This window comes from Dyadobacter sp. HNCC25DJ185 (assembly GCF_056895195.1).
Genome location: NZ_JBXHAR010000009.1, coordinates 230,686 through 288,356, shown reverse-complemented (window position 1 = coordinate 288,356; position 57,671 = coordinate 230,686). Strand labels below are relative to the sequence as shown.

The 57,671-nt window shown below is 44.9% G+C and carries 52 protein-coding genes and 1 riboswitch (2 of these 53 only partly in view); of the genes, 21 read left to right on the top strand and 31 right to left on the bottom strand.

Annotation, left to right across the window (positions count from 1 at the left end; all coding sequences use genetic code 11):
• A protein-coding gene (gene aroC / locus AC1XUF_RS25190) for a chorismate synthase (protein ID WP_483344623.1) crosses the window boundary here: on the top strand, window positions 1-83 show its final stretch. Its footprint begins 997 nt before the window's first position; 83 of the gene's 1,080 nt are visible here — the last part of the coding sequence; its start codon lies off the left edge, out of view; the stop codon is at window positions 81-83.
• 375 nt (window positions 84-458) lie between these two features.
• Here the strand turns inward: aroC and AC1XUF_RS25185 are convergent, their stop codons facing one another.
• Together AC1XUF_RS25185 and AC1XUF_RS25180 are read right to left on the bottom strand one after the other, a co-directional pair.
• Complete coding sequence (locus tag AC1XUF_RS25185; protein WP_483344622.1) at window positions 459-1,802, bottom strand: Gfo/Idh/MocA family protein; 1,344 nt, start codon at window positions 1,800-1,802, stop codon at window positions 459-461.
• A 29-nt stretch (window positions 1,803-1,831) separates the two neighbouring features.
• The gene (locus tag AC1XUF_RS25180) at window positions 1,832-2,698 is read right to left on the bottom strand and encodes a formylglycine-generating enzyme family protein (protein ID WP_483344621.1); all 867 of its coding nucleotides are present in this window, start codon (window positions 2,696-2,698) and stop codon (window positions 1,832-1,834) included.
• Between the two features lie 259 nt (window positions 2,699-2,957).
• On the opposite strand from AC1XUF_RS25180, the gene AC1XUF_RS25175 reads away from it, so the two are divergent.
• Window positions 2,958-4,850 (top strand): ABC-F family ATP-binding cassette domain-containing protein, encoded by a 1,893-nt coding sequence (locus tag AC1XUF_RS25175; protein ID WP_483344620.1) that lies wholly within the window; start codon window positions 2,958-2,960, stop codon window positions 4,848-4,850.
• A gap of 42 nt (window positions 4,851-4,892) precedes the next feature.
• Window positions 4,893-5,522, top strand: coding sequence for a DedA family protein (locus tag AC1XUF_RS25170; RefSeq protein WP_483344619.1), 630 nt, complete (start codon window positions 4,893-4,895; stop codon window positions 5,520-5,522).
• Here the strand turns inward: AC1XUF_RS25170 and AC1XUF_RS25165 are convergent.
• Window positions 5,519-5,728 (bottom strand): helix-turn-helix transcriptional regulator, encoded by a 210-nt coding sequence (locus tag AC1XUF_RS25165; RefSeq protein WP_483344618.1) that lies wholly within the window; start codon window positions 5,726-5,728, stop codon window positions 5,519-5,521. The genes AC1XUF_RS25170 and AC1XUF_RS25165 overlap by 4 nt on opposite strands.
• Window positions 5,729-5,883: 155 nt before the next feature.
• On the bottom strand, window positions 5,884-6,405 hold the full coding sequence (locus AC1XUF_RS25160) for a gamma carbonic anhydrase family protein (RefSeq protein WP_483344617.1): 522 nt from the start codon (window positions 6,403-6,405) through the stop codon (window positions 5,884-5,886).
• A gap of 137 nt (window positions 6,406-6,542) precedes the next feature.
• Here AC1XUF_RS25160 and AC1XUF_RS25155 point away from each other — a divergent pair, with 137 nt between their 5' ends.
• On the top strand, window positions 6,543-7,103 hold the full coding sequence (locus AC1XUF_RS25155; protein WP_483344616.1) for a YqgE/AlgH family protein: 561 nt from the start codon (window positions 6,543-6,545) through the stop codon (window positions 7,101-7,103).
• A gap of 5 nt (window positions 7,104-7,108) precedes the next feature.
• On the opposite strand, the gene AC1XUF_RS25150 is transcribed toward AC1XUF_RS25155, so the two are convergent.
• Window positions 7,109-7,330: a hypothetical protein gene (locus AC1XUF_RS25150; RefSeq protein WP_483344615.1), complete on the bottom strand. Its 222-nt coding sequence runs from the start codon at window positions 7,328-7,330 to the stop codon at window positions 7,109-7,111.
• Window positions 7,331-7,499: 169 nt separating this feature from the next.
• Between AC1XUF_RS25150 and AC1XUF_RS25145 the strand changes: the two genes are divergently transcribed.
• From AC1XUF_RS25145 to gcvP, 3 genes are all read left to right on the top strand, one after another.
• The gene (locus AC1XUF_RS25145) at window positions 7,500-8,756 is read left to right on the top strand and encodes a metallophosphoesterase (protein ID WP_483344614.1); all 1,257 of its coding nucleotides are present in this window, start codon (window positions 7,500-7,502) and stop codon (window positions 8,754-8,756) included.
• Window positions 8,757-8,855: 99 nt separating this feature from the next.
• Window positions 8,856-9,059 (top strand): hypothetical protein, encoded by a 204-nt coding sequence (locus AC1XUF_RS25140; RefSeq protein ID WP_483344613.1) that lies wholly within the window; start codon window positions 8,856-8,858, stop codon window positions 9,057-9,059.
• Window positions 9,060-9,189: 130 nt separating this feature from the next.
• Window positions 9,190-12,084 carry an aminomethyl-transferring glycine dehydrogenase gene (gene gcvP / locus AC1XUF_RS25135; protein ID WP_483344612.1) on the top strand — a complete coding sequence of 965 codons (2,895 nt, stop codon included), beginning with the start codon at window positions 9,190-9,192 and terminating at the stop codon, window positions 12,082-12,084.
• A 71-nt stretch (window positions 12,085-12,155) separates the two neighbouring features.
• Here the strand turns inward: gcvP and AC1XUF_RS25130 are convergent, their stop codons facing one another.
• The 16 genes from AC1XUF_RS25130 to AC1XUF_RS25055 form a co-directional block, all read right to left on the bottom strand.
• Window positions 12,156-12,674, bottom strand: a complete 519-nt coding sequence (locus AC1XUF_RS25130) for an NADH-quinone oxidoreductase subunit J family protein (protein ID WP_483344611.1) — start codon at window positions 12,672-12,674, stop codon at window positions 12,156-12,158.
• 35 nt (window positions 12,675-12,709) lie between these two features.
• Entirely contained in the window at window positions 12,710-13,303 is a 594-nt protein-coding gene (locus AC1XUF_RS25125) for a NuoI/complex I 23 kDa subunit family protein (protein WP_483344610.1), read from the bottom strand.
• A gap of 15 nt (window positions 13,304-13,318) precedes the next feature.
• Window positions 13,319-14,398 (bottom strand): NADH-quinone oxidoreductase subunit NuoH, encoded by a 1,080-nt coding sequence (nuoH, locus tag AC1XUF_RS25120; protein ID WP_483344609.1) that lies wholly within the window; start codon window positions 14,396-14,398, stop codon window positions 13,319-13,321.
• A 40-nt stretch (window positions 14,399-14,438) separates the two neighbouring features.
• Entirely contained in the window at window positions 14,439-15,554 is a 1,116-nt protein-coding gene (locus AC1XUF_RS25115) for an NADH-quinone oxidoreductase subunit G (RefSeq protein WP_483344608.1), read from the bottom strand.
• A gap of 28 nt (window positions 15,555-15,582) precedes the next feature.
• A complete protein-coding gene (gene nuoF / locus AC1XUF_RS25110) occupies window positions 15,583-16,923 on the bottom strand; it encodes an NADH-quinone oxidoreductase subunit NuoF (protein WP_483344607.1) in 1,341 nt (446 codons plus the stop codon).
• Between the two features lie 13 nt (window positions 16,924-16,936).
• Window positions 16,937-17,314 carry a hypothetical protein gene (locus AC1XUF_RS25105; RefSeq protein ID WP_483344606.1) on the bottom strand — a complete coding sequence of 126 codons (378 nt, stop codon included), beginning with the start codon at window positions 17,312-17,314 and terminating at the stop codon, window positions 16,937-16,939.
• Between the two features lie 23 nt (window positions 17,315-17,337).
• Complete coding sequence (locus AC1XUF_RS25100) at window positions 17,338-17,835, bottom strand: NADH-quinone oxidoreductase subunit NuoE family protein (RefSeq protein WP_483344605.1); 498 nt, start codon at window positions 17,833-17,835, stop codon at window positions 17,338-17,340.
• 26 nt (window positions 17,836-17,861) lie between these two features.
• Window positions 17,862-19,088: an NADH dehydrogenase (quinone) subunit D gene (gene nuoD / locus AC1XUF_RS25095; protein WP_483344604.1), complete on the bottom strand. Its 1,227-nt coding sequence runs from the start codon at window positions 19,086-19,088 to the stop codon at window positions 17,862-17,864.
• Between the two features lie 17 nt (window positions 19,089-19,105).
• Window positions 19,106-19,606 carry an NADH-quinone oxidoreductase subunit C gene (locus AC1XUF_RS25090; protein ID WP_483344603.1) on the bottom strand — a complete coding sequence of 167 codons (501 nt, stop codon included), beginning with the start codon at window positions 19,604-19,606 and terminating at the stop codon, window positions 19,106-19,108.
• Window positions 19,607-19,612: 6 nt separating this feature from the next.
• Entirely contained in the window at window positions 19,613-20,155 is a 543-nt protein-coding gene (locus AC1XUF_RS25085; RefSeq protein ID WP_056279561.1) for an NADH-quinone oxidoreductase subunit B, read from the bottom strand.
• Between the two features lie 27 nt (window positions 20,156-20,182).
• On the bottom strand, window positions 20,183-20,557 hold the full coding sequence (locus AC1XUF_RS25080) for an NADH-quinone oxidoreductase subunit A (protein ID WP_138365584.1): 375 nt from the start codon (window positions 20,555-20,557) through the stop codon (window positions 20,183-20,185).
• A gap of 197 nt (window positions 20,558-20,754) precedes the next feature.
• Window positions 20,755-22,797, bottom strand: a complete 2,043-nt coding sequence (locus AC1XUF_RS25075) for a T9SS type A sorting domain-containing protein (protein ID WP_483344602.1) — start codon at window positions 22,795-22,797, stop codon at window positions 20,755-20,757.
• A 280-nt stretch (window positions 22,798-23,077) separates the two neighbouring features.
• Window positions 23,078-26,248, bottom strand: a complete 3,171-nt coding sequence (locus AC1XUF_RS25070) for a T9SS type A sorting domain-containing protein (protein WP_483344601.1) — start codon at window positions 26,246-26,248, stop codon at window positions 23,078-23,080.
• A gap of 94 nt (window positions 26,249-26,342) precedes the next feature.
• Window positions 26,343-27,350, bottom strand: coding sequence for a GTPase ObgE (obgE, locus tag AC1XUF_RS25065; protein WP_483344600.1), 1,008 nt, complete (start codon window positions 27,348-27,350; stop codon window positions 26,343-26,345).
• A gap of 26 nt (window positions 27,351-27,376) precedes the next feature.
• Window positions 27,377-27,958: an adenylate kinase gene (locus AC1XUF_RS25060; protein WP_483344599.1), complete on the bottom strand. Its 582-nt coding sequence runs from the start codon at window positions 27,956-27,958 to the stop codon at window positions 27,377-27,379.
• A 153-nt stretch (window positions 27,959-28,111) separates the two neighbouring features.
• A complete protein-coding gene (locus tag AC1XUF_RS25055) occupies window positions 28,112-28,915 on the bottom strand; it encodes a T9SS type A sorting domain-containing protein (protein WP_483344598.1) in 804 nt (267 codons plus the stop codon).
• Between the two features lie 171 nt (window positions 28,916-29,086).
• Between AC1XUF_RS25055 and AC1XUF_RS25050 the strand changes: the two genes are divergently transcribed.
• From AC1XUF_RS25050 to AC1XUF_RS25030, 5 genes are all read left to right on the top strand, one after another.
• Complete coding sequence (locus tag AC1XUF_RS25050; RefSeq protein WP_483344597.1) at window positions 29,087-30,910, top strand: sensor histidine kinase; 1,824 nt, start codon at window positions 29,087-29,089, stop codon at window positions 30,908-30,910.
• A gap of 77 nt (window positions 30,911-30,987) precedes the next feature.
• Window positions 30,988-33,627, top strand: a complete 2,640-nt coding sequence (locus AC1XUF_RS25045; protein WP_483344596.1) for a valine--tRNA ligase — start codon at window positions 30,988-30,990, stop codon at window positions 33,625-33,627.
• Between the two features lie 248 nt (window positions 33,628-33,875).
• Window positions 33,876-34,871, top strand: a complete 996-nt coding sequence (fbp, locus tag AC1XUF_RS25040; protein WP_483344595.1) for a class 1 fructose-bisphosphatase — start codon at window positions 33,876-33,878, stop codon at window positions 34,869-34,871.
• Between the two features lie 37 nt (window positions 34,872-34,908).
• Window positions 34,909-36,246: a DEAD/DEAH box helicase gene (locus tag AC1XUF_RS25035; protein ID WP_483344594.1), complete on the top strand. Its 1,338-nt coding sequence runs from the start codon at window positions 34,909-34,911 to the stop codon at window positions 36,244-36,246.
• 71 nt (window positions 36,247-36,317) lie between these two features.
• Window positions 36,318-37,058: a tetratricopeptide repeat protein gene (locus AC1XUF_RS25030; protein ID WP_483344593.1), complete on the top strand. Its 741-nt coding sequence runs from the start codon at window positions 36,318-36,320 to the stop codon at window positions 37,056-37,058.
• A 57-nt stretch (window positions 37,059-37,115) separates the two neighbouring features.
• Here the strand turns inward: AC1XUF_RS25030 and AC1XUF_RS25025 are convergent, their stop codons facing one another.
• Both AC1XUF_RS25025 and AC1XUF_RS25020 read right to left on the bottom strand, forming a co-directional pair.
• Window positions 37,116-38,195: a YncE family protein gene (locus AC1XUF_RS25025; protein WP_483344592.1), complete on the bottom strand. Its 1,080-nt coding sequence runs from the start codon at window positions 38,193-38,195 to the stop codon at window positions 37,116-37,118.
• A 56-nt stretch (window positions 38,196-38,251) separates the two neighbouring features.
• On the bottom strand, window positions 38,252-40,192 hold the full coding sequence (locus AC1XUF_RS25020; protein ID WP_483344591.1) for a TonB-dependent receptor plug domain-containing protein: 1,941 nt from the start codon (window positions 40,190-40,192) through the stop codon (window positions 38,252-38,254).
• A 68-nt stretch (window positions 40,193-40,260) separates the two neighbouring features.
• Window positions 40,261-40,461, bottom strand: a riboswitch (cobalamin riboswitch).
• A gap of 60 nt (window positions 40,462-40,521) precedes the next feature.
• Between AC1XUF_RS25020 and AC1XUF_RS25015 the strand changes: the two genes are divergently transcribed.
• On the top strand, window positions 40,522-41,439 hold the full coding sequence (locus AC1XUF_RS25015) for a DMT family transporter (protein ID WP_483344590.1): 918 nt from the start codon (window positions 40,522-40,524) through the stop codon (window positions 41,437-41,439).
• 61 nt (window positions 41,440-41,500) lie between these two features.
• Window positions 41,501-42,064 carry a thioredoxin family protein gene (locus AC1XUF_RS25010; protein ID WP_483344589.1) on the top strand — a complete coding sequence of 188 codons (564 nt, stop codon included), beginning with the start codon at window positions 41,501-41,503 and terminating at the stop codon, window positions 42,062-42,064.
• 3 nt (window positions 42,065-42,067) lie between these two features.
• Here the strand turns inward: AC1XUF_RS25010 and prfA are convergent, their stop codons facing one another.
• Window positions 42,068-43,141: a peptide chain release factor 1 gene (gene prfA / locus AC1XUF_RS25005; protein WP_483344588.1), complete on the bottom strand. Its 1,074-nt coding sequence runs from the start codon at window positions 43,139-43,141 to the stop codon at window positions 42,068-42,070.
• Window positions 43,142-43,278: 137 nt separating this feature from the next.
• Between prfA and AC1XUF_RS25000 the strand changes: the two genes are divergently transcribed.
• Both AC1XUF_RS25000 and AC1XUF_RS24995 read left to right on the top strand, forming a co-directional pair.
• Window positions 43,279-43,860, top strand: coding sequence for a hypothetical protein (locus AC1XUF_RS25000; RefSeq protein WP_483344587.1), 582 nt, complete (start codon window positions 43,279-43,281; stop codon window positions 43,858-43,860).
• A gap of 90 nt (window positions 43,861-43,950) precedes the next feature.
• Entirely contained in the window at window positions 43,951-44,559 is a 609-nt protein-coding gene (locus tag AC1XUF_RS24995) for a hypothetical protein (protein ID WP_483344586.1), read from the top strand.
• On the opposite strand, the gene AC1XUF_RS24990 is transcribed toward AC1XUF_RS24995, so the two are convergent.
• The gene (locus AC1XUF_RS24990; RefSeq protein WP_483344675.1) at window positions 44,554-46,074 is read right to left on the bottom strand and encodes a GH3 family acyl-acid amido synthetase; all 1,521 of its coding nucleotides are present in this window, start codon (window positions 46,072-46,074) and stop codon (window positions 44,554-44,556) included. The genes AC1XUF_RS24995 and AC1XUF_RS24990 overlap by 6 nt on opposite strands.
• Window positions 46,075-46,179: 105 nt before the next feature.
• Between AC1XUF_RS24990 and AC1XUF_RS24985 the strand changes: the two genes are divergently transcribed.
• Window positions 46,180-47,082: an SAM hydrolase/SAM-dependent halogenase family protein gene (locus tag AC1XUF_RS24985; protein WP_483344585.1), complete on the top strand. Its 903-nt coding sequence runs from the start codon at window positions 46,180-46,182 to the stop codon at window positions 47,080-47,082.
• A gap of 12 nt (window positions 47,083-47,094) precedes the next feature.
• On the opposite strand, the gene AC1XUF_RS24980 is transcribed toward AC1XUF_RS24985, so the two are convergent.
• Entirely contained in the window at window positions 47,095-47,970 is an 876-nt protein-coding gene (locus AC1XUF_RS24980; protein ID WP_483344584.1) for an aldo/keto reductase, read from the bottom strand.
• Window positions 47,971-48,002: 32 nt separating this feature from the next.
• The gene (locus tag AC1XUF_RS24975) at window positions 48,003-48,359 is read right to left on the bottom strand and encodes a DNA gyrase inhibitor YacG (RefSeq protein WP_483344583.1); all 357 of its coding nucleotides are present in this window, start codon (window positions 48,357-48,359) and stop codon (window positions 48,003-48,005) included.
• A 446-nt stretch (window positions 48,360-48,805) separates the two neighbouring features.
• Between AC1XUF_RS24975 and AC1XUF_RS24970 the strand changes: the two genes are divergently transcribed.
• Window positions 48,806-49,150 carry a single-stranded DNA-binding protein gene (locus tag AC1XUF_RS24970; protein WP_483344582.1) on the top strand — a complete coding sequence of 115 codons (345 nt, stop codon included), beginning with the start codon at window positions 48,806-48,808 and terminating at the stop codon, window positions 49,148-49,150.
• A gap of 106 nt (window positions 49,151-49,256) precedes the next feature.
• On the opposite strand, the gene AC1XUF_RS24965 is transcribed toward AC1XUF_RS24970, so the two are convergent.
• Window positions 49,257-50,735, bottom strand: coding sequence for a xylulokinase (locus tag AC1XUF_RS24965; protein ID WP_483344581.1), 1,479 nt, complete (start codon window positions 50,733-50,735; stop codon window positions 49,257-49,259).
• Between the two features lie 319 nt (window positions 50,736-51,054).
• On the opposite strand from AC1XUF_RS24965, the gene AC1XUF_RS24960 reads away from it, so the two are divergent.
• The 3 genes from AC1XUF_RS24960 to AC1XUF_RS24950 all read left to right on the top strand — a co-directional run bounded on the left by AC1XUF_RS24960 (window position 51,055) and on the right by AC1XUF_RS24950 (window position 54,062).
• Window positions 51,055-52,518: a M20/M25/M40 family metallo-hydrolase gene (locus AC1XUF_RS24960; RefSeq protein ID WP_483344580.1), complete on the top strand. Its 1,464-nt coding sequence runs from the start codon at window positions 51,055-51,057 to the stop codon at window positions 52,516-52,518.
• A gap of 32 nt (window positions 52,519-52,550) precedes the next feature.
• Window positions 52,551-53,360 carry a 4-(cytidine 5'-diphospho)-2-C-methyl-D-erythritol kinase gene (gene ispE, locus AC1XUF_RS24955; RefSeq protein WP_483344579.1) on the top strand — a complete coding sequence of 270 codons (810 nt, stop codon included), beginning with the start codon at window positions 52,551-52,553 and terminating at the stop codon, window positions 53,358-53,360.
• Window positions 53,361-53,450: 90 nt separating this feature from the next.
• Window positions 53,451-54,062, top strand: a complete 612-nt coding sequence (locus AC1XUF_RS24950; RefSeq protein WP_483344578.1) for a cytochrome c oxidase subunit 3 — start codon at window positions 53,451-53,453, stop codon at window positions 54,060-54,062.
• On the opposite strand, the gene AC1XUF_RS24945 is transcribed toward AC1XUF_RS24950, so the two are convergent.
• From AC1XUF_RS24945 to AC1XUF_RS24935, 3 genes are all read right to left on the bottom strand, one after another.
• On the bottom strand, window positions 54,037-55,278 hold the full coding sequence (locus AC1XUF_RS24945) for a TCR/Tet family MFS transporter (RefSeq protein WP_483344577.1): 1,242 nt from the start codon (window positions 55,276-55,278) through the stop codon (window positions 54,037-54,039). The two genes, AC1XUF_RS24950 and AC1XUF_RS24945, sit on opposite strands and share 26 nt — an antisense overlap.
• Before the next feature lie 422 nt (window positions 55,279-55,700).
• Window positions 55,701-57,281 (bottom strand): OmpA family protein, encoded by a 1,581-nt coding sequence (locus tag AC1XUF_RS24940; protein WP_483344576.1) that lies wholly within the window; start codon window positions 57,279-57,281, stop codon window positions 55,701-55,703.
• 16 nt (window positions 57,282-57,297) lie between these two features.
• On the bottom strand, window positions 57,298-57,671 hold the 3' portion of the coding sequence (locus AC1XUF_RS24935) for an LOG family protein (protein ID WP_483344575.1). Its footprint extends 223 nt past the window's final position; 374 of the gene's 597 nt are visible here — the last part of the coding sequence; the start codon falls outside the window, past its right edge — the gene reads right to left on this strand; the stop codon is at window positions 57,298-57,300.

The window sequence follows — 57,671 nt, the reverse complement described above, 5'->3', positions numbered from 1 at the left end:
CGCGGGCAGTGCCCATTGTGGAAGCGATGACGGCAATTGTTCTTGCTGATTTTTATCTTAGGAACAAATCCAGCAGGGCCTGACAAATCAATTAACTTAAAACTTCTGTTTTCTTCTTCTTTGATTCAGACTTAGGACTAGCCATATCGTTCCGATGAATTCGATAGCAAGTCCACTCAGTATAATCGGATTGCTTGCCTGCGTTTCTGTAAAATTTAGAAAGGATCCAATAGCCAGCAAAAGCATGCCGGCAGATAAAATCAGTACCGCGTTTCGAAGGCTAGGTTTCACTGACTACTCTTTTGTTCCAAAATTAATCTCGCAGCTATACTATTCTCAATGAATGTAGCAATTCCTTATTGAAAAGCTATTGCATTCATAAACATGTTTCGGCAAGTTTTTCTTAACAAAAAAAATGGCTCGTTAGAGCCATTTTTTTTGTTAAGAAAAATCACCGACTATATAACCTGGGTTTTACCAGGAATAGCAACTGGATATAACCCATCTGGGCCGGGGAGAATCTTTGGAGAAGCATCCCATGCAAGCTTGTCCGGGAACAAATTAATGTCAGAATTCAGCGCTTCGTCCCATTTGATCAGTTTTCCAGAATACGTTGCCATACGGCCCATAATTGATGTCATTGTACTTTTGGCACCGTTTTCTGCATCAGCAAATTTATATTCGCCTTTGGCGATGGCAGCGAACAATTCATCATGCTCAACCTGATATGGGTTTTTATCTCCCTTATCGTCGTGCTGATAGATAACGCCTCCTTTGTAGTCTTTCAAAATAGTTTTCTTTCCGTCAAAGCTGTCGATACGACCTTTGGTGCCGACAAAGGCCTCGTCAACACGATTCCATGTACCTTCAAACTGGCGGCATTGGCTGGAAATGACCGTACCGTCGGCGTAAACCAAGTCAAGTGTATGGTGGTCAAAAATTTCACCATAAGCTTTTCCGGTACGTACCTGGCGGCCGCCAGTCCCCTGGATTGTTACAGGGTAACCCTTTTTCACCCAGTTTGCCACGTCGATATTGTGAACGTGCTGCTCAGAAATATGATCACCGCAAAGCCAGTTGAAATAGTACCAGTTTCTCATTTGGTATTCCATTTCAGTTTGGCTAGGCTGACGCTCCTTCATCCATGGGCTGCTGCCAACCCAATAAACCTGTCCGCCAACGATATCACCTAATGCCCCGTCGTGTATACGTTTGATAGCTTCACGATAATTAGCCTGATAATGACGCTGCAAGCCGACAACGACATTCAACTTCTTTTTCTTTGCTTCCTCAGCAATTTCCAAAACCTTACGGATTCCCGGAGCATCAGTTGCAACGGGTTTTTCCATAAAAATATGTTTGTTGTTTTTTACAGCCTCTTCAAAATGATAAGGACGGAAGCCAGGAGGCGTTGCCAGGATCACCACATCCACATCTTTAAGCGCGATCGCCTTTTTGAAGGCATCAAATCCAATGAATTTGCGATCTTCCGGAACGTCTACTTTGGTTTTGGTATCAACCACTGCACCAGATGCATCCTTGTATTTCTTTGTGGTAAGGTTTTTATAAGATTCTTCGAGACGGTCTTTAAACGCATCGGCCATCGCAACGATCTGTACATTCTGTGATGTACTCAGAGCTTGCGCAGCCGCCCCGGTGCCCCTGCCTCCGCAACCGATCAACGCAACTTTTATTGTTTCGTTTACAGAACTGTTAAAACCATATCCGCTCAACGGATTCAGCATAGCGCCTCCGGCGATCAGACCAGATGCTTTAAGAAAATTGCGTCTATTTTGTTCCATTATCCTTTTAATTAAGAGTTTATTTATGATCAGTAATCTTCAATCAATTTTGGGCTGTAATAGGCTTTGATTTCTTCTGCCGACGGTGTTTTTAACGGCCGTACAACACGAAATCCTACAAATGAAGCGCTGGTCATCCACCATTCACTTTTTGGCAATTGTGGGTCGAGAACCTTCCATTCAGGCTTAGAGGCGGTACGGGCTGCACTGCGCAGATCAACCGGCTCGTCGTCCCAGGATCCGCCTCTGACAGCTGTTGGGTAGAGCTCAGTTACCGGAGCATAAGCTTCTCCGGCTGGTTTTTTAGCATAGTAGTCCGGGATGTATTGGTCCAGCGTCCACTCCATGACATTGCCATGCATATCGTACAAACCCCAGGCATTGGGTTTCTTCTGACCTATTTTCTTATAAGCAGCGTCGCTGTTTTTACGATACCAAGCGTATTCGTCGATTTTCGATTCATCATTGCCAAATGAGTAAGCGGTTTTAGAACCTGCGCGACAAGCGTACTCCCATTCGGCTTCGGTTGGCAAACGATAAAAGATGCCTGTTTTTTCGTATAACCATTTACAAAAATGGATGGCAGCATATTGTGTCATGTTGATCGCGGGATAACCTGATCGACCCATTCCAAAAGACATATCGACATATGGAGGGCTAGGGCGAGTACTTGCATCCGTTTTTTGAACGCTTTTATCCGGGTCTGGATGTCTGGCGGCCATTTCCTTTTCCATATTTTTGAAAGCATATAAATCGTAAATATCCCAGATCACTTCATATTTTCCCATCCAGAAAGGTTCGATTTTGACTTTATGCTGTGGGCCTTCGTCTGCTTTGCGACCTTTTTCATTGGCAGGACTGCCCATGGTGAATTCGCCGCCTGGAATAGCAACCATGTCATAGACTTGAGGGCTGCCCCCAATTTTTTGAGTATAGTTTTTGAAATTGCTGTCTTGTGCTAGGGAATTGAAACAAAGAAAAACGGTTGAGATAAGGAAAAGAAATTTCTTAGACATGATAATAAAACGTGTTCAATGGAACCATCTAACTGAATATAAGCGGCAATATTAGCCTATTTACCCTACTAAAACGAATTTTTTCTGTGTTGTTTGATATCTATCCTAACTTTGCAGACATTGAATTTTACTTTTAATTATGAATTATCTTTCAGCAGAAAATATAGCCAAGTCATTTGGCGACCAGTGGCTTTTTAAAAATATCAATTTTGGAATCAGCCGGGGGGATAAGGTGGCTCTAATTGGGACAAATGGAACCGGTAAAACTACTTTTCTGAATATACTGACAGGTAAAATTCCGCCAGACGAAGGAGATGTAAGCATCAGGAAGGACATTCGTGTCGGGTACCTGGATCAAAGTCCTTCATTTGACGAAAGCTTACCCGTTCTTGAGGTGATTTTTTCTTCCAATAACCCGGTTGCTCAAGTAGTTAAAAGGTATGAGCACGCCATTGAAACCGACAATCACGATGAATTGGCTGAGGTGATGGAGGATATGGACAAGTACAATGCATGGGATTTCGAATACAGGACCAAAGAGATTCTGGGCAGGCTTGGCATTCATCATACAGACGCACTTTTCGGAACTTTGTCGGGAGGGCAGCGCAAGCGCGTTGCAATGGCCAAGGTACTTCTGGAAGATCCGGATTTGCTCATACTCGATGAACCAACCAACCATTTGGATCTCGCCACCGTTGAATGGCTTGAAAATTACCTGAACACCTCCAATACCACACTTTTGGTTGTAACGCATGACAGGTACTTCCTGGATACCGTTTGCAATCAGATGCTAGAGCTCGCTTTTGGTTCGGCTTACAGCTACAAGGGGAATTACTCTTATTTTCTGGAGAAAAAGGCAGAACGTGAGGAAATCGAGGCTGCGGGAATTGACAAGGCGCGTAACCTGATGCGAAAGGAACTGGATTGGATCCGGAGGCAGCCAAAGGCACGCGGCACAAAAGCCAAGTACCGGATAGACGCTTTCGAAGAATTGAAGGAGAAAGCAAGCCAGAAGAAAGTCGATACCCAAATGGAATTGAATGTGAGGACTTCACGGCTCGGCAGCAAAATCATCGAGCTGAACCACGTGAGCAAGGGATTTGACAATCGTCAATTGATCAAGGATTTTGAATATACATTCAGAAAAGGTGACCGCATTGGGATTGTCGGACAGAATGGTATGGGTAAGTCGACCTTGCTCAACATGATTACCGGCGAATTGCCTCCTGATAAGGGCGAGATTGTGAAGGGGGAAACGGTGCAGTTTGGGTACTACAAACAGTCGGATCTGGTATTTAATGAAAATCAGCGTGTTATCGACATTGTGAAGGATGTGGCTGAGGTCGTTCAGCTTGGTACGGGCGAGACAGTTACGGTCGGTCATTTATTACAGGCATTTCTGTTTTCTCCTTCCAAACAATACGATTTTATTTCCAAGCTGAGCGGGGGAGAAAAGCGCAGGTTACAGTTATTGCTGATACTGATTAAGCAACCTAACTTTTTGATCCTCGATGAGCCGACCAATGACCTGGATATCGCCAGCTTGAACGTACTTGAAGAGTTTTTACTGAATTTCCCGGGTTGTCTTGTGATTGTTTCCCACGACAGGTATTTTTTAGATAGACTTGTACAGCACATATTTGTCTTTGAAGGTGAAGGAAAGATCAGCGATTTTCCAGGAAACTATACTGAATTGCGTGATTATCAGGATGAACAAGAGGCTGAAAAAAAGAGCTTGTCGCAGGCGGCGGGCAACAAGGCTCCTGTTGCTGAACCGATTGCCCAAGTAAAAGAGGATGTAGCGGTTCCAACTCAACTCAAAAGAAAGCTTAGCTATAAAGAGCAGAAAGAAATGGAGCAGTTGGAAAAGGACATTGCGGAAATGGAAAAGAAAAAGGTACTGCTGGTGGAGAATTTAAATAAGGGAGGATCTCATGACGACCTGGCAAAATGGTCAAAACAAATCGAAGAAATAACCGAAAGCCAGGCAGGCAAAGAAATGCGATGGCTTGAACTATCGGAAAATGCATAATTTTGGGGACGACTTGTCGGGCCAGCCCCTGAAACAATGCCTATGAATTCAATTGCAGAGTTTTTTCAGTACATCCTGAACTCCGAGGAAATCATTCGAACCGGAGGGTTGCTGGTGATCACGTTCATCGTGTTTGCAGAAAACGGCTTGTTTTTTGCATTTTTTCTTCCCGGCGACTATCTGGTTTTTTTGGCAGGTGTCTTTTGCGGGACGGGCATGCTCGATGTCCCAATTGCAATCCTTTTATTATGCATGTTCACGGCCGCCGTACTGGGCTCGCTGCTTGGTTATATATTTGGCAGATACTTCGGTGGGATTTTCGAAAACAGGCCAGATTCGTTTTTCTTTAAGAAAAAACACATTGAAACTACCCGTAAATATTTTGAAAGATACGGAAGCAGAACATTGATCATCAGCCGGTTTCTGCCGGTAGTTCGTACATTCGCCCCGATTCTGGCCGGGCTTGTCAGAATGGCGTTTCCTTCCTTTTTGATTAATAATGTGCTCGGCGGGGCAATCTGGATCGGTGCATTGACCGGCGGCGGCTATTTGTTCGGCGAGCGCTTCCCGTGGATCGTAGACTATGTGCAGTACATTATCCTGTTTTTCCTGGCGATCACAACATTCACGGTTGTAAAAGGGTATTTGAATGCGCGCAAGGAAATGAGCTAGCGGATTTCCCCGATGCATTTTACAGCCCAAAAAGCGCGATAACAACCTGCGCATGTTTTTTTAAGGACGGTAGACAGCTTGTAAACCAGGTCAATGTCCATCCTCCTTTTATTATTTTCAATGCTGTTGATGGTAGAGGTGGATAATTGAAGTGCGTTCGCCAGAGTTTCCTGCGTTGTCAGATATAGTAATACCGGAAAGATCATTTTAAACCCTCGCCGGTATTTTGTTTAGACGATTACTTCTTTATCTATTACTGCTTTGTACTTTGCTATGAAGAAAGATTTTAGTCATGAAGATGTAATTTGCTTTTTCCAATTCTAATAGAATGGCATAGGGCGTAAAAAGTATGCTTACAATTTTAATCACCTTCCTCCCTAAACCACCCCGAATAAATAATATAATTATTAGCGGTTCTGTCAATTGCCGCGTGTAATTCTGTTGAAACATCTTTAAGATATCTTGCCGGATTGCCTGCGTATATGGTTCCCGGCGGAATTTTTGTCCCCTGGGTAACGATTGCACCTGCCGCTACAATCGCACCCTCGCCCACAATAGCACCATCCATCACTATTGCACCCATACCGATGAGTACGTGGTCCCCAATCGTGCAGCCGTGAACAATTGCATTATGTGCTATAGAAACATAGTTTCCCACGAAAGTGGCAAACCGTTGGTAGGTACAATGGATCACAGCTCCATCCTGCACATTTGAATGGTGGCCGATCCTGATGCTGTTCACATCACCGCGGATCACTGCATTGAACCAAACCGTACAGTATTCGCCCATTGCCACATCCCCCACGATCGTCGCATTCTCCGCGAACCAGCATGTTTCATCAAAAAGCGGGTGGTGTCCCCGGACCGATTTTATAAGCGCCATAATTTTATTAACCGATAGTTACTTGAATAAAATGTCTCACTGGAAAAATACTTAAAAGCTGTAATGCTTTTGCTAAGGCCAGTTTAATTGTTAACAAAAAATAAATATATTGGATGAATTATTTTAACTGCAGGGTTATGTCTTCAGCCGCGAATGTTTCAAAAGGAAGCCTGTTAATCGCCAAACCATTTCTGGGCGATCCCAACTTTGAGAGGGGCGTGATCCTGATGTGTGAGCACAATGACCAGGGAAGCTTTGGCTTTGTCCTTAACCAGACAACTGAGTTATTTCTGGGAGATGTACTGGAAGAGACAATCTACCAGGATATCACGCTGCATTTGGGCGGGCCGGTCGAAAAGAATACACTTCATTTCATTCACCGCAGACCAGATCTGGTGTCGGGAGGCGCGGAGATTATGAAAAATGTCTTTTGGGGCGGGGACTTTTCCAGTGTGAAGACACTATTGAATCTGAACACTTTAAAGCAAGAGGACGTCCGGTTCTTTATTGGCTATTCCGGCTGGAGTGGTGGTCAGCTGGAAGACGAGCTTAGCCAGGATTCGTGGATTGTATCCACTACCACTTCCGATTTCCTGTTTTCGACGCCGCCCGGCAACTTTTGGCGGGAAATCCTGCGCAACATGGGTGGAGAATACCGATCTATCGCGCATTATCCGATCGATCCCCGGTTAAATTAGCAGCCCTAATTGGGCTGGTCCAACCCATGAACCGACTCGTAATCGGATTTGATCCGGGCTACTTCCGTAGTCAGGAATTTTTGAAGCTCTTCATTGAAAATCTTCTTATTTTCTTCGGAAAGTGTGGCATAAAGATCTTTCAGTTCCTGATTAATCTGTGCCCTTTCTGCATCAGAGCCTGCGTTCATGGAACGGATATGGAATCTCTTGAAATCAAAGTGCGGCATAAGCAGAATTTATTTGGCTTCAAAAATACTAAAAACCGTTTAACCGAGGAAATAGGCCATTGGCCTGAGTGATTTTGTTCGCGGTGTATAAATCCGTTAATCTCTGACGAAGTCCGAACGAGAAAATTGATGGTTGTGTTTATTGGCAATACCCCAATGCTTGTCTAAAATGAATAGAACCTTCTTTTTTTTAGTATTAACCTTTGTTCTCGTTGCAATAGATTGGTATGTATGGCAGGGCCTGCGTATTGCAATACGTAATGTAAGCCCGCTCGCACAGCGGTGGATCGGCGGGGCCTACTGGGGATTCACAGTCCTGACGCTTTTGTCCTATCTCGCAATGCAGTTGCTCCCTCCCGATTATTTCAAAAGCACGACCAGGACATTTTTCATTGCCTTTATTGCGATTCCCTATTTGTCAAAGGTTTTAGCAGTCTTTATTTTACTGATTGATGATATCCGCCGCTTCTTCCAATGGATCTTGAGTTTTTTTATCCCGTCAGAGGCAGTGATTTCTCCGGAAACTGGTGAACATACGGTTCCAAGGTCTCAGTTTTTGGCAACGGCTGCAGTAGCTGCGGGAGCAGGCCTGATGGGGACATTTGCATATGGAATTATTTCAGGGGCACACGATTACCGTATACGCAGGGTCAAAGTACCCCTTAAAAACCTCCCTAAGGCCTTCCACGGCTTGAAAATCGCACAATTGTCGGACATCCACTCAGGTAGTTTTTTCAATAAAACGGCAGTGAAAGGCGGGGTGGAAATGCTCATGAGAGAGCAACCGGATATTGCCTTCTTTACAGGCGACCTGGTCAATGACAGGGCAATTGAAGTAAAGGATTACATTCATATTTTTGAAAAAGTCAAAGCGCCACTGGGTGTGCATTCGATCTTGGGAAACCACGATTACGGGGATTATTTTCAATGGCCGGACGTAGACACTAAAACCAGGAACCTAGCCGATCTCAAGAAAGCCCATGAACTGCTTGGCTGGAATCTGATGTTGGACGAAAACCGGCCAATCACGGTGGACGGAGAGTCCATCGGGCTGATTGGCATTCAGAATTGGGGGGCTGGAAACTTTGCCAAGTATGGAAATCTTGAAAAGGCGAACCGTAATACGGACGACTATCCAGTGAAAATTTTATTGTCGCATGACCCAAGTCACTGGGAGGCTCAGGTTTTGCCGAAGTATCAAGACATTGATCTCGCTTTGGCCGGCCATACACATGGTATGCAGTTTGGGGTGGAAATCGGTAAATTAAAATGGAGCCCGGTGCAGTACAGGTACAAGCAATGGGCGGGCCTGTATCAAGAAAATGACCAGTTTTTGTATGTAAACCGCGGCTTCGGCTATTTGGGATACCCGGGTAGAGTTGGAATTTTACCAGAAATCACCATTCTGGAATTGGTAAAAGCCTGAAATATGACAAAATTGGTTTGTCGAAGAAAAAAGTATACGGGATCATAATGCGGATGCGTTGAATAGCTATCCTGGTGTGGACTGAAAATGTTGACGACTATGAAAAAACTGGCTCCCTGGCTTCTGCTTCTTACCCTAATATGCGGGCTTTCTGGCATTGAAACTGCAAATGCAAAGCCGGTATCCGCGAAAATGGAATTAATGGGTAAAAAGAAGAAATACAAAGGATATAAAAAACCAAAGTCAAAGAAAATCCTAGGTATTTTCAAGCGTAAAACAGATTGCGGTTGCCCAAACCACTAGGAACAATCTGACGTATTTTTTTGTACATATTCAAGAGTAGGCGATACGGTCATTTCTTAAAGATCTGATTGGTTTTGCTTACTTTTGTATTTTAAAACAATTAATTAAAGGCATTATCTGCCAACGTTGAATGAAAGTTAATCTTCGAAACCAGGATAGATTTGAAAGCCGCCACCACGGTAAAGATGCACAGGAATTGCAGGAAATGCTGTCAACGATCGGTGCAGCATCGCTCGATGAGCTAATAGACCAGACGCTGCCTTCGGCGATCCGCTTGCCAAAGCCTCTTAATTTGCCTCCGCCAAAGTCAGAGCAGGAATTTTTGCAGGGAATAAAGAAAGTTGCGTCAAAAAATGCAGTACTGAAATCATACATCGGTACTGGATATTATGATACCATTACGCCAAATGTAATTCTCAGGAATATCCTTGAAAATCCGGCATGGTATACTGCTTATACTCCTTATCAGGCCGAGATTGCGCAGGGAAGGCTGGAAATGCTGCTTAATTTTCAGACGGTGGTGACCGACCTTACCGGAATGGAGATCGCCAATGCATCGCTGCTGGACGAAGCAACCGCGGCGGCGGAAGCCATGACTATGCTGCATAGCCTGCGGCCGGTTTCCAAAAAGAAAGCAAATACCTTTTTCGTTTCCGAGCTCTGCCATCCGCAAACAATCGACTTAATCCATACGCGCGCTAAGCCTGTGGGAATCGAAGTAATTGTGGGAAACCATGCCACTTTTGATCTTACTAACGAGAGTCTTTACGGTGCATTGGTACAATACCCTGCAACCAATGGGGAAGTAATTGATTACACCAATTTTATTGCTGCCGCCCACGATTTGCATATTACCGTGGCAGTTGCCGCCGACCTGCTGGCTTTAACATTGTTGAAATCTCCCGGTGAAATGGGAGCTGATGTAGTAGTGGGATCTTCGCAACGTTTCGGCGTACCAATGGGTTATGGCGGACCGCATGCGGCTTATTTTGCTACAAAAGAAGCATTTAAGCGCAGCCTTCCGGGACGTATCATTGGTGTTTCGGTTGATGGGGAGGGTAACCGGGCGTTAAGGATGGCTTTGCAAACCCGCGAGCAGCATATCCGTCGGGAAAAAGCAACTTCTAATATATGTACTGCTCAGGTATTATTGGCTGTTATTGCCGGTGCTTATTCGGTTTACCATGGTCCCGAGGGGATCAAGACCATCGCTTCGCGTGTGCATGGACTGACTTGCCTGTTTGTGGATACAATCAGAAAATTCCACTACGATGTGATCACAGAGAATTTTTTCGACACTGTTACTATTCAGACTCCCCTTGTAAGAAAACTCAGGGAACAGGCATTGAAATGGGGGATTAATCTTAAATATAATAAGGAAGAAAGCATCACAGTATCTTTCGATGAAGCCAAGACGTTTGATGACGTAATTGCGCTGTTGAATGTGTTTGCTGAGGTATCGGGCTTTCAGGGAGAAATGGTTATTGACGAGGAGTTCGAGTTTGCTTTTCCTGACAATCTTGAAAGAAAGACGGGATACCTGACGCATCCAGTCTTCAACACGCACCATACCGAGCATGAGATGTTGCGTTACCTGAAATCTTTGGAGAACAAAGATCTTTCGTTGGTGCATTCGATGATTTCATTGGGAAGCTGTACAATGAAGCTGAATGCTACTGCCGAAATGATCCCCTTAACGTGGCCTGAATTTGGAGGTATCCATCCATTTGCACCTACCAACCAGGTAGGGGGATACGCACAACTGGTTGGGGAGCTGAATACCTGGCTTTGCGAGATTACAGGTTTTGCTGCCATGTCTTTTCAGCCCAATTCGGGCGCACAGGGCGAATATGCCGGTTTGATGGCAATTCGAGCTTATCATGAAAGTCGTGGAGACCGTCACCGTAATGTTGTGCTTATTCCATCATCTGCTCACGGGACGAATCCGGCTTCTGCTGTAATGGCGGGAATGAAAGTGGTAGTCACCAGATGTGATGAAAGAGGAAATATCGATGTGGAAGACCTCAAAGAAAAAGCGGAACAATACAGTAATGATCTCTCTTGTTTGATGGTTACTTATCCCTCTACGCACGGTGTTTACGAGGAAAGCATTATTGAGATTTGTGAATTGATCCATTCGCATGGCGGCCAGGTTTATATGGATGGGGCCAATATGAACGCACAGGTTGGACTTACTAGTCCGGCTACAATCGGTGCGGATGTTTGCCATTTGAACCTGCATAAGACTTTTTGCATACCTCATGGCGGCGGCGGTCCGGGCGTTGGGCCAATCGGCGTTGCGGAGCATTTAATGCCGTTCCTTCCAGGACACGTGAATTTCAGTACTCAACCGGAGCATTTACCGTCGGGTGAAGCAGGAGCCGTTTCAGCGGCGCCTTATGGCAGTGCAAGCATCCTGACCATTTCCTATGCATACATTGCGATGATGGGAGGAGAGGGGCTCACCAATGCTACAAAATATGCAATACTAAATGCTAATTATATCAAGGAACGTTTGAGCGGACATTATGATGTACTTTATACAGGTACAAATGGACGTTGTGCGCACGAAATGATCCTGGACTGCAGGTCTTTCAAATCAATTGGCGTTGAGGCGGAAGATCTGGCCAAACGTTTGATGGATTATGGTTTCCATGCTCCGACGCTTTCATTTCCTGTTGCAGGCACGCTGATGATCGAGCCTACTGAATCGGAATCCAAAGCAGAGCTGGACAGGTTCTGTGACGCTATGATTTCAATCCGCAATGAGATCAAGGAAATAGAGCTGGGAATTTCGGACAAAACGGATAACGTGTTAAAAAACGCACCTCACACGTCACGTGTATTGTTAAATAGTGATTGGAACAGATCTTACAGTCGTGAAAAAGCAGCGTTTCCGCTTCCTTATCTCCGTTTCAACAAATTCTGGCCGAGTGTCAGCCGTGTAGACAGTGCTTATGGAGACCGTAATTTGATTTGCTCCTGCATCCCGGTGGACGCCTATACAGAAGTTGAAAGCGAATAAGATTGCCAGTGATCTTTAAATAAAAAATGAGGAGTCTGAAAGGCTCCTCATTTTTTCGCATATAAAGTAAATTAAAAATGCCTTTCTCCAATTTCTCTTTTTCCCAGCATGACCGCTCCCACCATAGCCACTAACAGGAGGATCGAAACTAGCTCAAAAGGCAATAAATAATCCCTAAAAAGCAAATGACCCAGGCTTTCTATCATACCAACCTGAGAATCAAAAGTTTCGGGATTGTACGATGGAATGACGCTTTTACGGTACGCGCCAAATAGTATAACAAAAACAGTACCTCCCACAATGGTAGCCGCAATTTTAGTAAGATTTGTTTTTGACTCTTCATGGTCTTGCTTCATATTCAAAAACATGATCACGAATAGAAATAGCACCATGATGGCGCCGGCGTAAACGATGATATTCACAGCTGCCAGAAATTGGGCATTCAATAGAATATAATGTCCGGACAAAGTAAAAAACGTCAGGATAAGATAAAGAACGCTATGGATTGGGTTACGCGAGACAACAACCATTACTGCACTGAGAACAGTAAGGAAGGAAAGGAAATAAAAAAATGATACAGCTGAATTCATAATCTTGTTAACTGCTGGAAATCTGGTAAAACCGGTCAGGGAATAGCTCTTGGAATCACATTGGTAACTTCTCCGCTTGCTCTCTTCAAGTCAAGCGCGCGCGCCTCCTCCTTCGTCCAGGCTTCGCGGGTATAGCGGTTGTTCATATCCTCCACCAACAGGTCTTTTCCCCAGATCACCTGATCGCGTTCGGTAAAAACAGGTACAAATTCATCGTGGCGTAAATAGACAGCCTGTTTAGGACAAGCTTCTTCGCAAAGGCCGCAAAAAATACATCTCAGCATATTTACCTCATACACAGCTGCATATTTTTCCTCACGGTACAGATTCTCTTCCCCTTTTTCTCTCTCGGCTGCAACCATTGAAATGGCTTCGGCCGGGCAGGCAACGGCGCAGAGGCCACAGGCGGTGCAACGTTCACGACCATCGGCGTCCCTTTTCAGAATATGACGGCCCCTGAAAACAGGACCGAGATAACGTTTCACCTCAGGATATTCAATAGTTACCTTTTTTGCGAAAAAGTGTTTGATCGTAATCGCAAGTCCTGTCGCAATTGCAGGCAGGTATGCGCGTTCCATCAACGTCATTTCTTTATTGCTGACTTGCTTAGAGCGATTGGTCAATTGCATAGCAATACGGGTTAATTAGTTTAACCAGGCAGTAATGGCGGGCTTCAAAAAAAGCACAGCTGCACCGGTAATTATAATATTAAAAATGGCCAGTGGAATTAACTTCTTCCACCCCAGGTTCATCAATTGGTCGTAGCGGAAACGTGGGATTGTCCACCGTACCCACATATAGAAGAAAATAAAGAACAACGCTTTTCCGAAGAATACTGCTGTGCCGATCAAAGTGGCAATATTGTGGCCGGTGTCACTGCCTAGCGCTTGAGTCAGTTGGGTATATACCCAGTCCATGCCAGGATAGTTATAACCTCCAAAGTATAGCACAGAAATGATCGCAGAGGAGACAAACATGTTGATATACTCCGCAAACAAATAGAATCCAAGCTTCATACTTCCATATTCGGTGTGATAGCCTCCAACAAGTTCAGTTTCGCATTCTGGCAGGTCAAAAGGAACCCGGTTACATTCAGCAAATGAGCAGGTTATGAAGATAATGAAACCCAGCGGCTGGTAAAAAATATTCCAGTTTGCCCCATGTTGCTGCGCCACAATCTCGCCAAGCGAAAGTGAACTGCTCATCATGAGGATAGCGATCAGTGAAAGGCCCATTGCAACTTCATAACTAATGTTTTGCGAAGCAGCTCTGATAGCACCTAACAAAGAGAATTTGTTATTAGAAGCCCAGCCTCCCACCATAATCCCGTAAACACCAAGGGCTACTACGCCGAAGACGTAAAGGATACCAATATTGGACTCAACACCCTGAAGGACTACTTCGTGACCGTCAAACCGAAACGTACTTCCGAAAGGAATTACAGCGCTTGCCAACAAAGCAGTAAGCATAGCAAGGCTAGGACCCGCGATGAAAAGCCACTTATTAGCTAGTGCCGGAATGAAATCTTCCTTAAAAAACATTTTACCCGCATCCGCCAACGGCTGAAGCAGCCCGCCCCATCCCGCACGGTTTGGTCCCATACGGTCCTGGATAAAACCCGCTACTTTACGCTCGGCCCAGGTGGAGTACATGGCGATAACCAGGGTAAGAACAAAAACAACGAATATCGTCGCGGTCTTAATTAAAAATTCGGTTAAATCCATTTTTTAATCTTTTATTAAATTGGCCAGTCAGGCCTGGGAATCAATTGTTTTTTGCAAGTAAAGACCGGTGATTAGCCTTGTCATTGTTCTCTATGCTTTGGTGGCGGATCGTTTCTTCATCTGTCACATATGGCCTTGCATCGTCAATTGGTTTGAATTGGGTAGCTGCAAGTTTAAGTGCAAAGTCAGGTTTTTTGATCAAATCAGCGCGATATTTATTGGCTGATATCACAGAGCTGCGTTTTACCTTTGTTGGGCCTTCCAAAACCCAGTCACTTGTCTTTTTCTTGTCGAAGCGGCAGGTGTTGCAGATGAATTCATTCACTTCACCCCAGGTATTTTTGCGTGCTGTAACGCGAATCACTTCCTCGCCACGGTACCATAGCGTCACTTTGCCGGAACATTTATCGCAATCCCGATGTGCATCCTCAGGTTTGGTGAACCACACGCGATTTTTGAATCGGTAGGTCTTATCAGTTAATGCTCCCACAGGGCACACATCAATCACATTACCCGAAAAGTCGTTGTCTATTGCCTTTTCAATATAAGTACTGATCTCCGAAGCATCTCCACGGTTCATCACGCCGTGCAAACGTTTGTTAGTGATCTGGTCGGCAGTGTAAACACAACGATAGCAAAGAATACAGCGAGTCATGTGCAATTGTACATGAGGCCCAATATCAATTTTTTCGAAGGTACGTCTGTCCTCTTCATACCTGGTTTTAACAGAACCGTGCTCGAAAGCGAAATCCTGCAAATGACATTCCCCTGCCTGATCGCAAATAGGGCAGTCCAGCGGGTGATTAATCAGAAGAAATTCAACGATACTCTTGCGTGTGTCCAGTACGCCCTGGTTTGTCGTGTTTTCTACTACCATGCCTTCCTGGACCTGCGTAATGCACGAGGGCACGAGCTTAGGCATGGGTCGGGGATCTTTTGCAGACCCTTGGGCTACTTTTACCAGGCACGCCCTGCATTTTCCCCCAGAAGTAGGAAGCGGTTTGTAGTAACACATTGCCGGTGGAACAAGAGCCGACTGGCTTTCATCTGCTTCTGCAATTTTTCTTGCAGCCTGCATGATGGTGGTACCCGGTTCCACTTCCACTTCAATTCCGTCGAAGGTGATCTTTATCAATTGCGGTTTTATTTCTTCCATGCCAATTAATGTCCATTACGCCCTGGCTTTATACCAGCGCCATTTCTCCCTGAAATACAGCCCCTGGTTGTGAAGCTTCCTGAGGATTTGTTATATGCCAAATAAATTCATCCCTGAAATGGCGTATTGCACTAGCCACAGGCCAGGCAGCAGCATCTCCCAGGGGACAAATCGTGTTACCTTCTATTTTTTTGGAAATATCGACCAAAAGATCCACATCATGCATACTTCCATGCCCGTGCTCGATCCGGTGCAGGACTTTTTCCATCCAGCCTGTTCCTTCGCGGCATGGGCTGCATTGCCCACAGGATTCATGATGGTAAAAACGGGAGAAATTCCAGGTATTTCTTACAATACAGGCAGTTTCATCAAAAACAATGAAGCCACCTGAACCCAGCATAGTTCCTGTCGCGAACCCCCCGTCCGAAAGGGACTCGTAGCTCATCAAACGATCCTCGCCATTAGCAGTTTTCATAATCAGGTTGGCAGGTAGGATAGGTACAGAAGATCCGCCCGCAACCAATGCTTTCAAATGGTGGCCTTTTCGTATTCCTCCGCAGTATTCGTCAGAATGAAGGAATTCCTCAACACTGAGACCCAATTCGATTTCATAAACACCGGGCTTTTGAATATGCCCAGACGCTGAAATTAATTTTGTTCCTGTACTTCTTCCTATCCCGATAGCAGCATAAGCATCGCTGCCATTGTTGATAATCCATGGCATGTTCGCAATGGACTCCACATTATTCACAACGGTAGGACTCTGGTAGAGACCTTTTACGGCAGGAAAAGGTGGCTTATTTCTTGGATTTCCCCTTTTACCTTCCAATGATTCCAGCAATGCGGTCTCTTCCCCGCATATATAGGCGCCGCCGCCGGGCTGAACAACCAGTTCAAGATCGTACCCAGTTCCGAGAATGTTTGTACCCAAAAATCCGTTTGCCTTGGCTTCTGCAATCGCTTTCTCTAATATATGGATCACGTACATCAGCTCGCCACGAACATAAATAAAGGATTTTTTAGCGCCAAGCGCATAGCTGCCAATGATCATCCCCTCAATCAATAAATGAGGGATGGATTTCATCAGGTAATGGTCTTTGAAAGTCCCCGGCTCGGATTCATCCGCATTACAAACGAGGTAGCGGGGAACTCCTTCGGGTTTAGCCAAAAAACCCCATTTCATCCCCATGGGGAAACCAGCCCCGCCTCGTCCTCGTACACCCGATTTCTTTGCCTCTTCCACAACTTCATCAGGCGTCATCGTTTTGAGCGCTTTTTCGGCGGCAGTATACCCACCCTGTTTCCGATAGACGTCAAAGGTTGCAATACCTGGGACGTTGATGTATTCCGTTAATATTTTTTTAGCCATACCAATTAAGCCTTTAAGCTTTTTCCGTTACAATGATGTCTTCTTCCTCTGTCATAAGAGGGTTAGCGTACACTGCGATGTCGTTATGATAAGAAATTGTAGGTACTTCATACCTTTTAAATTGATGTGCAGGATATGCCTCGGTTGTGGTGTAATGGCAAACCAGCGACTTTTTGGTAAACTTCGGGTTTGTGATATAGTGCCCGCCATCCGCCAGTGCTGAATGCCAGATCGCGACATCTACCTCTTTAGTAGGCAGTTGAGATACAACCGCATCCACATTGTCCAGAGCGACCCAAGGCAAAGTCAAATAATCAAATTCCAATTGAGTGTTACTCAGATGGAATTTAACCAAGTTGTAATATTTGCTGGCAATGGGGCTGAGGCGCATCGGTCGTAGATTTAGGTAGAAATTTACTTACTCAAATCACTGATTATTTCGTCTACTTTTTCATTGGTTAAATTCATATAGTACTTTTCCCGAATTTGAAAAACCGGACCCCAGCCACAAGCGGCAAGACACTCTACTTCTTTCAAAGTAAAAAGTCCATCCTGCGTTGTCCCTCCCGCATCAATTCCAAGTTTTTGTTTCAAATAACCGTAAACATCCTCACCGCCCATCAGGCAGCATGGACCTGTTCTGCAATATTCGATCACATGCTTCCCCACCGGCTCGAGATGGTACATTGTGTAGAAAGTAGCCACTTCATATACCTCAATAGGCTCGATACTTAAAATGCCTGCGACGTAATCCATTACTTCGCTGCTCAGCCACCCCCACTGTTCCTGCGCAACATGCAAAATAGGCAAGAGAGCCGATTTTTGGCGGCCCTGTGGATAACGCGCAATGATTTCTTTAACTTTCTCCAGTCGTTCAGGAGTGAACGCTACCAGATTTGGTGTTTCGGTCATTTCTTAGATATGATCTATAAAATAAACTATGCGTCGAGTTCACCTGCAATTACATTGAGGCTACTCATTGTTAAAATGGCATCTGACAATGTACTTCCCTTGCACATTTCGGGATAAGCCTGATAATAAATAAAGCTTGGCCTGCGAAAGTGGAGCCTGTATGGTGCCCTGCCACCGTCGCTGATCAGATAAAAGCCCAACTCACCGTTTCCTCCTTCCACAGCATGATAAACTTCGCCGATCGGGGCATCAATTTCTCCCATGACGATCTTGAAATGGTAGATTAATGCTTCCATGCTCCGGTAAACTTCCTCTTTTGGTGGCAAGTAGTATTCAGGGGCGTCGGCGTAATACGGGCCTTCCGGTAAATTATTGATGGCTTGCTCAACAATTTTCAAGCTTTGCCACATTTCTTCGTTACGAACCATATAGCGGTCGTAGGTATCGCCATTTTGGCCGATAGGAATAGAAAAGTCAAAGTCTTCATAAGACGAGTAGGGGTTCATGACCCTTACATCATAATCGAGTCCGGCGGCACGAAGATTTGGGCCTGTAAAACCATAGGACAACGCACGGTCCAATGAAATAGAACCCACGTTGATGGTCCTGTCCATGAAAATACGGTTACGGTTCAATAGTTTTTCCAGTTCGCGTAAGACTGGGGGAAACGACTTGATGAATTCGTGTATTTTCCGGATTGCAGTGCTGGAAAGATCTCGTTCCATTCCGCCCAAACGTCCCATATTGGTAGTCAGACGAGCTCCACAAACTTCCTCATAAATTTCGTAAACCTCTTCGCGCTTTTGCATCACATACAAAAAGCCTGTGAAGGCTCCAGTATCGACGCCAAGAATACTATTGCAAATGATGTGATCAGTAATACGGGCAAGCTCCATCATGATCACACGTATATATTGCGCGCGCTTGGGAACTTCAACACCAAGAAATTTTTCAACCGTCATATGCCATCCCAGATTATTAATCGGGGAGGAGCAGTAGTTCATTCGGTCTGTAAGTGTTGTAATCTGATAAAAAGGCCTCCTTTCGGCGATTTTCTCAAATGCACGATGTATATACCCAATGGTCTGTTCTCCTGAGACGATTTTTTCCCCATCCATTTTCAGGATGTTCTGAAAAATACCGTGGGTGGCTGGATGTGTAGGGCCGAGATTGAGGGTGGTCAGTTCTTCAACCAGTTCGGGTAACTCGGTTTTAGAGGGAACGTTATGAGGTAATAATTCAATATCTGCCATGTTTACTCAATATAAGGTCATCGGCCAAAAAGTGCATCAATTTTGTCTTCGCGGGTGGCATCTTCTAACGCATATTGTTTACGCATTGGAAAATAATCCATCTCTTCAATATTTAGGATACGTATCAGGTTAGGATGCCCGTCAAACAGGATGCCAAAGAAATCATAGGTTTCTCTTTCCATCCAGTTCGCACTTGCGAAAAGACCTGTCGCTGTAGGAATATGAATGTCCGCTTCTGAAATAGATACCTTTATTCTGATCCGGAAATTATGGATAAAACTGTGCATATGGTAAACAACCATAAACTCTTTCCCTGGGGTATCTGGGTAATGAATGCCGGTCAAGTCAGTCAGGAAAATGACCTGATAGGTTTTATGGTCGCGCAAAAATTCCAGCACGGAGATAATCTCCTCACGCGTTGTTGAAAGTGTCAGAAGTCCATAAGGCTCATCAAAGTCGAAAACCTGATCACCAAATTTCTCTAAAAGCGCTTCGGCTACTTCCTGATTACTTAGCATAAATGGTTACTGAATATTATATGATGCCAATAACTCCTGATATTCGTCTGTGTTTCTGCGACGAAGTTTTTCATTTTGGGCCAGGTACTGGATTTGCATGAGGCCATCAATGATCTGCTCCGGCCTTGGGGGGCAGCCTGGGACATAAACGTCGACAGGAATGATCCTGTCGATACCTTGCAGTACACTGTATGTGTCAAAAATACCACCGCTTGAAGCGCAAGCACCTACTGCCATAACCCAACGAGGTTCGGCCATTTGCAGGTAGACCTGTTTAACCACCGGTGCCATTTTTTTAGCTATTGTACCCATAACCATCAATAAATCTGCCTGGCGGGGTGAGAAACTGGGTCGCTCTGATCCAAAACGGGATATATCGTAATGCGCCCCCATGGTCGCCATGAATTCGATCCCGCAGCAGGAAGTGGCAAAAGGCAACGGCCACAATGAATAGCTACGCGCCAAGCCTATCGCTTCGTCAAATGAAGTTGCAAAAAAACCAGACCCGCTATGTCCTTGCGGAGCCTCCACTATCGTTACTTCTTTCATAATTTCTTGTGTTTCAATGTTCGAAGCTTATTCTTCCCAGTTGAGTACCCCCTTGCGGATGACGTAGTAAAAACCAGAAAGAAGCAAAGCCATAAACAGTAACATCTCAACAAACCCAAACATTCCTAACCCCTTAAAATTAACTGCCCAGGGATACATAAATATAACCTCGACGTCAAATAAGACAAACAGGATCGCAACTAAAAAGTATTTCACGGAAATAGGTGTCCGGGCATCTCCGACTGATTCGATACCGCACTCAAACGGATCGTCTTTTAACTTGCTTTTTCTGCTGGGGCCTATTAAATGGGTGACAATCATGGTGCCTCCGATGAACCCCGCTGCAAGTAAAAATTGAACTAATATAGGTAGGTAATCGGAAGGAAGATAAGTGTTTTTCATTGATATCAACGCTAGTAAGATCTTATGAAGCCTGCCTGTAAAAAGTAGCTGACGGGCGCAATCTTTCCCGCTACTCAAAATTAGGCTTTGCAAATTTATCAATCAAATTCTTTACTTTTTCTTTTGTTTAATTAGGATCATACTAAATAAGCCCCGGATTTACGGGGCTTATTTATAAAAAAAAGAAGAAAGAATGTTTATCGGATTATAATCTGCTTGGTCAAACTCTGCCCTTGGCCGGTAACGCGTATGATATATTTGCCGGTCGGAAGATAACCGATATCAATTTGCAAACGACTATTTAATAATTTCGCAGAGGTGGTTTTAATAACCCTCCCGAATATGTCAAACAGTGTGATAGTCGCATCTTCGATATTATCCCTGGACTCTATGTATACAAAATTGCCCTGGCTCGGATTAGGATAGATAACCACATCATTTTTCTCATTTGTCTTAAACTCCTGAGATGCGGTATCAGAGTAGCATGTTAACACATTGTTGTCTCCAAGTGTAAACTGGACTTTCGCCTTCGTTGAATAGGTTCCAGTCTTAAGAATTTTAATAATATCAGCGGTCGTATCCGATTCGGTTCCCGGTCTTCTCCACAGGAAACTTTCATTCAATCCAAGTTCACTTATGCTTGCTGTTATGCTGAAAGGTCCGGATGCTTCGATGATCGGCTTGGAGATTTTTGGCCTGATGATCAGGCTCGAGGTAGCGGAATTCTCAGATACGCACCCAAAAATGTTCTGGCCTTTTACATAGTAGTTCCCGCTTTCGGCAATTTTGGCAGTGGCTCCGGATGCTATTGCAGTGTTTGAGCCTTGCTTATACCAGCTGTAGATATCGGTCCCCTCCGAAACGGAAAATTGGAAAGCGGAATCTGCGCACGCCTGTTGTTGGCCTTGTTGCAAGATAGTGGGTTGGATTGGCTTTGCCCCGTTGTCCAAAACTACCACAGAAGTAAGGATGGAATTTCCAGCGTCATCTTTCACAGTAGCCCTATAAGTGCCAGCCTTGGTCACCCTGATGGTGTTGCTCTTTTCGCCGGTTGTCCATTCGTATGAGCTGTATCCGGTAGGTAAGGTAATGGTAACCGCATCGTTCTCGGCTACGCAGGCCGCGCTTATCGTAGGTATTTGGGCAGGAGCGGAAGGAGGTACAGTAGAAAAGAAGTTTGCGTTCAGGCTTTCATTCCATGCATTTGCTAATATTCTTAATGCATTAACAGTCCCTTCTACATCAGTCGGGGATTTACCGACAAAGTGTGTGCCGTCGCCGCGATCTGTAACAAGATTATCCGTTTCAGGTCCGGGATAGGTTGGGTTAAATTGAGTATCAAGGACCGCATTCTGGCCTGCAATAATATTTGGATTTGTAAAAGAGGGTGTTTTTGAATCAGGTGATGTCCTGCTGGTGCGTGCGATAACCCAGGTAATCCTTTTATTTGTTTCACTGGTAAGTTTATTGATAAGGAACTGCAAATTTTCGCGATAGAAGGTAGCAGAGGTCTTAAACAGGGCATCGGCTTCTCCCTGCATCCACAAAATCGCCCGCACACCATACTGGTTACCATAATTTCTGGCAGCAATTCTGAGGTTTGCATAAGGCATACCGGTTACATACACAAAACCGCCATATTTGTTTCTTGTGACCAGTCCCTGGGCACTATATGACCAGTTTTCAATTGACGTGCCTTCCCAGGCAGTATTGATAAACAAAACAGGTACATTGAGCTTGGCAACCAGCATATCTCCCAGCATCCCCCAGCACCATGCTGTCTGGCCCCTGGGCGACATGGTTTTCAGATCGTTCGTAATTTTGGAAAACGTTGGAGGGACCGGGTCTGTAAGTAAATCCTTATAATTGCCTAATTCGTCATTTTCATAGTTGGAAATATACTGAACCCTGTCATCTTCAGCTGAGGGCCCCCAGTGGTATTCTTTCAGGCCTTGTGCGTTGGATTGTCCTGCAATAATAAAAACTTCTCCAATTCCTACACGAGAAAGAACATCTCTTCCCACGATCTTTCCACCGGATACTGCTCGTACTTCCAGCGTGTACCATCCCTGAAAAAGCGTAATAGTTCCGGCAAAAACACCACCTTTTGGCGAATCCTGTAAAGTTTGCCATGGTGTGTCAACTCCTTGCCCCTGCACGACCGGTACAGCTCGGACTTCAATTTTATCCATCGAAACAGAGAATGTTCCTGAAACGGTTAATTCTCTCTGGCCAGTCATATCCCTTTGATATACAGCCTGAAAAGTGGGGGAAGTAATTTTGATTTGCGAAAATACTGTCGATGAGATAAAACAAATCAACAGTAGTGCCTTCGCCACTACCGGAAGAATAATTCTATAACGCATTGGGAATTCTGATACAGGTAAAGTTTTTTATACTCTAATGATTTAGGTTTAATTTTGAACACCTTTATTGTAAAATGGTCACAAATGTAAATGATTATTTTCCTAAAATATCACCATTTGTTTTTTTTGATTCAACTCTGCAAATGGTGTTTATCTACTGTATTATAATAAGCTTCTGCGTTGCTGCAAACGATGAGGATATCACCCGAACAAGGTATAATCCACTTTGGAGGCCTGAGAGGCTAAAAACCTGTTGGCTGTCGAAAGTTTTGACGGCAAAGGTTTTATGGATTGTACCACGACTGTCAATAATCTGAACCTCAGCATTGTTCAGATTTTGAAGTGTTTCTACAGTGATTTTGCCTGTAGCATTTGGATTAGGATAAGCTACGAAGCCAGGGTTGGATGTGTCAAGTCTGAAGAAGAACGGTTCCGAAAATTCCGAGTAGCAGGTGAGCGTTGGGCTGTAAGTAATCGTATTATTGACAGTATAAGTCCCCGACTTGACGGCTTTGAGTATGGGTGTATTGTCTGGGAGCAGCACACCGTTCAATTTCCAGACATGGTCTCCCGAGCTCAGATTATTTTCTGCCAGTAGCGAAAAGGTTCCTACCTGCTTGATTGTAGGAATGCTTGGAGAAGGCTTAACTTCAACAGAAATTTCTGACGAGTAAGGCGAATAACAGCCCTGATCATCCTTGGCACGTGCTGAATAACTACCCGATTCACTGACTTGTATGGTTTCACCTTCACCGCCGTTGTTCCAAAGAAAAATATTCCCCTCTGTAGCCTGTAAAACGACAGAGTCGCCATCACAAAAAGTTGTTGCGCTTAAAGCTTTGATGATAGGAGAGGGTGGGAGAGCAAGTGTTTGAGTGGTAATTCTATTGCTTGGGTCGGAGTAGCACTGGAATTCGTTGATGGTTTGGACTGAAAAAGTGCCAGCAACGGTCACCTTTAGTGTTTGTGTTGATGCGCCGTTGCTCCATAAAAAACCTGCAGCTGCTGAAGCCTGCAGATTCACGCTAAGGTCTGCACAAAAAACAGTTGGGCCATCTGGTGTAATGGTGGGTTTTGGTGGCAAAGGATTTGACACGACCTGGACAACAGGTGACACCGGTGAAACACATCCATTCTCATCTTTTGATGAAACGGCGAAATTCCCGGAAGCACGGATTTCAATTTCCCGGCTTGTAGCATCATTGCTCCATATGTATGAATATGCCTCACTGCTTTGTAAAGTTGTGTAATCCCTCTGACAAAAAGTTGTTGGCCGCAAAGCTGTTATGGTGGGTGTAGGGGGCAATGGATTTACTTTTACCGAAACCTCGTCGGAGGTGGATTCGCAGCCGTTGGAATCACGCTGTCTTAACGTAAATTTTCCGGTGGACGCCACTGAAATAGATTTGGTAACTGCCGTGTTGCTCCAGATATTGCCACTGTCGTAACTTGATGTTAAAGTTACGTTTCCTCCGGCACAAAACTCTGTCGCGCCGCTCAATGCAATAATGGGTTTTGCTGGTAACGGGTTAACCTTCACACTTACAGGATCAGAATCCTGCGAATAGCAACCTGCCGAATCCAGTGCTCTTACCCTGAACTCGCCAGAAGACACCACCGTAATAGACGCAGTGTTGGCGCCGTTGGACCACACACTTTTTACTTTTGAATCGGAGGTCAAATTCACTTCTCCGCCATCGCAGAAAGTAAGCGCGCCCGATGCCGTTATCTTTGGTGTGTCTGGCAAAGGTGAGGTAACTACCCGCATATTAATCTTATCCGATGTTGCCTCACAACCGTATACATTTTTGGTTGTTACAAAATAATCCCCGCCCGTAGTTATCATCACTCGATCACTATTGGAGCCATTATTCCATAGAATATTTTCTGAAATGCTGGAAACAAGCGTGGCGGTATTTCCAAGACATACCGGGTTGCTTCCTTCCAGAGAAATAGTTGGCTGATTTGGCTGAATGCTCTCGGTGACCTTTATTTCAGGTGAAAAAATATAATTTCCCCTATCATCGCGCGCAGAGACCCGGTAATTCCCGTTGCCTACCTGAATGATACTCGACGACTGCCCATTGGTCCAATTAAAAGAAGAAACCCCGGCATTTTCCACTTTTAGATTGAGAGTGCCATTTCCAACACACGAAGCCGTGACTTGGAGAGGGCCGACACCCTGGTAAGGTTCGGATCTCGCAAAAAAGTCGTTACTTAACTGATTATTCCACGCCTCGGCAAGTTGTATCAATCCCTCGTTCATGAAATGAACTCCATCAAAATCAAGCCTCGGTATTTGTATTACATCCGTATTGGGCCCTTGAAAAACATTAGAAACGTTATTGATTACTCTTTGCTGGCCATCATTAACCTGGCTATCCCTACCATTACGGTTGTTATACGATGTCAATGATACAACCCAGGAAATATTTTTCCCGGATTCATTACGAGAGCTTTCAATTACCGTCCGCAAATCGTTTGCATAGGCGTCGGTGCTCGTATTGATATCATTGTCCGCCTCTCCTTGCAGCCACAAAATACTTCTCATGCCCGTTATTGGCGTATATCTTTGGATAACCATGCGTAAGTTGCCGTAGGGCATTCCAATTGGTTCAATGGGTACCCCTGTATAAACGGAGTAACCGGTACCGTTAATACTTTCCCGCCATGCCCTGACTGCCGTCCCGTACCAGGCAATATTGAAAAACAGGATTGGAACCCCCAGCCTATTTGCTAGCAAATCACCGAGTTTGCCCCAGCACCAGGCAGATTTGCCTCTTGGCGCAATATCCGAAAATGCATCTAAATGTTGGAACTCGGGATAAGGGAGATCCTGGTTAATGGGAGGTCCGTCTGTACTATTGTATCTGATGCAACTTACCCGGTCGTCTTGAGCTCCCTGTGCACCTTTATCCGTGTAACCCTGCCCATTTGATTGCCCTGCAACCATAAAAACCTCTCCTACTCCCACGTGGGAAACTTCACTGGGAATTCCTACGACCTGGTCGCCTTTTACGGCACGGACTTCGAGTCGGTACCAGCCGCCCGCGGCTTTAATGCTCCCATTGAAAAAACCGCCTTGAGGATTCTCTTTAATCGGGGTCCAACCGATATCAACCCCGCCATTCATGGCAGTCAGTTTTGCCTCAACACGGTCTATGCTTTGAGTATAACTTCCGGAGATATAAATAGGAGCTGAATTGTTCTTGTCACGCTGAAACACCGCGCGGTCGGTGGGATAACTTATATTGATTTGGCCAAATGATTCAATTGAAATAAAGCCTGATACTACCCAAAGTAAATATGGTAGATAGTGTTTCATAGAGACTAAAATTCTTTAACGTGACTTCTCGGACACACAATATGCATCAAATGGTTGCCGGTTTCAAGAAAATATTATTTTACGGAAAGCGGCATTAGCTTACGGAAAACGGGGAATTGAGCAACTCCCATATCATATCTTTTAATCGTTCAATTCCTTCTTGAGTTATTGCAGAAATGAGTAAATGAGGGATAGTTTCAGGAAGCTGACCTTCTAATATAATACGTTCTGAGTCAGAAAGAAGGTCAATTTTGGAAATCGCCAGAATGCGACTTTTATCTAAAAGAGCGGGATTGTAAACTTTGAGTTCTTGTAGAAGGGTTTCATATTCTGATTTAATGTTTCCGCTATCGGCGGGAACCAAGAAAAGTAGAATTGAATTTCGTTCAATGTGACGCAAAAAACGAAGGCCTAACCCCTTGCCTTGTGAAGCGCCTTCAATAATGCCGGGAATATCGGCCATCACGAATGACTTATAGTCGCGGTAAGCGACCACCCCCAGGTTAGGCACCAGGGTTGTAAACGGGTAATCGGCGATTTCCGGCCGGGCAGCTGAGACTGCCGATAACAAGGTCGACTTTCCTGCATTAGGAAATCCAACCAGGCCGACATCGGCCAACACTTTTAATTCCAGAATGATCCATTCCTCCAAACCGGGTTCACCTGGCTGGGCGTGTTGAGGCGTCTGATTGGTAGCGGATTTAAAATGATCGTTACCCATTCCTCCGCGACCGCCCTTTAAAAGGATTATTTCCTGGCCGTCTTCAGTAATTTCAAAAAGCTGCTCTCCGGTTTCCGCGTTTTTTGCAATGGTACCCAGTGGAACTTCCAGGAAAATATCCTTGCCTATCGCGCCTGTACGTCGGCCACCTTCTCCGCCTTTACCATCAAACGCTTTGATATGTTTGGTATATTTCAAGTGCAGAAGTGTCCAGAGCTGGCTGTTTCCTTTGAGGATGACATGGCCACCTCTGCCCCCGTCACCGCCGTCGGGCCCGCCTTTTTCAACGTGTTTTTCACGTCTGAAATGAAGCGAGCCTGCTCCTCCGGCACCTGAGCGTGCATTGATCTTCACGTAGTCAATAAAATTGGAAGAAGCCATGTGTCGTATAGTGATAAAAATTCAAATCAGGCATTAGTGACGTCTGAAACCGCTTTCGTGATTTCTCCGAAGATGAATTCGATTTCCCCGATGCCGTCGATAGCCACAAACTTACCTTGTTGCTGGTAATAGTCTGCTACCGGTTTGGTTTTGTTGTTATATTCTGAAATGCGTTTACTAATCAGTTCTTCATTTTGATCATCAGGCCGTCCCGAGGTTTTTCCCCGGTTCAACAGGCGGGAAAGCAACTCATTGTCATCGACTACGAGCGCAATCATCACGGAGATGCTTTCGCCGTAGCTGGCAAGTAACTGGTCAAGTGCCTCCGATTGCTTCACGGTTCTTGGAAAACCGTCGAAAATGAATCCCGCAGCATCTCTATGCTCTTTCAATTTATTGTCAATCATCCCAATAACCACTTCATCTGGAACCAGTATTCCCTGGTCCATTAATGTTTTGGCCCTTAGCCCCAATTCTGATCCTGCTTGAATTTCCGAACGTAGAAGGTCTCCGGTAGAAAGGTGGATCAGGCTGTATTTGGCAATAATTTTTTCACTTTGGGTACCTTTCCCTGCGCCGGGAGGGCCAAACAGTATAAGATTCAGCATAGTAGCTCTGGAAATTGATGTCGCGGTAGAAGGTTGATTTTCGGCAAATTTACAATTCTTACTAAATGTCAGCCTAATTGTACCGTAAATTTTGAAATAAAAAATCCCCTTATTATTTCTAATTAAGGGGATTTTTTCAAAAGAACAGGTCAATCAGGGGATCACAATTCTTTTTACTGCTCCATCCTCATTTTGTACCACTGTCACAAATAAAGTCCCTTTTGTATTTTTCTTGAGTTCAATTTGTCCTACGAATTCCCCTTCGAAATCCTTGATTTCCTTGGTTCCTACCTCCTTACCTTTCGTGTCGGTTACCGAGATTTTCACGTCGCCTTTTTCGGGTACGCTGAATCTTAGATTGAGGATTCCGTTGTCCGGATTGTTGGGATACGCAGTCACAGAGCGCACATTGGCCGGTTTGTTGATTTCTTTTTCCCAAAAATCACCCATGCGGTCACCGAAATTTTCCATGTCCTTCAAGAACACCTTAGCTCTTGGCTTGAATTCGCGTTCAAAATCTCTCATATGGCCTTTGAATTTTTCGGTATCAAAATCATATGAAAGATCATTGTCCCAATGGAAAGCCAGCGGTTCACGGTCGTCGCGGTGGTCTACAATTACTCTTCTTCTTTTTTTAGCAACAACGTCTTGGTCGTCGTCATCTACTGAGATAGAAATGGTTTGCTTTTTTTTCTTGTCGACGCCGAGCGAATCCAGGACTTTTTGCACGAACGTGTCTCGTTCATCGTCCGACATTGCACCCATTTTATAGTTCTTCTCGATATTTCTGACCTTTCCGTCCTCATCTTCCGTGACTTTGATACGGATATTCGCTTTGCCATGCTGATCAGCAGACTTGAGTTGTTTGTCTGACTGGGCTTCGGCCAATTGGATCAGGCCAGGGGCGGCCGACAAGAACAAAGACCAGGCTATTTTTTGAAAGAAAACAGGTTTCATAAGCGCATTGGGTTATGTATATGAACGATTTACAAAATTATCAGAAGCCTTTTCCAATCGCTGTTAAATTATGTTAAAAACAAAATCGTCCTGACTGGATGCGTTAAATTTGTTAACAAGAAAAATGTCGGTGGTACAGGCTGAGGCGTTGCACCGGTGAAACTAAAATTTATGACCAAAAGGAAAATACAAATCATAGTGGGGCTGATGTGCCTGGCGCTGATCGGCCTGATTGGATTTCAGTGGTATTGGATCCGGGAAGCGATTGCGATCAGGAATGACCAGTTTAACCATAAGGTATCGGAATCTGTCCAGGAAGTGGTGCACCGGCTTGAAAAGCAGGAAATGATGTATCTGCTGCAAAGGCGGATAGAAATCGAGCAGCAAAAGAGCAAGCTTGACCGCATTGCCCAGTTGAGAAATATGCCCCTGAAAAGAACGCCCCCCACTAAATCCCAGCAGCCACCTGAACTGGCTTCCAGGCAAAAACCCAAACTTGAAATATCGATCGGGCCGAATGGAGAGGAAATACATTACCAGATCATTACCGAAGCAGTTCCCACGGATGTGCTTAGTCCCAACTTCAGGGTTATGGTGGACCATCAGCAGCAGATTATGGAAGAATTTTTCCAGGCCCAGCAATTTGGGTTAGCTGGCATCGACGAGTTTATGCGTAGACGGGTTGAGGATGAAAAACACCTGGGAAATGCGTTGAGGGCTGTCGAGGATCAGTCAAAGGGGAAATCGGGACCGTATGGTTCATACGGGAGTGATTCGCTTTACGGGCGGGCAGCAAATCATCAGGTGGCTTATCCTGGTAAATACAAGGGTAACCGCCGCTCTCGTGCAATGATCACGGTCGGGGAGATTGATAAAGCGGAACTGCTTAAAGAAGTGATGAAGGACTTTATTTATACCAAACGACCTATAGAACAACGGGTAAACCGTTTCTTGCTGGACACGTTACTTCGGAAGGAATTGATTCAGAATGGCATTACGCTGTCGTATGAGTTTGCAGTTAGGGGCCAGTCCGACGATAGCCTTATTTTCTCCACAGCAAGCCTTAAACTAAGTGACTGGGAAGAAAGATCATACAAAGCGTCTCTCTTCCCCAATGAGACAGTAAATGCCAAGAATGCTCTTTACGTCCACTTTCCCGATCAGCAACGCTATATTTTGAGCAACATGGGCGTTATGTTTGGCGGTTCGGGCATATTGATCCTGGTGATCATGGCTTGTTTTTATATGGCAGTTACCACCATTTTGCGCCAGAAAAAATTATCGGATATCAAGAATGATTTTATCAATAACATGACCCACGAATTCAAAACACCAATTTCTACCATTGCTCTGGCAGCGGAAATGGCGCAAGAAAATTCGGTGTCGGGGAATGTAAACCATGCAGGTCGGTTAAATCGTTACCTGGGAATTATCAGGGAAGAGAATAAACGGCTGGGAACACATGTCGAAAAAGTGCTCCAGATGGCGCTTCTGGACAAAGGTCACGTGAAGTTAAAAATCACTGAAACCAATATACACGACCTGATCGGCAAATCATTGAATGGCCTGAGCATGCAGATCGAACAAAAGGAGGGCGAAGTGGATCTGGAATTTGAAGCGACAGACGAAATTTTGTCGGCCGATGAAGTTCATATATCCAATATACTGAATAACCTGATCGATAACGCCATCAAGTACTCGCCTGGAAATCTGCATCTGACCATCCGCACCTACAATGAAAATGAAGGTATCACAATCGCTATTGCCGACAAGGGAATCGGAATGAACCGTGAGCAGCAGCAGCGCATATTTGATACGTTTTACCGGGTGCCCACTGGAAATGTTCATGATGTAAAAGGGTTTGGATTAGGACTAAGCTATGTCAGAAAAATGGTAGAGGCTCATCAGGGCACTGTTGCAGTTCACAGCAAGCCAGGGGAAGGAAGTATATTTACAGTGTGGCTCCCGCTTCGCAAAGAGGAGCAATTAGTTTAGAAATTTCGGCGGCAAATCCTAACTTGCCGTCTTTTTAAGATGACCGGTCGCCGGTTGTAGATAAATTTCTGACTACAATGATTTCCAAGACATACGCCCCCCAGGAGATAGAGGATAAATGGTATTCCTATTGGATCGATAACAAATTCTTCCAGTCGAAGCCAAATCCTGATAAGGAACCCTACACCATTGTAATTCCTCCGCCAAACGTCACTGGCGTGCTGCACATGGGGCATATGCTCAATAATACGATCCAGGATATCCTGGTTCGCAAAGCGCGTATGGAGGGAAAAGAGGCATGCTGGGTACCTGGTACCGACCATGCTTCTATTGCTACGGAAGCTAAAGTGGTTGCAATGCTCAAAGAACGGGGGATCAACAAGCGTGATCTTACCCGTGACGAATTTTTGGAATATTGCTGGGAATGGACTCATAAGTATGGCGGTATCATCCTGAAACAACTTCGCAAGCTGGGTGCTTCCTGTGATTGGGACCGTACCCGTTTTACCATGGAGCCGGACCTTTACGACTCGGTTATCGACGTTTTTATTGACCTTTATAACAAAGGAGATATATACCGGGGACATCGGATGGTGAACTGGGACCCACAGGCGCGTACAACGGTCTCCGACGAGGAAGTAATCATGAAAGAGGTCAATCAGAAGCTGGTTTATCTCAAATATCCTTTGGTTAACAAAAACGGTGGCACCGGGGAAGAGGGTATTGTGATAGCAACCACACGCCCTGAGACCATCATGGCCGATGTGGCGATTTGTGTTAATCCTGGTGACGAACGCTATCAGCATTTGATTGGGCAGCTGGTTGCTATTCCGTTAATCAACCGCGCCATCCCCATCATTGCGGACGATTACGTGGAAATGGAATTCGGAACAGGATGTTTAAAAGTGACTCCCGCCCACGATACCAATGACTACGAGTTGGGTAAGAGGCATGACCTTCCCATGATTGATCTGCTCAATGAAGACGGTACACTGAATGACAAGGCACAAATCCTGGTCGGGGAGGATCGTTTCATTGCCCGCAAGAAAATCATCAAATTACTTGAAGAATCTGGCAACCTGATCAAAACGGAGGAATATAAATCCAATGTGGGGCATTCGGAACGGACCAATTCTGTGATCGAACCCAGACTTTCGGAGCAATGGTTTCTCAAAATGGAGAAGATTAGCAAACCGGCTTTAGAGAACGTGATGAATGATACCGTGCAGTTGCTTCCGCCGAAATTTAAGAATACATACCGGCATTGGATGGAGAATGTGAGGGATTGGAACATTAGCCGCCAGCTTTGGTGGGGTCATCGTATTCCCGCTTATTACCTTAATGACGGCACTGTCATTATTGCTAAGTCAAAGAGGGAGGCACTGCGGAAAGCCCAGCATGAATACCAGCTTTTTGCCCTGACGGAAGAAGATATTACCCAAGACCCGGATGTACTTGACACATGGTTTTCGTCCTGGCTCTGGCCTATTTCTGTTTTCAATGGTATTAAAGAGCCTGATAATGAAGATATAAAATATTATTACCCCACCAATGATTTGGTAACTGCCCCCGAAATTCTGTTTTTCTGGGTGGCACGGATGATCATTGCAGGATATGAATACAGAGGTACTTATCCTTTTAAAAATGTTTATCTTACCGGCATTGTCAGGGATAAGCAGGGCAGAAAAATGTCCAAATCACTAGGTAATTCGCCTGATCCAATTGATCTGATTGAGCAATATGGTGCTGACAGTATCCGTACGGGCATGCTTTTTAGCTCACAGGCCGGAAATGATCTGCCTTATGATGAAAAGCTGGTGGAACAAGGCAGGAATTTTGGAAATAAAATATGGAATGCATTCCGGCTGGTCAAAGGCTGGACAGTGGATAGCGAAATACCACAGCCCGACGGTTCTGCGCTCGGTATCCAATGGTTTGAAAGCAAACTCAACCAGACACTGGCAGAGGTACACGACCATTTTTCTAAATTCCGTATTTCGGACGCATTGAATGCGGTGTATAAGCTGATCTGGGATGACTTTTGTGCGCAATATCTGGAAATGATCAAGCCTGGTTTCGAGCAGCCGATCGATTTGAACACTTACGACTCGACACTTGACTTTTTCGACAGACAAATGCGGCTACTTCATCCGTTCATGCCATTCATCAGTGAAGAAATCTGGCAAAATATCATAGAACGTGAAGCGAATGATTCCATTTGCATTGCTCACTTCCCGCAGGCACAAGAAATCAACCAGGCACTATTGAATGATTTCGACATTTTTTTCGAGCTGGTGTCATCCATACGTAACATTCGCAATGCAAAGAACATCAGTCCCAAGATCGCATTGCCCCTTGCTATCAGAACGGAATCAAAGGAACGTTACGACATGCTGTCTTCATTAATTGTCAAGCTGGCGAATGTTGAAACCATTTCCTATATAACAGGAGAGGGTGAGGGGACATCGTTCAGAGTGAAATCGGATGAATTTTTTGTTAACCTCGAGGGAGAAGTTGACGTGGAATCGGAAAAAGAGAACCTTGAAAAGGAACTTGCCTATACCCAGGGCTTTCTGAATTCGGTGATGAAGAAGCTATCGAACGAGCGTTTTGTCCAAAATGCGAAAGGCGATGTCGTTGAAAAAGAGCGGCAAAAACAAGCTGATGCGGAAGCGAAAATGGAAACTTTAAGAGAAGCATTGGCCCGTCTGAACTAAGTTCAAAATTTGTGTCATAATAAAAAAAGCACAGGAATCTATCCTGTGCTTTTTATTTTTTTACTTTTTGGCAAAATATAAAAAGTACAAACCGACGAGGCTATAACTCATTCACCCTTAGGATTAATTGATTATTAAATTGATATATAATTATATTAGTTTTTAAAAAAATTTAATTGCTCGCAGCGCTAGGAATTGTACTAAATGAAGGCGTAAATTTCACTATTCAAACACTTGCTCAACGCCCCATGAATACGAAAACAGCCCAGGAACTTGCATTGCCCGTCGGTGTTACATTAGACAGGTTTATCATGCACAGCCAAAGTGCCTTTCCTTATGCGACCGGAGAACTCTCCCAATTATTGCGCGACATTGCATTGGCGGGAAAGATTATCAACCGCGAGATCAACCGGGCAGGGCTCATCGACATCGCCGGGGGTAATGGTACAGAGAACGTGCAGGGGGAGAACCAGCAGAAGCTCGATATTGTAGCCAATATCCGCTTTATCCGGGCTTTGAAAAATGGCGGCGAGGTTTGTGCGATCCTTTCGGAAGAAGATGAGGATATTATCCATACTGGAAACAACCACGGCAAGTACGTTGTGGCCATGGATCCGCTCGATGGCTCTTCCAATATCGATGTGAATGTTTCGATTGGGACGATCTTTTCAATTTATCGGCGGGTCACGCCTATTAATGAACCGGCGGCCATGGAGGATTTTTTGCAGGGTGGCAGAAAGCAGATTGCCGCAGGCTACATCCTGTACGGGTCGTCGACCATGCTGGTGTATTCTACTGGAGACGGCGTAAACGGTTTTACTTTTGACCATTCGCTGGGGGAATTTATATTGTCCCACAAAAATATCTGCTGCCCGGTTAAGGGGAACATTTATTCGGTAAACGAAGGGCATTACAACAGCTATCCCACATTTGTCCAAAAATATGTGTCCAATTGTAAATCCAGCAATTTCAATGCAAGATATATAGGCTCGCTGGTCGGAGACTTTCACCGGAATCTGTTGAAAGGGGGTATTTATATGTATCCTTCAACCAAAAAAGACCCAAAAGGTAAGCTTCGCTTGTTATATGAATGTTATCCCTTGGCTTTCATCGTGGAAAAATCAGGAGGTAAGGCCAGTGACGGCTTTGGCTGTATTCTTGACATTACTCCGGAGTCATTTCACCAGAGATCACCGATATATATCGGTTCTGCAGAAATGGTGGAAGAGGTTGCCAAAGTATAACGACTGACTGCTATTTTAGTTTTTGTACCTTTGCGGAATGCAAACCACGCAAAACAAATTTGAGCAGTTCAAGCTTAACCGCCAGTTACTCAACGCCATTGAAGAAGCAGGATACACGGAGCCTACCCCGATCCAGGAGCAGGCGATACCGCTTGCATTGGCCGGGCAGGATATTTTGGGCATCGCCCAGACAGGGACGGGCAAAACCGCTGCCTATACGTTACCCTTATTAATGCGCATCAAATACGCCCAGGGCGAACATCCCAGGGCGTTGGTCATGGCTCCTACACGAGAACTGGCGATGCAAATTTCTGAGGCGATTAATCAGCTTAGCAAATATACCGATATCCGGACAGTTGTCCTTTATGGCGGTGTCGGTCCCAAAACACAGATTGAGGCTGTCAGAAAAGGGGTGGATATCATCGTGGCGACCCCTGGCAGGTTTATGGACCTGTATTTCCAGGAAGAAGTGATCGTAAAGCACCTGAATGTAATGGTGCTTGATGAGGCTGACAAAATGATGGATATGGGCTTCATGCCTCAAATCCGTAAGCTTCTTGAAATCATACCTCGCAAGCGGCAGAATATGCTGTTCTCGGCAACCTTCTCTGAAAAAGTAGAGAGGTTATCTCAGGAGTTCCTCGAATTTCCCACAAGAATTGAAGTTACGCCTTCGGCCACTACCGCTGAAATGGTTTCCCAATCTCTGTATGAAGTACCCAATTTTCGCACAAAAATCAATCTCCTGAGTTGTCTTCTCCGTGATCGCGAGACATTCAAACGCGTACTTGTTTTTACGAGAAGCCGGGAGGTAGCAGGTTTGGTACACCAGAATTTACTGGAAACTGTTGTCCGTGAAAATGAGTTGAGGGTGATCCATGCCAATAAGGGACAGAATACCAGGATTAACGCAATGGATGCTTTCAGAGCAGGAGATGTACGGGTGATGGTCGCCACTGACGTTGTCGCGCGCGGAATTGACATTACTGAAGTGAGTCATGTGGTTAATTTCGATGTTCCCTTGATCTATGAGGATTATGTACATCGTATCGGTCGCACCGGCAGGGCCAATCATGTGGGGGAGGCAATCACTTTTATGACGATGGCAGATGAATATCACATCGCGAAGATCGAAAAGATGATCCGCATGGAAATTCCTCGGAAAGAATTACCTGACGATGTAGAAATTACACCGACGCCAGTGAGCGAACGTCAGGACATGTTAAGGGAAATAGATAATCAAAAAAGGAAGGAAGATCCGACCTTTCTGGGGGCATTTCATGAGAAGAAAAAGGTATACAGGCCTGCTCAAAAGTACACCGAAAAAGGTAACCAAAACCGCCGGAATGGGCACGGAAGAAGTAAAAGAAAATAATGCAATACTATTTAAACAAAACCGTTTAACTTGGACAATAGAAAACCTGTTTCTCTATTTTTAAGTCATTTATGAAAGATTTTGTTGTTGTTTGGCTTGCTATTATAACACCCGCAATTGGCTTGGCTCAAAACACCCATCTCGCGAGCGCCGGTCCGAACTCGGACACAAATGTTACTTCAAAGAAGCCGCTCGAACTCAAAGAAAGACGTATACTTCCCTTGTTTGGGGAGATCAGCAAAACCTCGGAGCAAATCGACGAGGAGATAAAATTTCTCAGCGAGTGTGACAAGTCATTCTCCAGCCGTACAGAAGCCAGCAGCTTTTTTGCAACCCGTGCCTGGGAATATTTACAGGAAGGTTCATTGGATACTGCTTGCTATAGGTTCAACCTGGCCCAGTTACTGAACGATAAAAATGTGGAAGCTTACTGGGGTTTGGGTGTCGTTTCTTACCAGAGAGAAAACTGGGTGGATGCCAAGCGAATGCTGAACAAGGGAATAAGCCTGCAAGGAGAGAATGTTCCGCTCTTAGTGGACTTGTCGACTGTTGATTTGAAGTTGTATGCAATTACGAGTCGTAAGGAAGAATTGGATGAAGCAGCGGAATTGCTGAAAAGGGCTACTACAATAGATTCAACTTATGCTTTGGGGCAATACAATCTGGCATTGTTACATTACAACCTCAATGAATTGGATAAATCATGGGAGCACCTGCACAAGGGCAGATCACTGGATTTCTCGCAATTGAACCTGGATTTTGTAGAGCTACTAAAAGCTAAAATGCCGGATCCGCAGGGATTTTTCAAGTAGGGTTTTAAGATATCAATAAAAGGCAAGCCTCCCGGATCTCCAGGAGGCTTGCCTTTTTTATTTGAAAACAAAACCAGTTGGGGCAACACCTACCTTAATAGAATCCACCAGTGTCCCATCGGCACGATAGCGGATTGCATATCCGGCTTGTGCGTAAGACGGTGTTACAGCAGCGTAAATTAAACTCTGGGCCGGATCAACTGATAATCCTGAGAAATAACGCTTGATAACAGGGGTAGTCACATTGATTTGCGAATCTGTAACGCCGAATTTGTAAGTTTCACCGTGGCTGACGTAGTTGGCGTCGAAGTAAGAAAGGACAAAGAAAATGGTTTTCAAATCGGAGCTCATCGCAAAGTTCCCTGCAGATTTGGAAGCATCAGTACCTATGGCAAGCGAAGTTTCAGCAACATAGGTATCCGTGTTGATTTTCACCGCCTTTAATCCGGCACCCGCCCATAGTTTACCATTTGCATCAATGCCGATCGGTGTCACCGGACCATCCAGAACAACTGTTTTTGCCACTTCGTCCGTGGAGGTATTGATCACTGTGAGTGATTTTCCGCCCCCATAAGAAACAGTCCCGACAAAAAGTTTTCCATTGCTGTAAACCAGGTTTTCAGGGCCGCTCAGGATATCAATTTTCTTTGTAACCTTTTTGGTTGTCAAATCAATCACTGCAATGTATCCGGTTTTATAGGAGTAGTCAGCATTTGTGCCCCAGCAGGAGACGTAAGCCTTGTTGACCCCCACTGTGACAATTTCGCGAGGGTTTTCAATGTCAGGGGATCCGATAGTACCCTCGCTGGCAAATGTATTTGCATTCACAATTTCCACTTTGTCCTGACCAACCGCAGAGTTGTCGACCAATATTAAGCCCTGTTCGCCAGCGGTAGCATAACCTTGTACACCGCCCTTCAAGGCTGTTCCATTAACTTTTGAAAAAATGTCTGCTTCGGCGGCGTTCTGTTCTCTTTTCAAAAAGGACACGGCGCCGTTATTCTGGGAAAAATTGCCTTCATTGATGACAAAAACACCGCTCACATAATCGCCCTTAGGATCAGGGTCACTTTGGTTACAAGACCATGCTAATATGACTAATAATGATGCTGCTAATCGGGTAAGTTGTTTTTTCATGTTTGTTTAATTGATTTTAGAAAGATTTTTGCCCTTTAAAACGGGACTTTGGACTATTAAAAAGCTCTTTTACGGGTCGGGGTGATAGCGGACCTGGAATGATAATTTACAATCAGGCTTACCAAGAAGCTTCTTCCCGGCATCGCATTGTTTCTTACATTGAGGTAAAAGGCATTGGCGACGTTGTTCACTTGGCCCTGTAATCGCATGGAAACCCTGCTCCACAAAAAGGTTGTTTCGGCCAATAGATTTGCGAGCGTATAACCGGGCAGATACTGCGAGTTGTCGAAGGTGCTGAAACGCCTGCTTATGGTCTGTACCTGCGCAGTGAGCCGGGTGCTTTTGTACTGAATAAATGCATTGATATTTCCGGAGTTCTTGGGTACAAAAACCAGTTGCTTTCCGATTACATCGGAGGAGTAGGCATCGTATGCTTTCTCCTGTGTGCTTCGATTAAATGCATATCCGACATCAGCCCCTGACATCCATGGCTGATCGTTATTGCGCCATCCCAATTGTAATTCAAATCCCCTAGCGAGTACCTGCTGCAAGTTCTCAACATGGTAGCTCTTCACCGGATTCCAGTAAGTCCAGTTTTTAACCCGATTGTGGTAGGTGGTTACGGAAGTTGTCAAATATTGCCTGTCATTCATCTGGTAATGTTGTTCCAGGCCAATTTCCTTATTCCAAGCGGTTTCGGGTTTGATATCAGGATTACCAAGGTCTTTCCAATAGCGTTCATTTAAAGTCGGCACCCGGTAACTTCTGGCGTACGAAGCTTTCAGTTTAAGCGCGTAGGCCGCTTGCCGTAATAACTGGTATTCAAGCCCCAGTGATGGCGTGAAAGGCGGGTTGTACCTGGTTATCAATGCCTGCCTGATGTTTGCTGAGACCAATAGGCGGGATGCAGGTTGCCAGCGTGTCAGCAAAAAAAGGTCTCCTCTGTTCTCCGTGATGACTGGCTCACGATAGCCCGCAATCAGTGCCCGATAATGGGTCCATTCGCCGCCAGCTTTTATTTGCAGATCATTTTTTGCTTTTCCCAGAGGCCATTGGAAATCCTTTTCGACCCGATTGGAAAATTTGTCGGTCAACGCATGGTCGGGATGGGTGAAATCGCCTTTGGCATAGTCGATGATGTCCCGAACCCAGGATGTCCTCCATGTTAAACTCCGTATTCTGTACCGGAGCATCGTTCGATATGCCTCGGTTAGTGTGAGCTCGCGGCCTGCCATATCGTTCGGCGTTAAGGTCAGCCGGTTGCTTGTCACCCAAATATGTGCTGATATTTCCTGTTCATTTTTAGATTGAAAGAACAAATCCTGTACTATTCCCTGCTGCCTCGTCTCTGAGCCAAGTACTGTATAACTTCTTCTTTCGGAATACGGAAAATGATTTCTCATTTCACCGTGGTAGGCCGACGTCTTGCCGGAAAATTTCCACTTGCTGCCTATCCAGGCGCCGTATTTGGCTGAAACCTGGGTCTGGCTGTTATCAAAGCTTTCCTGCTGTCTGCCTATCGATACATTCAACCGGTTGGCGAAAGGTGTACTTTCCAGTAAAATACTTCCTCCAACTGCGTCTGTCCCCACCGCGCTGGCAGCAGAGCCATATTGCACAGACAGTTTATCGAACCCCATGACGGGAACGGTCGAGAAGTCTGTTTGTCCCAATGAAGGAGAATTAATATTGACTCCATTCCACAAAACCGCCGTATGGTTTGCAGAAGTACCCCTGAAAGATGCTGTGTTGAGTTGTCCGGGGCCGTAGTTTTTAAACGCTATAGGCGTGTAGGCCGAGAGCAGATTGCTGATATTTTGAAATTGGTATTGAGCCAGCGCGGCAGAATCAAATCGCTGGATCGTCAGGCCACTCATGAATTTTTCCGGTACAAAACCCCTGACTGTTACAGGTTCCAAACGAATGGTGTCACGTTGTGCATGGACACGAGCAGACAGAAAAAGCCCTGCCCCCGCACAAAAAATAACAATAAACATCCGGTCGATGATCACCTGAGTGCTATAATGGATTAGCGTACGATCCGTTGTCTTTCCTCCGAAGAATACTCAGATCCAATATGCTGGCAGGTCTCCTGGCTCGTCTTTTGATCCCGTGCCTTCCCGTTTACATGAAACAGTGGCTAAGAAGATCGGGTCAATGATTACAGACTTACAGTTGCGGGGACAGCTTCCGGTTCAACGGAATTCCCTATTAAGCCTCAGGGCTGTTTTGAATCAGCCTCGGCACCAAACGCCGCAAAGTTAGGGAATTGAATTGATTTTAGACTCTATGCATTATCCGTTATCTTTGGCCAAAATTCAATTTTTTGGCTGCTACCTCCGAAAACCTCCCCGTTAATTCCTCTCAAAAAGGCATCTACTTAATGCTTGGAGCGGCTTTTTTCTTTGCACTGACTTCTGCGATTTCGAAGTGGCTGGGATCGGAATTTCACATTGTACAGCTCGTTTTTTTTAGAAATATTGTTGGTGTCGTTTTTATATTTACCAGCATCCTGCGCAGGCCACTCCGGCAGCAAGGCGGGAAACTTGGGCTTTTGATTTTCAGGGGCGTGGTGGGTACATTGTCCCTCTATATGCTTTTTTATGCCATTCAGACATTGGGATTAGGAAGGGCTTCCACCTATCAATACACTTATCCCATTTTTCTTGCACTGTTTTCCTGGCTGCTTATCGGAGAAACTTTAAATTCCAAGGAATGGACGGCAATCTTCATCGGGTTTACCGGAATCTTGTTTGTTTTTCGCCCTGACCTCTCCATTTCGTTTAGAGATAATGCATTGGGTTTGGGTAACGCGCTGCTTACGGCGGTTTCTTACTTATCGATCCGTCAATTGGGGGCAGTATATGATACGAGGGCCATCATACTATCTTTTATGCTGAGCGGGATACTGATGCCTGTTGCTTCTATGCTGATAGGGACTTATTACCCGATAGAAAACCTCGACTTCCTGATTGGCACATTCAAATGGCCGGAGCGCTCCACGCAATGGTTTGGTTTTCTTGCCTTGGGACTAACTGCCCTGATGGGGCAAAAAATGCTTACGCAATCTTTTACCTTCGATAAGGCGGGCCGGGTGGCAGCAGTCGGTTATTCCAATATTCTTTTTTCCGTACTGATTGGTTTCTTGATGGGGGAATCGTTTCCATCGATTTCAATGCTGATCGGAATGGTGCTTATTATAGCAGGTGGGATACTTGTTTCATTTGCGAAAAGGAGGAATTAGACTTTTGATTCTTAAATAGTAATTATTTTGTTTAGTAACTTGTTAGCTGGAAAATCAAAGTATGATGAAAGCATTCCTGATCACTTCATTTTTGCTCCTTTTGACCCTGGGCATCTCGACCGGCTTCCGGTCCGATTCTTCCGATCGGCCTGCGGAGGAAATTCAGTGGCTCACAATTGAAGAGGCGTATGTGAAAATCCAGAAGGAGCCACGGAAAGTGATGATCGATTTATATACCGATTGGTGTGGCTGGTGTAAAGTAATGGACCGTGAGACTTTCAAAAATAAAGCTGTAGTCGATTACGTCAATAAAAAATATTATGCAGTGAAGCTCGACGCGGAGCAAAAGGAGGCTATTGAACTCGGCGATCAGCATTTCAAGTATCTTGCCCAAGGCGGAAGGGGTATCAACGAAATAGCCTTAGCGCTTACCAACAATCAGCCCAGTTTTCCCACGACTGTTTTTTTGGATGATAAATTCAACATGATCCAACCATTGCCCGGCTATCTGAAAGCCAAGGAATTTCATCAGATCATCACCTTCATCGGCGGCGATTATCATAAGAAGGAAGCCTTTGAAACTTACAAGGCAAAAACTTACACTCAGCTTTATCCTGCCAAGTAAGTTCTAAACCGTTTCGCCCTCCTGCATCCTTTCGGCATTTTCGGCAATGCGCAGTCTTTCAATAAACTCGGCAATATCACCCTCCATGACGGCTGGCAGATTGTAAACTGTGTATCCAATCCGGTGATCGGTAATACGGCTTTGCGGGTAATTGTAGGTGCGGATTTTGTCGGAGCGATCGCCGCTCCCAACCATGGACTTACGCTGGGAACTGATCGCATCGTTGTGCTCTTTCAGTTTTATTTCATATAATCTCGAACGTAAAACACTGAGTGCCCGGTCCTTGTTTTTTAATTGGGAACGTTCATCCTGGCAACTGACCACAAGTCCCGATGGAATGTGCGTCAGACGAACCGCAGAATAGGTGGTATTAACAGATTGTCCGCCGGCACCGGATGATTGAAATGTATCAACGCGGACATCATTCATATTGATTTGGACGTCGACTTCTTCGGCTTCCGGCAAAACGGCGACCGATGCTGCCGAGGTATGGATACGGCCCTGTGATTCTGTCTGAGGGACACGCTGCACCCGGTGCACACCCGATTCGAACTTCATTTTTCCATAAACATCCTCACCTTCTACCTTACAGATAATTTCTTTATACCCGCCATTGGTACCCTCCGTAAAATCCATGATAGACGACCGCCAGCCCATTTTTTCAAAAAACCGCTGGTACATCCGGAACAAATCCCCGGCGAAAATCGCTGCTTCGTCCCCCCCGGTCCCCCCCCTGATTTCCAGGATGATATTCCGGCTATCGTTAGGGTCTTTTGGGATTAACAACTCTTTGATAGACTGTTCCAGTTCTTCCAGCTTGGGAGCCAGCTCGTCGAGCTCTTCCTTGGCCATTTCTCTCAACTCCTCGTCCTTTTCGGTAGCAATCAATTCTTTCGTGCCGGCAATATCCTTCTGAATTTTCAGGTACAAATTGTATTGTTCAACAATCTTTCCCAGATCCTTGTATTCTTTGCTAATTTTGGAGTACCGGGCCGAATCCGATACAATTTCAGGTTGTATGATTTGTTGCGAAACTTCTTCGAAACGTTCTTTTATAGCTTCTAATTTATCGATCATCTTGAATGGATATCTTTGGCACGAGCCTTTTGGGCCACAAAGATACGTATTTTAGGGAAATGAATATTTTCGGGCCATTGCAGGTATCCTTGAATTTCAAGTGCTGACCCAATACTTATGAAACCAAATTCTATCAAATGAAAAGACTCCTGAGTGCTGTTTTAATGGCTATCGTGCTGAGCGGATGTGATTCGGGTGGCCGCGTGGGGAATACTAAGGAGCTCAATAACGAAATCAAAGCGTCGCAGATCAAGCGTGTCACCAATACACAACTGGTTTATTCAGCAAATGAATGGGGCAAGAAGATTGCGCAGATTTCGGAGAAATCGCTTAACGAGCGGCTCAGAAAAAATCCGGATCAAGCCGACAGCCTTTGCAAAGACTTTAGCAAAATTCCTGTAGTGGCTGCGCTGGAAAAAGAGTATGGCGTTAGAGTTGAGCTGCTGGGTATAAATGACCTGAAAAACCCGGAACTCGCAATTAAGGAACGGGAGATATTGGATGCTTATCTTTTCAGTGCCAAAAACAAGTCGGCCGCCGGAGATAACCTGCAGCAATTGAATGATACGCTTCTGGTTTACAATGCGCCGCTTGGAGCGGAAAGTCCGGTTTGTAAGGCGTGCATGAAAAATCAGGCCATGCCTTTTGCTGTCTGGCGACTCTTATTCAGCAAAAAGGAAATCATCCGCAAGCTGGATGTCAAGCAGTTAAGGAATTGAGTTAACCGTTGGTTTTTGAATAACCTTAGGAACAATTTTTTAAACAGAGAATGTGCGTCCGAGCTATACCTTCGGATTGCCCTTCCCAGTATGATAACTACCTCACCGAATATATTGCCCGAAAGAGACCTGATGTCATTCAGAGCTAATAAAACCATCCCCAAAGTCATTGAAAAAGAGGTTTTGAAAGCCTTGTCATTTTATCCCGAGTTAAAGAATACCTGCATTCATTTTGTATTTAAACAAAAGATCAGAAAGTCGGTTATGCAGGCGCAGCCCAAGTTTGATACCATGTTTAAGGCAAAAAGGGAATATAATATTAATATCAGCGCGCTGTTTCGGCTGACTACTTCTGCTATACCGATTCATAAGATACCGACTGAAATCATGATAGGCTGGCTGGGGCACGAGCTAGGCCATATTATGGATTATCAGAGTCGGACGATAGCAGGTATGGCGCGATTTGGGTTGGGCTACCTGTTTTCGGCCAGATATGTCCGAAAGGCAGAAAAAGTGGCAGATACCTATGCCGTAAACCACGGCCTTGGAAGCTACATCCTGCAAACGAAGCGTTTTATCCTCAACCACGCCAATCTTTCTGAGAAGTACAAGCGGAAGATTGCCCGCCTATACCTTTCGCCAGACGATATCGTGGAACAGGTTCGGAAGCTGGAAGCAACGCAAGCTAAAAGATCATAGGTTTTTCTCGACAAAGGCCGCAAATTCCAAAAATTCAGGTTCTTTCATCACCCTCGGTATTTTTACCTGCCCACCAAGCTTCTTTGTTTCTTCACTCCATTTGTAAAAAATCTCCTCGGGGATGAGTTCCACCTCAATCCCTTTCAATGCCCGGCTTCTTGCGACATTGTAGTTTTTGTTGTTTTCTTTTAAAGTTTTGTCCAGTGACTCCGCTATTTTGATTTTGTCAGGGAATTTGTCGCAGCTTAAAAACCATTTGTGGATGTATTCCTGGTCCCGGTGCACAGCCGCTACAATAAACTCTTTGATAACAATATCATATTCATTCTCAACGACCCGCAAACCGTCATTCATCTGATTGACTGAAAGCTGCGACCCCACAACATTCAGGAAGTGCTTGGTTCGTCCGGTAATCCTGATTTCTGCCTTTTCCTTATCCGTAATAGTTACAGTATCTCCGATCATATACCTCCAGGCGCCGGAAACCGTTGAGATTAGCAGGACATATTCCACATTTTCCTCGGCATCAGCCAGTGCGTAGGCCTTCGCTCCGGGCCTTACCAACCCGTCCTCGTCTACCGAATCCCCATGAAAGGGTACAAATTCGTAAAAGATCCCATTGTCCGGAAACAATGCCATTGAAGAAGTATCCGGACGTTTCTGGATAGCAATAAATCCTTCCGAAGCCAGGTAAGTATCAATGTAAATAAGTGGATGTGCGAAAAGTTTTTCCAGGCTTTTTCGGTAAGGTTCGAAAGCCACGCCACCAGTTGTATAAACCATTAGATTGGGCCAAATTTCATGTATATTGCTGATATTGTGGTATTTAATTACCTCTTTTAGCATCAGCTCAACCCAGGAAGGGATTCCTGAAATACATCCTATATCCCAGCTTGCCGCTGCTTCCGCTATTTTTCTGATTTTTTCGTCCCAATCGGAAATGCCTGCGATTTCGCGGCCCGGTTTATAAAATCCGCCAAACCACGTAGGCAGGTTTGCCGCACTTATTCCGCTTATTTCTCCTTCTTTATGATCGTTTTTTTCAATCAGGCTAGTGCTGCTGCCAAGCATTAAGATTTGTTTTGTAAAAAAGTCACCCGGCAGATTGAATGCATTGATATTTGTAATTTCTGAAATTCCGGCTTTGCGTATTGCCGCTAGCATATCGTCGGTCACCGGGATATGCTTGCTGTTGCTTGTGGTTCCGCTACTCAATGCGAAGTATTGCTGACCACCCGGCCAAGTGACATTCTGATGACCTTCGAGCAGGTAGTGCCACCAGTCCGCGTTCATTTTATCATAATCATGAACGGGAATTCTGGATTGGTATTCAGCTATGATATCCTCACTTTCCAAGATCTCATTGAATTGATAGGCTTTGCCAAAGGCAGTTAACCTGGCTGTTTCCAATAGATTTTTAAGCACTTTTTCCTGCGCTTTCACGGGATCAGGCTCATTGATGATCATTCCCGTAAAGTCAATTGCTTTTTTAATAAGCTCTCCAATAACAGCCATCTGTGGTAAGGTTCTGATTAATTCCATTGTGGTTTGTCCGGCGAATTTCAAAAAGTCGTGCCACGTTTTTTTAACTTTGTGAAGACACAATACCAGTCACTGTATATGAAAGATGTTATGGTTGCACTTTTCCGATCAGGCTTTTTGCTGCTTTTTTCAGTTGCCTCATTTGCACAGAATAATATTCTGGTTTTTCAATCCGATTTTGGGCTGAAGGATGGTGCTGTTTCAGCAATGAAAGGTGTAGCGGCAGGGGTTTCGCCGGATATCAAATTGTACGATGTAACCCACGAAATTCCTGCTTACAACATTTGGGAGGCATCCTACCGATTGGTACAGACCGCTCCTTACTGGCCTGCCGGGACTGTTTTTGTCTCAGTGGTTGATCCCGGGGTTGGCACCAAGCGAAAATCAGTAGTTTTGTTGACTAAGACAGGGCATTACTTTGTAACCCCGGATAATGGGACACTCACACTGGTAGCGGAACAAATGGGGGTTCAGGAGATCCGTGAAATCGACGAAGCGATAAACCGCCGAAAAAATTCAGGTGAATCATACACTTTTCACGGACGGGATGTTTACGCTTTTACCGGTGCGCGGCTGGCATCAAAGGTGATTTCTCTGAATGAAGTGGGCGAGAAACTTCCCAATCAGGTGGTTTCTATTCCTTACCAAAAACCGACTTTTGAAAAAGGAGAAGTCATTGGCGGAATCCCTATTCTGGATATTCAGTATGGTAACGTGTGGACGAATATCGATAAAAGCGTTTTTAGCAAATTGAATATAAAGACAGGCGAAAACGTGAACGTCAGGGTCTTTAGAGAAAATAAGAAAGTCTACGAAGACAAAGTACGATTCGTTAATACATTCGGTGAAGCGAAAGAAGGGGAAAATGTAGGCTACTTCAACAGTCTGCTCAACTTTTCTCTGGCCATTAACATGGGTAACTTTTCAGAAAAATACCAGGTATTCAGCGGAAACGATTGGAGGATTGTTTTGAGTAAATAAAGATAAAAACGGTTATTTACCCGTCGCCTGGTAGATCTCGTACCAATCCTCCTTGCTCAATGCGATGTCCGACGCGCTTGCGCCGTTCCGGATGCGGGATTCCGACAGCGAACCGATGATCGGAAGGGTACCTAATTTCATCAGCCAAGCCACGGCAGTTTGCTCAATGTTGGCATCGTATTTCTTACCGATTTCTTCCAGTTTGGCCCGCAAACGCACCGCCTTATCATCGGTACCATGCAGGATTTTGCCTCCGGCAAGGGGAGCCCAGGCCAAAGGTTTGCTAAAACTTTGTTTGATGAAATCAATTCTTCCGTCTTCGATGGAGGAAGTGTTCATCAAGTTCAACTCGATATGGTTTGTGACAATTGGAATTCGGAGGTAAGATGCGAGCAGCTGGTGCTGGAAGACTGTAAAATTTGCTACACCAATATGTTTCGTTTTTCCGGACTTCACAATTTCAGCCAGGGCGGTAGCCGTTTCTTCCGGATCAGACAGGAAATCACTTTGGTGCAACAGAAAAATGTCCAGATAGTCCGTCTTCAGGCGTTTCAAAGAACCATTGATACTGTTGACAATATGGTCACGGGAAGTATCGTAATAAGAAAGTCGTTTGTTTGCTGATTTTCGGATCCCACACTTGCTGAAAAGCACAATGTCTTCGCGTTTGAACGATCTGTTTTGAATGATTTTTCCAAAATGTTCTTCAATCGTAAGATTCCCGTAGATATCAGCGTGGTCAAAGGTATTGATGCCCAGTTCAAGACACAAATTCACTGTTTTTTCAATCTGCGAAGTAGTAATGGCACCTTCGTCCGTCCATCTCCAGAAACCATAAATTGCTTCCGATACTTTGGGGCCTGAATCACTGAGGCTTACTTTTTTCATTCGGTATTGGGTTGAAATCGTTGCAAAAATATCTATTTCTCGAGACGTTTAGCCCTTACAATGAGATAAAAATCGTTTTCGAGTTCCAGGTAGCCGTAATCATATACGAAATGGTAAATGCTCCCTTTCAAGGTGGGCCGCAAATTGGTGATGAGATTGAAATCAAATCCCTTTCCGATTAAGGCATTTTTTGTGGTTTTGGATTTGTCTTCCGGGCAAAGTTCTTCGAGTATCCTCCGGTTCTTCCGAAGCTGGTTGTTCATGTTCCTTACGATATTGTAAGAATCTGAATTGAGCCGGTTATTGTAGCTGTTCCGGCACATATCTGAGCAGAATTTCTTATCTACCCGTCCCATCAGAGGTTTCCCGCATTCCAGGCAATTCTTCATTTTTATTCGTTTAGTCAAACCTTTCCAAGGGTTTGTACAGTGTGCATATGTCTCTTTTCGCAATATATAAATTCATTTGTTGGTTTCATAAAGGCAACTATCTACCTGATGGGCCAAAGAGAAGATTGGTCTTAACTGTGTGCTTAGTTCTTGTTTTCCTACTAAACATCCCATAATCCGAAAGCACTCCCACATATATGTATATGCAGGAGATGAGCATGGAAACCAATCATTGGACTAAGGGCTGCAGTGTAAGCCGCCCGGTTTACTTCTTTGCCCATCTGGTATCGAGGCACCTTGTAAAATCTTGTTTTCCGATTGCAAATGCTTTTACCCGACTGCAATCATTTAAAACCCAAATCAAGTTTTGGAAATCCCTCACATTTGCAATGCCGATTTCAAGAAACGGTATAGACCATTATTATCACTTTTAAACACTAAAAAACATGAATTCAGTGAAATTGATCGGAAATGTAGGACGTGAAATAAACGTGAGGGAATATGATGGAGGAAGAGTTACTTCTTTCTCATTGGCAACCAATGAAACTTACCTCAATAAAAACAAGGAAGAAGTGAAAAGCACTGTCTGGCATACGATCGTTGCCTGGGGGCAACTGGCGCAGCGTTGCGAAAAATTCCTCGAGAAAGGGAAAATGGTGCTGATAGAGGGCCGGCTCAGTTACCGGGTATATCAGAACAAAGAAAATCAATCCGTAAAAGTCGCGGAAATAGTGGCGTTTAAAGTGGAAGAATACAGCAAAACCCAAGATGCGATTGCGGCTTCAAATTGACATTTTTTGCGATCGTGTTTGGTGGATTGGCAACAGGATTAGGAGCAAAATAGTGTTCGGTCCCATTCATGGGCTTTAAAGGACAGAATGAGACCGGAATTAAATGCTAATATTCAAGTTGCTGTTTCCAGTTGTGGTAGGCTTCTTTGGTTCTTGCTGTCAGGTCAGGTTGCGGTTCAATGGTTTGTAAGGCGGATAGGCCGGTAAAGGCCTCCGACCGGTTTTTGTAATACCCGAGCCCGAAACCTGCCGCCCGTGCTGCACCTTGTGCACCGTCGGTGTTGTAAAGCTCTACAGTAGCACCCGAAACGTTGGCAAACGTTTCTCTGAAAACGGGGCTAAGAAACATATTTGCTTCTCCTGCTCTGATGTTTTTCAAAGAAACACCTACGGTCTCCATAATTTCCATACCGTAATACAGAGCAAAGACAATGCCTTCCTGGGATGCCCTGGTGTAATGGCTCAATCCATGACGACTAAACTGTAGTCCTTTGAAAGTGCCGCCCGGATCCTGATTTTGAAGCATCCGTTCGGCGCCGTTACCGAAAGGAAAACACAGCAGACCATCTGATCCGACAGGGGCCTGTGAGGCGATCCGGTTCATTTCAGGATAAGATATATGGCCCTGAAAAAGCGCATTCCGAAGCCAGCCGTTCAAGCTGCCCGTGCCATTTACACATAATAAAACACCATAGCGGGGGGAACTTGAAATCGGGTTCACGTGCAAGAAAGTGTTGACCCTGGATTGCGGGTCAAATTTGATCTGGTCACTTACACCATAAACTACGCCAGAAGTTCCGGCTGTAGCGGCCACTTCTCCGGGTTCAAGGACATTAAGGGAAAAGGCGTTGTTAGGTTGGTCCCCTGCGCGGTATGTAACAGGAATGCCGGTACGCAACCCTAATGACACTGCCGCTTCGGCTGTTACTTTGCCTTGTTCGGAAAATGTCGGCAGCACTTCCGGAAGGATGGCAGGGTCAAAACCAAAATAGTTAAGCATAAAATCGGCAGGCCTTTGATTGACGAAATCCCAGAAGATGCCCTCTGATAATCCAGACGGGGTAGTTGCAATTTCACCTGTCATACGCATAGCCAGATAGTCGCCAGGTAACATGAACTTATATACCTTCGCAAAAACATCCGGCTCATTCTGCTTTACCCAGCCGAGTTTGGAAGCCGTGAAATTGCCCGGGGAATTCAGCAAATGAGGGAGAACATATTCTTCTCCAAGTGTATCCATAGCATTGTTACCGACCTCTACAGCACGGCTGTCACACCAGATGATAGATGGCCTGAGCACATTTAATTCCTCATCTATAACTACCAGCCCATGCATTTGATAAGAAATCCCGATCGCCCCGACTTCGTCAGGAGAAATTCCAGCCTTTTGAATGACTGATCGGGATGCAAGGCAAGCATTTTCCCACCACATTTCCGGCTGTTGTTCGGCAAAGCCCGGTTTGGGAGAGGATATCGTCATTTCACGTTCAGGATAAAATGCAGAGGCAACTACAGAACCCGAATCTGCCTGCATTAAGCATGCTTTAACAGAAGAGCTGCCTAAATCAAACCCAAGAAAATACATTGTTATAATCGATTAATTGACCAGAATGCATTAATTTTTAAATATAAGAGCTGAAAAGTACAAAATTGCTCGAATAAATTGAAGAAATGAACTTAATTAAGTGTGTAAATTACACTTAATTAATACCGGGAAACCTTACTGCCCTTGGGGAACCCGTTAGCGCGCTGATTTGATGTAGAAAAAATTCTGTATTCTAAGTGAGATAATCGGGAGTTAAGGAATCTATTTGCACTCTATTTTGTGTTTATCTTGCACAAAGTCAAATATCAATCCATATTTGAGTCATCAATTAAAATACATACATCCTTGATCGGGTAACATGAAAAAAGTTTTACTAGTCGTCTTGGTAAGTGGGTTTATTGTCTCCCTTTCTGGGTTCTATCCAGCAGAAAAAAAATGGGATAAACCGTTCGCGAAAATAGATGGTGAAGTCAGAGAAAATAGCAAAGCATATAAAACACTCGAAGAAGCAACCAAGATCATTGGTCACCGACTTACCGGGAGTGCAAACGGGGAAAAGGCAGAAGAGTTCGCTTTTAACCTGCTAAAAAGTTATGGTTTTACGGATGTAGTCTACCAGCCGTTCGAGGTTGAAGCCTGGATGCGTGACACAGTGACCTTGTCGATCGCGCCAGGTAGTAGTGATAATTTTAGGGATGTTCCGGTTGTGTCGCTGGCGCATTCGCCGGTCGAATCAAATCTGCAGGGAGAAATTGTCGACGTTGGTAATGGTTTGGAAGAAGACTTTGAAGCGTTGAAAGAAAAAGTGAAGGGTAAAATTGCGCTTGCCAATATCAACCTGGTGGGGGTTGCGGGTAAGAAAAACCTGCATCGCTCCGAAAAAACAGCATTGGCTATCAAATATGGTGCACGCGGCGTTATCATGGTAAATGGTGCGCCTGGCAAAATCTTGCTTACCGGAACAGCTTCTGTAACAGGCGCCATTATTTCTATTCCCGCAGTATGCATCTCCAACGACAGTGGCAAAGAAGTAAGGAAATGGCTCAAAGAGGAGGCACCCCTGGAAGCTCAAATTAACATGCATAATATTTCCAAACCGATTAAAGCGAGGAATGTTATTGCGACATTGAAAGGGCGATCGGATGAAAAAGTGATCATAGGAGGACACCTTGATTCGTGGGACCTGGCGACTGGCGCCATTGACAATGGAATCGGGTCTTTTGCGGTAATTGATATTGCGAGAACATTCAAAGCATTGAAAGTGAAACCACAACGGACCATCCAGTTTGTGCTGTTCATGGGTGAGGAGCAAGGTTTGCTAGGCTCAAAACATTTCGTAAGCGAATTAAAAAAGTCGGGGGCAATTGACAAAGTCAGTTACATGATGAACCTCGACATGACCAACGACCCGAGAGGGGTCAACGCGTTTGGCAGGGATGAGATGAACGACTTTTTTGCATCAGTCGGCGGCGCAATACACAACGTCGACAATAACTATAAGAATGAAACGATAAACAGGGCGGGACTTCACAGTGATCATCAACCATTTATGTTGGAAGGTGTTCCCATTGCCGGTCTTTCCGGAAATCTGGAGCCAGGTGTTTTGCAATGCTATCACGCGGACTGCGACGATTTCAGTTTGGTAAACAAAGGGCAATTGGAAAATACGGTGCGTATTGCTGCGATGTATTTATATGCTCTTTCCAATACCGACAATATCATGGTCAAAAGATTGTCCGATCAAAAGACACGTGATTTTTTGATTTCTCAAGGTCTGAAGGAAGAGCTTGTCATTGGTCAGGAATGGCGCTGGGAGCAATAATAGACGTTCCATCTGGGCATAATTGAGATCTGATGCTGGTATTTCCAAACGCAAAAATCAATATAGGTTTAAACATTGTTGAAAAGCGGGCAGACGGCTTTCATAATATAGAGTCTTGTTTCTACCCAATCGAGTGGACAGACGCGCTTGAACTAACCGTCGCGAAGTCGTTTTCATTTCATGTCAACGGAATTGACATTCCTGGGAATCTTTCGGATAATCTTTGTGCGAGGGCTTATGGCCTGCTGGCTGCTGATTATGCATTGCCGCCAGTCAAGTTAAATTTGCTTAAGAACATCCCCATCGGGGCGGGACTAGGCGGCGGGTCTTCAGATGCAGCTTTTACAATTAAAGCTCTAAATCAACAATTTAACCTTGAAATTTCTTTTGAAAAACAAGTTGAATACGCACGTAGATTAGGTAGCGATTGTGCTTTTTTTATTCTCGGCCAACCCGCATACTGCTTCGGAAAAGGAGATGAATTTGAAAAGCTGGATTTAAGACTCGTGGGAAAGTGGATCGTATTGGTAAATCCCGGCATACATATTTCGTCTGCCGAAGCTTACGCCGGAGTTCAGCCGAAACAAAGCGATGTAGATTTGCGTAACCTATTAATAAAGCCGGTAGCTGATTGGAAAGATCTTGTCAAAAATGATTTTGAGGCAACACTTTTTAATAAATACCCTCTTTTGGAAAAAATCAAAGTCCAATTATATGATTTTGGCGCGGAGTATGCTTCTATGAGCGGATCGGGTTCAACGTTGTATGGGATTTTTGAGAGGGAAACTGAATTAAACGACCACTTTGAAAATTTTAAAGTCTGGCAGGGTTACCTTAAGTAATTTATTGCTTTTAACATGTCCGTTAGCTGCAAATAGTCGTTATATTCATCCGGTCATGCGCTTTTTTTACAAATTGTTGAGTATCCAGAAATGAGTCCCAAGCCTACAACTAAATTAAGGGAAAGCCCTTTCACAAAGCGCCGCGAGCCGCTGGGCTTCATGCTTTGGCTTGGAGTGGCGGGGAGCTCACTGCTTTTTACGTCTATTTTCATCATTTTTTTGGTAAGGATGCATCGGGAAACCAGTCACCTGGTTGCTCTTCCTGATATGTTTTGGCTTAGTACGCTTGTGATTTTATTCAGCAGCATAACCCTTCATGAAGCGAATCTTGCGTTTGCCAATGAAAGGTTTTTGCATTACCGCGTTTTTTTGGGAGCAACCCTGCTTTTGGGATGTGTTTTCATATTATTGCAGGCAGGTGGCTGGATAGAAATGGTGAACACCGGCGTTTTTATCGGGGCCAGTACGTCACAAGGTTTTATTTATTTGCTTACAGGCCTGCATTTGGTGCACATCATTGCCGGTGTTTTGTACCTGACATTTTTGTTCAGAAAAGCAGTCAGAAACAGAAGTTATGTCGATTCCTTTGTGTACAGTGTCAACCCTCCTAACAGGCTCCGAATTAAATTACTTACGAGGTATTGGCACTTCACCGGCGCTCTCTGGCTGGTCGTCTTTATTTTCCTGATCCTTCTCTATTAAAACCCTTTATAGTCTTTTTCAGGCTCCTTCGTGCAAGAAATGTACTTATTATGGTCAGAATGGCCGCCATCAGCATGGGCGCGCCAGGAAAATAAACTTTGGCAGCGGGCTGCGTAAAACCGGAAAACAGATTGGTCATAAGAGGAGGGCCAATGATCGATGTCAGACTTTGCAGGCTTGTCAGAGCACCCTGCATTTCACCCTGTTCATTTGCAGCGACCTGCGTGGAAATAATCCCCTGTAAGGCTGGCCCGGCAATACTGCCCAAAATGTAGGGAATCATAAAAACATACATCATCCAACCTTGGGTTGCAAAAGCGTACAGGACAAATCCTACGGCATACAACAACAGGCCAACGTACACGCCTCTTTTCTGACCCAGTTTTGGCAATATCAGTCTGATGAGATACCCCTGGACAACGGCACTTAATATGCCGACAGCGCCGAGTGAATATCCAATATGAGCTTCGTCCCATTTGAATTTTTCAATTACATAAAAGGCCCAGTTACTCTGAACCGCGTGCATAGCTATGTAAAGTAATCCCAGGGACAAAATGAGGCCATAAATTACTGGGTAACGCTTTAGGTTTTGTAGCGACCCAATCGGATTTGCACGTGTCCAGTCAAATTTCCTCCGATGGGCCTGATCGAGCGATTCGGGGAGAATAAAATAGCCATAAAGCCAGTTAAGCAATGAAAAACCGGCGGCCGCCATAAATGGTACCCGGGTTCCGTATTGCCCTAGTAATCCACCTAAGACTGGCCCAATGATGAATCCTAATCCGAAAGCAGCTCCCAGTAATCCGAAATTCTGTGCCCTTTTTTCGGGTGTGCTGATATCGGCAATATAGGCGGCGCCTGTTGTGAAGCTTGCCCCCAAAATCCCGGCTATGATCCGCCCCACGTACAACCAAGCTAGAGTGGGAGCGAATGCGAGGAAGATATAGTCAATCCCAAAGCCGAACAGTGAGGCCAGCAAGACAGGTCTTCTGCCGAATTGGTCACTGATTCCACCAATAATGGGGGCGCATACAAATTGCATCGAGGCATAAGCAAAAAGCAGCCAGCCGCCGTCCCTGGAAGCCGCGCTGATACTGTCGCCGGTAAGTTCACTGATCAATTTCGGCATCACAGGAATGATAATTCCCAACCCGATAACATCAATAAGAAGTGTGACGAAAATGAAACCGAGGGCAGGGGTCCTTTTGGCAGACATACGAAGTGATTTTTCCTAAAATTAAGTGTAAAAGTTTGCAGGTCGCCAAGATGCCGCATACATTTTCGATTTTGTATATTTGGCAACTTGCAACCATCTGTGCCCCTGTTTTCCACCCATACCCATCGATCTTTTTACAATCTTTATTTTACTCTGCTTTGTGCAAGGATTGCTGCTTGTTATGTTTCTCTCCCGTCTATTTTAATGATGGTTCTTTGCCAAACTTTTCTCGGAATCCTATTGCTGGGGATGTCAATTTGGATTTAGCCTGGGGGATCAGATTCGTTTACTTATGTGTGGTCACGTTTACGATCTGCCTAGCGGTTTGTCATTTCCTGATCAAACGATTTAACCTGTTGCGGATGTTTTTGACGTTAGAGTTGCCAAACAAGTTAGAGATCTCAGGTCGGGATCAGCGAAGGCTATCTCTTTAAAATCTTGAATTCTACCCGGCGATTTTGTTGCTGGCCCTCGGGTGTGTCGTTTTTGGCCACTGGTATGGTTTCGCCATATCCTTTGCTGGCAACTCGATCAGGCTCAATACCTTTCCCTATCAGGTATTCCCTTACAGAGTCGGCCCGTCCCTGCGAAAGTTTGAGGTTAAATTCTGCACTACCTGTGTTATCCGTATGCCCGCCAAGTTCGATGGTCAAAGTTTTATTTTCGAGCATTGAAATAGCAATACGGTTCAGTTCAGGGAAAGATTCGTTGCTGAGGTCTGATTTGCCGGTTGCAAAGAAAATGTTGTTAAGTCTGACGATCTGTCCTTCTTCGATTGGGATCAATTTCAGCGATCGGTTCGCGATTTCTTTGAAGCCTTTGTCCCTGCCATTTCCCATCGAATCCGTCAGGTCAATATTTTCGCCTTCCGCAATGAAGTTTGGGGCAACAGCCCGCATGCTGTATTTCTGCCCATAAGGCAGCACGATCTTGTATTCACCGGTAGTGGGGTTGGTTGTAGCAGTTCCAACCTCCTCACCGTCGGCCAGATTTTCATAAATGATAGTGGCCTCAACCGGCTTGCCTGTTTTAGAATCAATCACCTTTCCGCTGATCATAACAACAGGGTCTGCCGCGGGAAGAATTGCAACAGGTGCCTCGGTGGTATCGCCGGGAGTTGGTTTTGGACGAAGATTAAAGCGTACTACATCTCCTTTGCCTTCTGTATTTTTAAAAGAGACCATGTAGGCGTAATCCCCTAATGCGGAAATAGTATAATAGGCATCGTAGCCGTCGGTATTAATGGCAGCCCCGAGATTGACCGGCCTGCTCCACCGTTTCCAGCTCTTATCAATGCGTTTGCTGTAATAAATGTCATTGCTCCCCTGTCCCCCCTTGCGGTCGCTTGAAAAGTAAAGAGTTACACCATCAGGAGCAAGAAAAGGCGTTGTCTCTGTAAATTCCTCCGTGTTAATCTCCGGCCCGAGGTTCATCGGTTTAGACCATTCGCCATTTTTTTGCTTAAAGCTCACATACATATCATCCGTCTTGCTGTTCTTTTTTTCGCTAAATGACATAACCAAAACTTTTCCGTCGGTGGACATATATCCGCAATCAAACTGACCTTTGCTGATTTTTGCATAACCGGGGATCTCAATTTTATTGGGTGCTGACCATCCACGAGCAGTTTTTTTGCTGGTAGAAAAACCACGGGTTTCGTATACGCCATTTTTGTAAGAACCTTTAATCAGCAGGGTGTTACCATCCGGGGTAATGCTATAAAGGCTATTGTAATCTTCTTTGTTCAAAGGCGGTGGGAGCCGTCTTGCTTGGGTCCACTTATCGTTTTTGAGTTCCGAAAACCAGATATCCTGGCTCCCTTTGGAGCCATGGGTGTTTTGAGGATGGCTCACCCTTGAGAAATAAATGGTTTTGCCGTCTGGCGAAATGATAGGACTTATTTCGTTGTATTCTGAATTTACTGTTTTGCCAAGATTTTCCAGTTGTGCACATGCACAAAACGAAATGGACCAAATGAAAATCGCTGATAGTAAAATACGCATCGGAAGGGGGAGGTGACTAATTATTGTCTACATATAACGACCTGTCCAGCGGCTTATTTTCTTGATTTTCTTTGCGGAACGTCTCCATTTTTTCCAACAATACACGAGCATTTTCAGCGACAACAAGCAGCATCCGGTTGTTTGGATGTAGAAAACCTTCCTCGACCATCTTGTCCAACTGCAATAAAAGCAGGTCGTAATAGCCATTGACATTTAAAAGGCCTACCGGTCCGTTGAAGATGCGGAGCTGTGCCCAGGTAAGAATCTCAAAAAGCTCATCAAACGTCCCATACCCGCCCGGCAGCGCAATAACGCCATCTGACATAGAAACCATTTTAGCTTTACGCTCGTGCATGGTATCCACAAAATGCAGTTCGGAAAGTGTCTTAT

Excerpts from the sequence above, each read along its gene's own strand:
- AC1XUF_RS25000 (WP_483344587.1), top strand. The coding sequence starts at position 43,279 with ATGAAAAGACTCCTGAGTGCTGTTTTAATGGCTATCGTGCTGAGCGGA.
- AC1XUF_RS25045 (WP_483344596.1), top strand. The coding sequence starts at position 30,988 with ATGATTTCCAAGACATACGCCCCCCAGGAGATAGAGGATAAATGGTAT.
- AC1XUF_RS25070 (WP_483344601.1), bottom strand. The coding sequence starts at position 26,248 with ATGAAACACTATCTACCATATTTACTTTGGGTAGTATCAGGCTTTATT.
- AC1XUF_RS25185 (WP_483344622.1), bottom strand. The coding sequence starts at position 1,802 with ATGGAACAAAATAGACGCAATTTTCTTAAAGCATCTGGTCTGATCGCC.
- AC1XUF_RS24945 (WP_483344577.1), bottom strand. The coding sequence starts at position 55,278 with ATGTCTGCCAAAAGGACCCCTGCCCTCGGTTTCATTTTCGTCACACTT.
- AC1XUF_RS25170 (WP_483344619.1), top strand. The coding sequence starts at position 4,893 with ATGAATTCAATTGCAGAGTTTTTTCAGTACATCCTGAACTCCGAGGAA.
- AC1XUF_RS24950 (WP_483344578.1), top strand. The coding sequence starts at position 53,451 with ATGAGTCCCAAGCCTACAACTAAATTAAGGGAAAGCCCTTTCACAAAG.
- nuoD (WP_483344604.1), bottom strand. The coding sequence starts at position 19,088 with ATGGCAGATATTGAATTATTACCTCATAACGTTCCCTCTAAAACCGAG.
- AC1XUF_RS24970 (WP_483344582.1), top strand. The coding sequence starts at position 48,806 with ATGAATTCAGTGAAATTGATCGGAAATGTAGGACGTGAAATAAACGTG.
- nuoF (WP_483344607.1), bottom strand. The coding sequence starts at position 16,923 with ATGGCTAAAAAAATATTAACGGAATACATCAACGTCCCAGGTATTGCA.
- AC1XUF_RS25155 (WP_483344616.1), top strand. The coding sequence starts at position 6,543 with ATGTCTTCAGCCGCGAATGTTTCAAAAGGAAGCCTGTTAATCGCCAAA.
- AC1XUF_RS25010 (WP_483344589.1), top strand. The coding sequence starts at position 41,501 with ATGATGAAAGCATTCCTGATCACTTCATTTTTGCTCCTTTTGACCCTG.
- AC1XUF_RS24990 (WP_483344675.1), bottom strand. The coding sequence starts at position 46,074 with ATGGCTGTTATTGGAGAGCTTATTAAAAAAGCAATTGACTTTACGGGA.
- ispE (WP_483344579.1), top strand. The coding sequence starts at position 52,551 with ATGCTGGTATTTCCAAACGCAAAAATCAATATAGGTTTAAACATTGTT.
- AC1XUF_RS25175 (WP_483344620.1), top strand. The coding sequence starts at position 2,958 with ATGAATTATCTTTCAGCAGAAAATATAGCCAAGTCATTTGGCGACCAG.
- AC1XUF_RS25050 (WP_483344597.1), top strand. The coding sequence starts at position 29,087 with ATGACCAAAAGGAAAATACAAATCATAGTGGGGCTGATGTGCCTGGCG.
- obgE (WP_483344600.1), bottom strand. The coding sequence starts at position 27,350 with ATGGCTTCTTCCAATTTTATTGACTACGTGAAGATCAATGCACGCTCA.
- fbp (WP_483344595.1), top strand. The coding sequence starts at position 33,876 with ATGAATACGAAAACAGCCCAGGAACTTGCATTGCCCGTCGGTGTTACA.
- nuoH (WP_483344609.1), bottom strand. The coding sequence starts at position 14,398 with ATGGATTTAACCGAATTTTTAATTAAGACCGCGACGATATTCGTTGTT.
- AC1XUF_RS25100 (WP_483344605.1), bottom strand. The coding sequence starts at position 17,835 with ATGACCGAAACACCAAATCTGGTAGCGTTCACTCCTGAACGACTGGAG.
- AC1XUF_RS25165 (WP_483344618.1), bottom strand. The coding sequence starts at position 5,728 with ATGATCTTTCCGGTATTACTATATCTGACAACGCAGGAAACTCTGGCG.
- AC1XUF_RS25030 (WP_483344593.1), top strand. The coding sequence starts at position 36,318 with ATGAAAGATTTTGTTGTTGTTTGGCTTGCTATTATAACACCCGCAATT.
- AC1XUF_RS25035 (WP_483344594.1), top strand. The coding sequence starts at position 34,909 with ATGCAAACCACGCAAAACAAATTTGAGCAGTTCAAGCTTAACCGCCAG.
- AC1XUF_RS25075 (WP_483344602.1), bottom strand. The coding sequence starts at position 22,797 with ATGACTGGCCAGAGAGAATTAACCGTTTCAGGAACATTCTCTGTTTCG.
- AC1XUF_RS25025 (WP_483344592.1), bottom strand. The coding sequence starts at position 38,195 with ATGAAAAAACAACTTACCCGATTAGCAGCATCATTATTAGTCATATTA.
- AC1XUF_RS24960 (WP_483344580.1), top strand. The coding sequence starts at position 51,055 with ATGAAAAAAGTTTTACTAGTCGTCTTGGTAAGTGGGTTTATTGTCTCC.
- gcvP (WP_483344612.1), top strand. The coding sequence starts at position 9,190 with ATGAAAGTTAATCTTCGAAACCAGGATAGATTTGAAAGCCGCCACCAC.
- AC1XUF_RS25145 (WP_483344614.1), top strand. The coding sequence starts at position 7,500 with ATGAATAGAACCTTCTTTTTTTTAGTATTAACCTTTGTTCTCGTTGCA.
- prfA (WP_483344588.1), bottom strand. The coding sequence starts at position 43,141 with ATGATCGATAAATTAGAAGCTATAAAAGAACGTTTCGAAGAAGTTTCG.
- AC1XUF_RS24980 (WP_483344584.1), bottom strand. The coding sequence starts at position 47,970 with ATGAAAAAAGTAAGCCTCAGTGATTCAGGCCCCAAAGTATCGGAAGCA.
- AC1XUF_RS25115 (WP_483344608.1), bottom strand. The coding sequence starts at position 15,554 with ATGGAAGAAATAAAACCGCAATTGATAAAGATCACCTTCGACGGAATT.
- AC1XUF_RS25150 (WP_483344615.1), bottom strand. The coding sequence starts at position 7,330 with ATGCCGCACTTTGATTTCAAGAGATTCCATATCCGTTCCATGAACGCA.
- AC1XUF_RS25125 (WP_483344610.1), bottom strand. The coding sequence starts at position 13,303 with ATGCAATTGACCAATCGCTCTAAGCAAGTCAGCAATAAAGAAATGACG.
- AC1XUF_RS25020 (WP_483344591.1), bottom strand. The coding sequence starts at position 40,192 with ATGTTTATTGTTATTTTTTGTGCGGGGGCAGGGCTTTTTCTGTCTGCT.
- AC1XUF_RS24995 (WP_483344586.1), top strand. The coding sequence starts at position 43,951 with ATGATAACTACCTCACCGAATATATTGCCCGAAAGAGACCTGATGTCA.
- AC1XUF_RS25105 (WP_483344606.1), bottom strand. The coding sequence starts at position 17,314 with ATGCGCCTCAGCCCCATTGCCAGCAAATATTACAACTTGGTTAAATTC.
- AC1XUF_RS25055 (WP_483344598.1), bottom strand. The coding sequence starts at position 28,915 with ATGAAACCTGTTTTCTTTCAAAAAATAGCCTGGTCTTTGTTCTTGTCG.
- AC1XUF_RS25180 (WP_483344621.1), bottom strand. The coding sequence starts at position 2,698 with ATGGTTGCTATTCCAGGCGGCGAATTCACCATGGGCAGTCCTGCCAAT.
- AC1XUF_RS25080 (WP_138365584.1), bottom strand. The coding sequence starts at position 20,557 with ATGAAAAACACTTATCTTCCTTCCGATTACCTACCTATATTAGTTCAA.
- AC1XUF_RS25130 (WP_483344611.1), bottom strand. The coding sequence starts at position 12,674 with ATGAATTCAGCTGTATCATTTTTTTATTTCCTTTCCTTCCTTACTGTT.
- AC1XUF_RS25060 (WP_483344599.1), bottom strand. The coding sequence starts at position 27,958 with ATGCTGAATCTTATACTGTTTGGCCCTCCCGGCGCAGGGAAAGGTACC.
- AC1XUF_RS25090 (WP_483344603.1), bottom strand. The coding sequence starts at position 19,606 with ATGCTAAGTAATCAGGAAGTAGCCGAAGCGCTTTTAGAGAAATTTGGT.
- AC1XUF_RS25085 (WP_056279561.1), bottom strand. The coding sequence starts at position 20,155 with ATGAAAGAAGTAACGATAGTGGAGGCTCCGCAAGGACATAGCGGGTCT.
- AC1XUF_RS24965 (WP_483344581.1), bottom strand. The coding sequence starts at position 50,735 with ATGTATTTTCTTGGGTTTGATTTAGGCAGCTCTTCTGTTAAAGCATGC.
- AC1XUF_RS25140 (WP_483344613.1), top strand. The coding sequence starts at position 8,856 with ATGAAAAAACTGGCTCCCTGGCTTCTGCTTCTTACCCTAATATGCGGG.
- AC1XUF_RS25160 (WP_483344617.1), bottom strand. The coding sequence starts at position 6,405 with ATGGCGCTTATAAAATCGGTCCGGGGACACCACCCGCTTTTTGATGAA.
- AC1XUF_RS24975 (WP_483344583.1), bottom strand. The coding sequence starts at position 48,359 with ATGAAGAATTGCCTGGAATGCGGGAAACCTCTGATGGGACGGGTAGAT.
- AC1XUF_RS24940 (WP_483344576.1), bottom strand. The coding sequence starts at position 57,281 with ATGCGTATTTTACTATCAGCGATTTTCATTTGGTCCATTTCGTTTTGT.
- AC1XUF_RS24985 (WP_483344585.1), top strand. The coding sequence starts at position 46,180 with ATGAAAGATGTTATGGTTGCACTTTTCCGATCAGGCTTTTTGCTGCTT.